Here is a 54512-nt window from a genome sequence, read left to right on the forward strand (position 1 = left end):
CCCACACGAATTACCTGATCAAATTTTTAAAGAGCATCGAAACGAGGCGCACATCTTACCAGCCTCGATCCCGTTGTCAAGCACCGTTTTTGGCAGTGCTGAGTGATTCGAGAAACCAGGATCACTCTCTTAGCCTGACTGTTTTCGCTGATCACTTCAGACTCTTAAAAATCAAAAAAGTGTTTATTTATCAGTGAGTTATCAGTGCTAAGCTTTCAACCGGAGCCAACGTCGCCGTTGGTGGAGGCGCATTATAGAGATCCCTGACTGAGCGTCAACCCCTTTCTTCAACTTTTGTCCAAAAAGCTTCGAGCCCCTGGCGAATGATATGAAAGAACTCTTCTGATTCATTGACTAATTGGTGATGCGCCTCAGGCAGCCATTGCACTTGCGCCTGCGGAAACAGTGCCCGATAAACAGCGATGTTCGCTTGTGCAGCTACCGTAGTATCTCGCCCTCCTTGAAAAATTTGCACTGGATAAGAGGAAGGGGCTGCCGTCAGCATACTGGGTATCCACTCCAACATGGCACCAATCCAATCCACACTTAAATGACTAGGCTGCAGATAATCGTCGTAAGCCAGAAAGTCGAGAAAGTCACGATCATGGCTGGTGCAGCCAAAGTCTCGTTTGATCTTGCGTAAATAGGGGGAGAGGAAGCGATACAGCCAACGCACCTTTGCGGGCTGATAAGGATAGAGCAGCGGCGCCAACACACTGACTCCGGCAAAGTGCTGTGACATTCGCGGCTCATGCAGTAAAGCATCGAGCAGCATGGCACCGCCAGTACTTTGCCCAACGGCAATACATGGCCCGACCTGGGTAATATCCTGCTGCCACAGCAGTGCAGCTAAAACCTGCTGATATTGCTGAAAACGTTGAATAGATGCCCGCTCGCCACTGGAGAGTCCATGCCCAGGCCAGTCAAAGGCATAAACTTGCCAACCCCGCGCCAACCCCATTTGCAGCAAACGTCCGTAAAGACCGAGGTGATCGGTATAACCCGTCACTATCCAGAGCGCGCCCTTAATTTCACCCACTGGATAGGCGCGATAAAGGTGAATACGTTGGCCTGCTATTGGCAGCCAACCACACTCCACCTGCACGCCGGCCTGCCAGCGCCAGGCATCGAGAGCATAATGGTGCAAATAGCCCTGCAGTAACGGCGATAACTCCGACGCTGAGCATGGATAGGGCGGCAGTTGTTGATGCAAACGCAGCCATAGTGGGATGGGTTGCTGCATAGAGGCCTTAATAAATGCAAAAGGCCCCATCTGGGGCCTTGCAAGCAGCTTAGAGGACCTTAGCGTCCAGCTCACCTTTGGCATAGCGCATGGCCATGTCGTCCAGTGAGATCACTTTGATCTTACTCGCCTGCCCGGCGGTACCAAAGGCTTCATAACGGGCAATACAGATATCACGCATTGCCTTAACGGTTTCCGCCAGGTATTTCCGGGGGTCAAACTCAGCTTTATGTGTCGCCAGGAAGCGGCGCACTGCTCCTGTAGAGGCAAGACGCAGATCTGTGTCGATGTTGACCTTGCGCACACCGTGTTTGATGCCTTCCACAATTTCTTCCACCGGCACGCCGTAAGTTTCAGGAATGGCACCACCGAACTCATTGATGATGGCCAGCCAGTCCTGGGGCACAGAGGAAGATCCATGCATCACCAAGTGAGTGTTGGGGATACGCTTGTGGATTTCTTTAATGCGGTTGATCGCCAGGATGTCGCCGGTAGGGGGACGAGTGAACTTATAAGCACCGTGACTGGTACCGATGGCAATGGCTAGGGCATCCACATTGGTGTCACGCACGAATTGAGCCGCTTCTTCCGGATCAGTAAGTAGCTGGCTGTGGTCCAATACCCCTTCCGCACCGACGCCATCTTCTTCACCGGCCATACCGGTTTCCAAAGATCCCAGGCAACCAATTTCACCTTCTACCGATACGCCACAGGCATGGGCCATTTCCACAGTGCGACGCGTTACATCCACGTTATAGGCATAGTCCGCAGGGGTTTTACCATCTTCACGCAGGGAGCCATCCATCATGACCGAGCTAAAGCCCAACTGAATGGAGCGCTGACAAATTGCCGGAGTCGTACCGTGATCCTGGTGCATCACCACCGGAATATGGGGGAACTCTTCCACCGCAGCCAGAATCAAATGGCGCAGGAAGGGGGCACCCGCGTATTTACGTGCACCAGCCGATGCCTGCACGATCACGGGGGAATCGGTTTTATCCGCCGCTTCCATGATGGCGCGCATCTGTTCTAAGTTGTTGACGTTAAAGGCTGGCACGCCGTAGCCGTATTCGGCGGCGTGGTCCAGCAGTTGACGCATGCTAATCAGAGCCATGTCGCTTTCCTCTTGGGATGGCCGCAGCGCCATCCGGGGTTAAAAGAGTTGAGGTTGCCGAGTCAACCGGCGTTTTGAGCCCGCTCCTGCAGGATCGCAACCGCTGGCAATACTTTTCCTTCCACAAACTCCAGGAAAGCACCGCCACCGGTGGAAATATAGGAAATCTTGTCGCTCACTGCGTACTTATCAATCGCAGCCAGGGTGTCGCCACCCCCAGCAATGGAGAATGCCGAGGACTCGGCAATCGCCAATGACAGGATTTTGGTACCCTCACCAAACTGATCAAATTCAAACACCCCTACCGGGCCATTCCACATGATGGTCTGCGCAGATTTCAACAATTCAGCCAGATGCGCAGCAGTCTGCGGGCCAATATCAAGAATCATGTCATCTTCCGCTACGTCATCTGCCGCTTTAATCGTTGCCTCAGCCGTTGCCGCAAACTCTTTTGCCACTACCACGTCCACCGGCAGAGGAATGCTGACCTTTTCCATCAGCGCTTTGGCGGTATCCACCAAGTCTGCCTCATACAGGGATTTACCTACAGGCTTGCCAGCGGCAGCGAGGAAGGTATTAGCAATACCGCCACCCACGATCAGCTGGTCACACACCTGGCTGAGGGAGTTAAGTACATCCAGCTTGGTTGAGACTTTAGAACCACCCACAATGGCTGCCATCGGCTTGGCGGGCTGCAACAACGCCTTACCCAATGCATCCAGCTCTGCTGCCAGTAGGGGGCCAGCGCAAGCGATAGGCGCATACTTCGCCACGCCATGGGTAGAGGCCTGGGCACGATGGGCGGTACCAAAGGCATCCATCACAAACACATCGCACAATGCGGCCATCTGCTTGGCCAGCTCGTCATTGTTCTTACCTTCACCCTGGTTAAAGCGAACGTTTTCAAACAGTACCAGCTCACCATCCTGCAACGCGAAGCCACCTTGCAGCCAGTCCCGAATCACCGGCACTGCACGTCCCAGTAGCTTACCCAGGTGAGCAGCCACCGGTGCCAGTGAACTCGCCTCATCAAACACCCCTTCCTCAGGACGCCCCAGGTGTGACATGACCATAACCTTGGCACCTTGCTCCAGCGCCAGTTTCAGGGTTGGCAGAGCCGCCTGGATGCGCGCATCACTGCTTACCTTACCGTCTTTCACTGGCACATTGAGGTCTTCACGGATCAGAACCCGCTTACCGGCCAGATTCAGATCAGTCATCTTGATTACGTTCATGGCTGTATTCCACCCAGATTGTTCAGGAGTCGCTAAGAGTTAACCAGGTCTTGGCCACATCGAGCATGCGATTGGCAAAACCCCATTCGTTATCGAACCAACACAGCAATTTAACCATGCGCTCGCCACTGACCCGGGTTTGGGTCGCATCGACAATGCCGGAGCGCACATCATGGTTGAAATCCACCGAAGCATGGGGCTCTTCACTGTAGCCGAGCAGCCCCATCAAGGGTTCACTACTGGCCGCCTGGCGCAGTAATGCATTAACCTCGGCAACCGAGGTTTTACGTTTAACGTTAATCGTCATGTCCATCACGGACACATTGATCGTCGGCACCCGCATCGCCAGACACTGAAAACGCCCCGATAAATGAGGTAACAAACGATCAATCCCCTTGGCCAAGCCAGTATCCACCGGAATGATGGAACTGAGAGCGCTGCGGGTCAGACGTAGATCGGTATTGTGGTACGCATCAATCACCGGTTGATCATTCATAGCGGAGTGAATGGTTGTCGTCACCCCACACTCAATCCCTAATACCTCATCCAGCAGGCTTAATACGGGTACCACTGAATTCGTGGTGCAGGAGGCGGCTGAGACGATACGATGATGGGCAGCCAAGTGTTGATGGTTAATGCCATAGACAATAGTGGCGTCGACATCGGCTGCAGCGGGTTGGGAAAATAACAGGCGTTTAGCGCCACTACGCAGGTGTAGCTCCGCCTGTGCCCGGTCACTAAAAGAGCCGGAGCACTCTAACAGCAAATCGATACCCAACTCCTGCCAGGGTAACTGGGTAGGGTCAGGCTGATTAAGCACACGGATGCGATCATTCTTAATGCAGAGGTAGTCCCCCTCATGACCGACCGGCAGCGGGAAACGCCCATGGGTGGTGTCATAACGGGTCAGGTAGGTGACGGTGTCGATATCCGACAACTCGTTCAACGCCACCACTTCAAAGTATTGACGGTAATTACCTTCATAGAGGGCACGCAGCACACACTGCCCTATTCGCCCATACCCATTGATCGCAAGCCGAAAGGCCATAGCCATCCTACCAGGTGCTAGCTGTTTGCATGCAAAAGGCGGCCGTAGCCGCCTTTTATCCTTCAGGGTTACAGCAGAGAGTTAACCGCCTCTACTACCTTCTCCACGGTCAAGCCGAAGTGCTTATAAAGCTCTCCAGCAGGGGCCGATTCACCAAAGGTAGTCATGCCGATAATCTTGCCGTTTAAACCTACATACTTGTACCAGTAGTCGGCATGAGCAGCCTCGACTGCTACCCGTGCCGATACTGCCGCAGGCAACACCGCCTCACGATAGGCAGCGTCCTGGCGCTCAAAGACATCTGTTGAAGGCATGGACACCACTCGCACCTTTTTGCCTTCATTGCTCAGCTGCTCAGCTGCCTGCATCGCCAGATCCACTTCTGAGCCCGTGGCAATCAGGATAGCCTGGGGCTGACCATCACAGTCACGCAGGATGTAACCGCCCTTGGCCACATTGGCCAACTGCACATCATTACGGTTCATATAAGGCAGGTTTTGGCGTGAGAACACCAACGCACTAGGACCATCCACACGTTGCAACGCTACCTTCCAGGCAACCGCTGACTCAACCGTATCGCAAGGACGCCATACATCCAGATTGGGTGTGTGGCGCATGTTGGCCAGCTGTTCAATCGGCTGATGGGTAGGACCATCTTCACCCAAACCAATGGAGTCGTGGGTGTAGACAAACAGCACACGCTGCTTCATCAACGCTGCCATACGCACCGCATTACGGGCATATTCCATGAACACCAGGAAGGTCGCGCCATAGGGGATAAAACCACCATGCAGGGCCAGACCATTCATAATGGCGCTCATGCCGAACTCACGTACGCCGTAATAGAGGTAGTTACCGCTGGCATCATCAGCACTGATGCCTTTACAGCCCTTCCACAGGGTCAGGTTAGAACCCGCCAGGTCAGCAGAGCCACCCAGCAGTTCCGGCAACAGCGGACCATAGGCGTTCAAGGCATTCTGAGAAGCTTTACGGGAGGCAATGGTTTCCGCCTTGTCGTGGCAAGCACGAATATAAGCATCAGCCTTATCCTGGAAGTCCGCCGGTAATTCGCCACTGATACGACGTACCAGCTCCGCCGCCAGTTCAGGGTACTTGGCCTGATAACGGGCTAACTGATCATTCCACTGGTTTTCCAGCTGGGTGCCACGCTCTTTTGCATCCCATTTGGCATAGATATCCGCCGGTACATCGAAGGGAGCATGGTGCCAACCCAAGGCCTCACGAGTCAGGGCGATTTCATCATCTCCCAGGGGCGCACCGTGGCATTCTTCTTTGCCCTGCTTGTTGGGCGAGCCAAAACCGATGATGGTTTTGCAGACGATCAGACTGGGCTTATCAGTCTCTTTACGCGCTTCTTTGATGGCTTCTTTGATCGCCTTGGGATCATGACCATCAACATCCTTCACCACGTGCCAGCCATAGGCCTTAAAACGCTTGGCGGTGTCGTCAGTAAACCACCCTTCTACTTCACCATCGATGGAAATGCCATTGTCATCATAGAAGGCAATCAGCTTACCCAGGCCCAGGGTACCGGCCAGTGAACACACCTCATGGGAAATCCCTTCCATCAAGCAGCCATCACCGAGGAAGGTATAGGTGTAATGATCCACCAACTCAAAACCTTCACGATTAAACTGCGCCGCCAAGGTCTTCTCAGCAATCGCCATCCCGACTGCGTTAGCAATACCCTGCCCCAAAGGACCCGTGGTGGTTTCTACCCCAGGGCAATAGCCATATTCCGGGTGACCTGCTGTTTTAGCATGCAGCTGGCGGAAGTTTTGCAAATCTTCGATAGAGACATCATAGCCAGTCAGGTGCAACAGGCTGTAAATCAACATGGAACCGTGGCCATTAGACAGTACAAAACGGTCACGATTAAACCACTGCGGATTGGCAGGGTTATGTTGCAGGAAGTCGTTCCAGAGCACCTCGGCAATATCCGCCATGCCCATAGGGGCACCAGGATGGCCGGACTTGGCTTTTTGCACCGCATCCATACTCAGCGCGCGGATGGCATTGGCTAGCTCTTTACGAGAAGGCATTATCAGTCTCCCGGGGGCGTGTTCAGTGAACCCAAAAAATGAAAGGCGATATTGTCGCGTCCTCGCCTCCTAACTGCAATGGCGAACGACCATTTTGCCCGCATTTGAGCAACTCTCGCGTTTTTTCATGGTCACATCCCGACCGCAAAGGTATAATGCCGCTCTTCTGCCGACTTGGCAGCATTCACACGGCCCCATAAAGGCCCGTAATTAAGTCACTGCTCCCCCCGATTACCTAGGGTGGGGTATTCAATTATGAGGCTAATCTCGCTATGAGCAGCTACCGCATTTTTACCTCTGAATCTGTGTCTGAAGGTCATCCGGATAAAATCGCAGACCAGATTTCCGATGCCGTCCTCGACGCCATCCTCAGTCAAGACAAGTTCGCCCGCGTGGCCTGTGAAACCCTGGTAAAAACCGGTGTTGCCATCGTCGCAGGGGAAATCTCCACCTCAGCCTGGGTTGATCTGGAAGACCTGGTGCGCAAAGTGATTTGCGATATTGGTTACACCTCTTCCGATGTCGGTTTCGATGGTGCCACCTGCGGCATTATCAATATCATCGGCAAGCAGTCCGTCGACATTGCCCAAGGGGTTGACCGCTCCAAGCCGGAAGATCAAGGCGCTGGTGATCAGGGCCTAATGTTCGGCTACGCCAGCAGCGAAACCGATGTGCTGATGCCCGCTCCCATTACCTTCTCTCACCGTTTGGTCGAGCGTCAGGCGGAAGCACGCAAGTCCGGCTTATTGCCCTGGCTGCGCCCGGATGCCAAAAGCCAGGTCACCTGCCGCTACGAAAACGGTAAGGTGGTCGGTATTGACGCCATCGTGCTCTCCACCCAGCACAACCCCGATGTGAAATTGGTCGACCTGCGTGAAGCCGTGATGGAACTGATTATCAAGCACGTGATCCCCGCCGAGCTGATCAGCAAGGACACCCAATTCCACATCAACCCCACCGGCAACTTTGTCATCGGTGGCCCAGTTGGTGACTGTGGTTTAACTGGCCGTAAAATCATCGTCGATACCTATGGCGGCATGGCCCGTCATGGCGGCGGCGCCTTCTCCGGCAAAGACCCCTCCAAGGTGGATCGCTCTGCCGCCTATGCTGGTCGCTATGTCGCGAAAAACATCGTTGCCGCCGGCCTGGCGGAGCAGTGTGAGATTCAGGTGTCCTACGCCATCGGCGTAGCTCAGCCCACCTCCATCTCACTGAACACCTTCGGTACCGGTAAAATTAGCGATGACAAGATCATCGAACTGGTGCGTCGCCACTTTGATCTGCGCCCCTATGCCATCACTACTATGCTGGACCTGCTCCACCCGATGTATCAGCCGACTGCCGCCTATGGCCACTTCGGTCGCAACCCCTATGAAATGACCGTGAATGGCGAAACCTTCACAGCCTTCAGCTGGGAAAAGACCGATAAAGCAGAGGCTCTACGTGCGGATGCGGGCATCTAAGCAAAACGCTTAGCCCTACAACAAAAAAGCTCCCTCGGGAGCTTTTTTGCATTCTAACGGCTCAATTCAGTGCTGATGTACAACAAGGACAACGGGTGGCTTTAAGCGGAATCGCACTAAAACAAAAACCACACTCTTTCGTAGTAGGGGCGGGGGCGGGCTGCGCCTCTTCCTGTCGACGCAGTTTATTCATGCTCTTAATCAGCATAAAAAGCGCGAAGGCGACAATGGTAAAGCTAATCACCGAGTTGATGAACAAGCCAAGATTCAACGTCACCGCACCCGCTTCCTTAGCGGCTGCCAGGGTGGCATAGGTAGCGCCTTCGGTTGCTGGCTTTAACAAAATAAAGAGGTCAGAAAAATCCACCCCGCCTAACAACAAACCAATAGGGGGCATGATGACATCATCCACCATGCTCTTCACAATGGTGCCAAAGGCCCCACCAATGATGATCCCCACCGCCATGTCCACCACATTGCCACGCATGGCAAAATCTCTAAATTCCTTCAACATACCTCTGGCTCCTTCTTAAGTGTGCTAAGCGCCCCCCAAGTCTAGGCAAGACTGGCACATTTCACCCTGTCCAATTCGCTCCAAGCCTGCCAAAGAGCCTCGCTTCAACGTCGTTGGCCCTGCTGGCTTCCCTGTGCTTTGTGGTAGCATAGCCCGGCAATTTGTCAGTCACAGAGTGAGCCCATGCGTATTCCCCGCCTGTATGAGCCCGATGTCCACCAGCCTGGTCAACAATTTCACCTCAACGACAACGCATTCCAGCATGCGGTCAAAGCGTTGCGCATGCAGAACGGCCAGTCCCTGGAGTTAATTAATGGACGGGATAACGGCTACTACGCCGCCACCCTGTTGGAAGTGAGTAAAAAGCAGGCGCTCATCGAGGTCCACAGTTTTCACCCACTCGATAACGAATCCCCCTTGCGGGTGCATCTTGGCCAAAGCCTATCGCGCGGTGAGCGGATGGACTATGCCATTCAAAAAGCCACTGAACTCGGCGTCGCCACCATCACCCCACTATTTAGTGAGCGTTGTGAAGTCAAACTCAATGCCGAACGCCAGGATAAACGCCAACAACATTGGCAACAGGTTGTCATTAGCGCCTGTGAACAGTGTTTGCGCCCCCTCATCCCGCCGGTACAGAGTCCACAAAATTTGGCGGACTGGTGCGCCAGTGTAGAAGCAGAGCTAAAGCTGGTGTTGCACCACCGCACCCCTGCCCGCTTAAGTAGCCTGGCTAAGCCTGCCTCTGTTGCGCTCTTGATTGGCCCGGAGGGCGGCCTCAGTGAGGCCGAAATCGAGCTGGCCGAACAACACGGCTTTATTGCTATGGCACTGGGCCCGCGGGTGCTGCGTACTGAAACCGCTCCAGTGGCGGCGTTAAGTATTCTGCAGCACTTGTGGGGAGACGCCTGAGCCCTCATCTTAGCCCGAGGCCCAATCTGCTGGGCCTGACTTTGTTACCCAGCCCCCGAAGGAGCCCGAATATGTCAGCTGTACGCCTCGGTATCGTGATGGACCCTATTGCCGCCATCAACTACAAAAAAGACAGCTCGCTGGCCATGCTATTGGCCGCACAAAAACGTGGCTGGGAACTCTGGTATATGGAGCAGCGCGATCTCTACTCACGCGATGGCCAGGCCTGCGCCATGATGCGCCCGCTGCAAGTTCAGGCTGATGCCAACCAATGGTTCCAGCTAGGTGACAGCCAAAGCCGTCCCTTGGCTGATCTCAACATCATTCTGATGCGCAAAGATCCACCCTTTGATAACGAATATATCTACAGCACCTATCTGCTTGAGCAGGCAGAACAGGCCGGCACCCTGGTAGTCAATAAGCCGCAGAGCCTGCGCGATTGTAATGAGAAGTACTTTGCCACTCTATTCCCCCAATGCACCCCACCGGTACTGGTCAGTCGCCGTCCCGATTTACTGAAGGACTTCCTCGCCGAACATCAGGATGTCATCTACAAGCCCCTCGATGGCATGGGCGGCAGTGCCATTTTCCGCGTACGCCAGGGCGACCCTAACCTGAATGTGATTCTGGAAACCCTGACCCAATTCGGCCAGCAGCAGATCATGGCACAACGCTTTATCCCCGCCATTAGTGAAGGAGATAAGCGCATTCTGGTAATCGATGGAGTCGCCGTCGACTACTGCCTGGCACGCATTCCAGCCCAGGGAGAAACCCGCGGTAATCTGGCTGCCGGTGGCCGAGGAGAAGGCCGACCGCTGAGTGATCGCGACCGCTGGATCGTGGAACAGGTGGCTCCCAGCCTCAAAGCCAAAGGCTTAATTTTTGTTGGCCTGGATGTCATCGGTGACTACCTCACTGAGATCAACGTCACCAGCCCTACCTGTATCCGCGAGCTGGATAGTCAGTTTGGTTTAGACATCGGTGGGCAACTGATGGACTGTCTGGCCGCCAAGATAGGCCATTAAGGGAAGCATGATGGCAAGCAGTTGGGCCAGCCTTAGCCAGCAACGCTTTAGCTATGCCTTAGCCATTGCTCTGCTGACCCACGGCGCCATTATTTTAGGTGTGGCGATTGCACCGCCGGAGCCCACCCAGGTTCGACAAAATACCCTGGAAGTCACCCTGGCGGTGTATCAAAGCCAGCAAGCGCCAGAGCAGGCCGACTTTATTGCCCAACATGATCAGCAAGGCAGTGGCGATCAAGAAGACAAGACCCGCCTCAGCACCCTGGAAAAGGCCGACTTGGCAGATCGCCGCATTCAAGAACTGGCGGCACGGGAAGTGGCGCCCAGCCATCCGCAACCCCTGGTCGACGAGCCCATCCTGGCAGAACCCAGCACCACCCCGAGCCCCGAGCCCCCCCAACCCGAGCCCAAACAAGCGGCTCCCGCTGTGAAGCAGGTAGTCGCCAAAGAGGCCAAAAGCCAAGTTAAGGAAGCAGCCAAACCCACCCCGAGCAAGCCCGCCAAGCAAGCTCCACCTCCCGCACCAGCAAGCGGCCCTTCATTAATGGCACGCAGTCTAGAAATTGCTAGCCTGGAGGCTTCCCTCGACATCATGCGGCAGGAATACGCCAAACGCCCCCGTAAACGCACCCTGGATGCCAACTCCACCAAGCGTAGCGAGGATGCGTTTTATCTGAATGCCTGGAAAGACAAGATCCAACAGGTGGGCAATCTGCATTATCCTCAAGCCGCCCGCCAGCAGGGGCTGTATGGCAAACTGCGTCTACTCGTGGTCTTGCGTCCCGATGGCAGCGTGAAGGAAATTCAGCTACTGCAATCATCCGGTCATCCACTATTGGATGATGCAGCCCGCCAGATCGTGCGTCTGGCATCGCCCTTTGCCCCCTTCCCCCCGCAAATGAAAAACGAGGTGGATGAGCTAGAAATTATCCGCACCTGGGTGTTTGAAAAGAATCGTACTCTATATTGAGTCAGCCGCTTGCCTGCCACACTCAGCTAGCATGGCAGACACCACAGCCTTACAGCATTTGCACGACTTCCAAGCCAAGGTGGTAGCTCAGATTGGCCTGAGCCTGACAACGCACCACCTTGGTTTTCGCCTGAAGAGGAGGTACCGCCTGATTAGTCGAATCCAAACGCACCTCAAGTTCAGTCCCTAACTCAAAGGGAATCGGCACCTCTACTCCCATGCCCGTCGCGCTTAAATCCAAGCACTTGCCCCGTAACGGTTCCGCGCCAGGGCTGCTCCACAGCCGAACATCAGCGTTAATCATCATGCGGTAGAAATTACGTCGATCATCGGGACCCAACATAGATACCTTCCTCGTGACTGAAGCCTCATGACCACGCCCTATGGCGAACAAAATCACTTAGCTATGCGGCGACTCCTTAACTATAGAGCGCCGGAGACTATGCCTCCACTTCATAATGGCGCCCAGCCCTATGTTAAAGCCCTACCAAGGGTAATGCGGTGGTGGTTTTAATGGAGTCCAACACTACCGTAGAACGTATGTGCGTTACCCCAGGAATGGTCATTAACTCTTCCATCAGAAAGTTAGAAAACGCTTTCAGATCACTAACCACCACCCGTAACAAATAATCATCATCTCCTGTGACGGAATAACACTCCAGGATTTGCGATTTACGCTGTACCGCCTGATGAAAAGCCCGAGCCGGGTTCTCTCCATGCTTTTCCAGGGTGACGGAGACAAACGCCAGCACCCCCAGCCCCAAACGATCAGCATTGAGCTGAGCGACCCAGGCACGGATCACCCCCAACTCCTGCAATCGTTGCAAGCGCCTGGAACATTGCGAAGGAGACAAATTCACCCGCTCTGACAATTGCGCCTGGGACAATCGCCCGTCCTGCTGTAGCGCCTCCAACAGACGGATATCATAAGCATCCAAACTAACTGCACTATTCATGCACAAAACCCCAATAGCATGCATAAAATTTACGAAAACTTAGCAGCTAGCGTTCGAATTTGCACAATTTTTGCGCGTATGCCGCCCTATAATCATTGTTATCTACTTGACCAGGATCAAGGCAGCAGCCTGCGCCCTTGCCACCAGGATAACAATAACAGGAGGCCCTTATGACGCTCTCTCGCCACAGCAGCATGATTACCGAACTCAACCCCATGGGTACCGATGGTTTTGAGTTTGTCGAGTACACCGCCACTGATGTTGCCGCGCTACGCCAACTATTTGAAGGTTTGGGCTTTGTGGCCGTTGCCCGTCACCGTTCCAAGGACGTTACCCTCTATCGCCAGGGTGATATCAACTTCATCATCAATGCCGAGCCCGACTCCTTCGCCCAGCAGTTTGCCCGTGCCCACGGCCCCAGCGCTTGCGCTATGGCCTTCCGCGTTGCCGATGCTGCCTACGCCTACCAACGTGCCCTGGAACTCGGTGCCACCCCCGCACCTACCCGCGTAGGGCCAATGGAGCTAAATATCCCAGCGATTGAAGGGATCGGCGGTTCCATCATCTATCTGGTTGATCGCTATGGCAGCCATGGCAGCATCTACGATATTGACTTCGTCCCATTAGAGGGCGTCGATCAGCATCCCAAGGGCGTCGGCTTAACCTACATCGACCACCTCACCCATAACGTATACCGTGGCAACATGGATAAGTGGGCAGACTTCTATGAGCGCCTGTTTAACTTCAAAGAGATTCGTTACTTCGATATTGAAGGTAAGCTGACTGGGCTGAAATCAAAGGCCATGACCAGCCCCTGCGGCAAGATTCGTATTCCTATTAACGAGTCTGCCGATGACAAGAGCCAGATCGAAGAATACCTACAGGAATACAAAGGGGAAGGTATTCAACATATCGCCCTGGGCAGCGATGACATCTACGTCACCGTGGAGAAGCTCAAAGCCGATGGGGTGAAATTCATGACCCCACCACCCGACACCTACTATGAAATGCTGGATGAGCGCCTGCCTGGCCATGGTGAAGACGTAGCACGTCTGCAACGCAATGCCATCCTAATGGACGGCGCCCCCACCGAAGACGGTGGCCGCTTGCTGCAAATCTTCACCGAAACCGTGATTGGCCCCATCTTCTTTGAGCTGATCCAACGCAAAGGCGATGAGGGCTTTGGCGAAGGTAACTTCCGTGCCCTGTTCGAATCAATGGAGCGTGATCAGGTTCGTCGCGGCGTCTTGCAGGATAAGTAATCACCTCGCCTCCCTGCCCTGCAGGGAGGCATCCTCCTCTGCTACCTTTGTTTAATTCTGGTAACCGACCCTGTACAGACAGCCGCTTCTGCTTCTATCTTGAAGAGCATTCATGAGCCCAGTGCTCAAGCAGAGGACAAGGTTGTAATGCAGCTTCATCTCATGAGTTGGCCAGAAGTCGCCAACTACCTTAGTCAACGCCAGGATATCCTGATCCCTATTGGCTCCACCGAACAACACGGTCCTATGGGCTTAATCGGTACCGATGCCATCTGCCCGGAGGCCATTGCCAACGCCGCAGCGGCCGAACTGGGCTGCATTGTTGGCCCCACCATCAACGTCGGTATGGCTCAGCATCACCTCGCTTTTCCTGGCACCATTGCCCTACGCCCCAGCACTCTGATCGCCTATTTACAGGACTACGTTAACTCCCTGGCGCTGGCCGGCTTTACTCACTTTTACTTCTTCAATGGTCATGGCGGCAACATCCCCAGTGTCGAAGCCGCCTTCAGTGAAATCTATGCCGAACGCAGCTATCAACGCCAAGGGCCGAGCGGTCAGGTACGCTGCAAGCTAGGTAACTGGTTTCGCCTGCCAGAGGTCGCGGCCCTGGCTAGCCAACTTTACGGCGATAAAGAAGGGAATCACGCTACCCCTTCTGAGATCGCCTTAACCCAATTTGTCTACCCCCACGCCATCAAGCAGGCAGAACTCGCCCCCATTCATGCCACTGCCCGCTACGCCACCGACAGTCGTGATTTCCGTGCGCTGTTCCCGGATGGACGCATGGGCGCTGACTCGGCGCTGGCCAGTCCGCAAGCGGGGGAACAATTTTTACGCCTTGGCGTCCAAGGACTGATCCGCGAATACAACGCCTTTGTGCATCACCCCTGAGGGGCCAATCACACTGAGGTAGGGCATGCATCCGCACACGCAACAGCTTTTCTGGCAACCCGATACAGTGCCTGGCTTTGAGCATACCCGGCTCGCCCGTAGCGAGCAGGGTACAGCCATCGACAGCCTGGTCATCGTGTCGCTGCAGGCAGAGGTCCTTCATCTGCGCTATCAGGCTTTCTATGATGCCAAGTTGCAATTACGCTCCCTGCGCCTGCAAGGCCTGAATCATATGCTGGAGCTTAGCCTGAGTGGCGATGGCCACGGTTTTTGGCGCGATCGACAAGGGCAACGCCTCGGACTATTAGATGGTTGCCTGGATGTACTCTTTGATTTTTCTCCCAACGGTCATCAGCTTCTACTCTGGCGTCAACAGCAACACCCCTCCACTTCGCCCTTTAACACCCTCAACGTCAACGCCCTGGGCCATCTTAAAGCCTGTAAAACCCAGCTCCAGCAAGTTTCTGAGCACAGTTGGCAATTACAGCGGGACGATCAGCAACAACAACTCAGTGTCGACCAAGCACAGCAGTTACTAACCCTGCAACCAGGCTGGCAACGGGTGTTGCCCCCTGAAACCTCTCCTCTTTTCTCTCCAAGCTAAAACAGCCGCAGGTAAGGACTACCCACTGGATGCTGCCAGTTTGAGGTCGCATCCAGGCAGTAGCCTCCCTGAATGCGTCCCCAGCTTGCGCCATCTGCAGCAGCAACCATACTTAGTGCATGCAAACCGAGACCCTGACTGATCTGCGCGACCATTTCCTGATCGCCATGCCCAACATGAAGGATCCCCACTTTGCCCGAACCGTTACCTACGTTTGTGACTTCGGCGAACAGGGGGCGATGGGGCTGATTATCAATCGGCCACTGGACATGCATCTGGACGAAATTCTGCTCCACCTGGAAGTGGAACAGGCAGGCCCGCTCGTGCGTAATCCACCGGTATTTATTGGTGGCCCAGTCAAAAATGAACGGGGTTTCGTGCTGCATCGCTATGATGATCGCCTGTGGCAATCCTCCTACCTGCTCAACGACGAACTCTGCCTCACCACCTCTGTTGATATTCTCGAAGCCATTGCCGTCGGCCAGGGCCCGGAAGATTTTCTTATCACCCTCGGGTATGCTGGCTGGTCCGAGGGCCAGCTTGAGCAGGAGCTGACCGACAACGTCTGGCTGACCTGTCCTGCCGACTATCGCATCCTGTTCAATACGCCCATAGAGCAACGCCTGCAGGCTGCGGCCGCTACCCTAGGGGTAGACCTCAGCCTACTATCATCACTTGCTGGACATGGCTGACACCTTACCTGAACCCTTTAGCGTGCTGGGTTTCGACTTCGGCACCAAACGTTATGGCTTGGCCTATGGCCAAAGTCTGACTGGCACCTCCTCCGCTCTACCACCAATTAATGCCCGCGACGGTATCCCCGACTGGGAAGAATTAGGTAGAATAATCGCCCACTGGCAGCCCGACGCGCTGGTAGTGGGAATCCCCCTGAATATGGATGGCAGCGTCAGCGAAATGTCGCGCCGGGCGCGTAAATTCGCCAACCGTCTGCATGCCCGCTATCAGTTGCCCTGCTATCTGATGGATGAACGCCTCTCTTCCCATGAGGCCAAACACATCCACCAGCAACGCGGAGGCAGCAGTCACTATCGAAAAGACCCCGTTGACAGTCTGGCCGCCCAGTTGATTGTGGAAAGCTGGCTCAGTGATGGCCGGCGTATTCCCTCCCATACCCCATTGGAGGAACTCTAATGTCATCGGCACCCATGCCTGTGGACGGCTTGCTCGACAAACTCAGGGTTGAGCTGAAATGCCTGCTGGAAGAAAAATCCATTAGTCAGCCTGTAATGATCGGCATCCGCACTGGCGGAGTCTGGATCGCGGAGCGGCTACACCAGGCACTGGCATTAGAGGGCCAAGTCGGGGTGTTGGATATCAGCTTTTACCGTGACGACTTTACCCGCATAGGCCTGCATCCCCGGGTGCAACCCTCGTCCCTGCCCTTCGCCCTGGAAGATCAACACATCATCCTGGTCGACGATGTCATTATGAGTGGCCGCACCATTCGCGCCGCCCTCAATGAACTGTTCGATTATGGCCGTCCGGCCTCCGTGACCCTGGTCACCCTGTTTGACATTGGCCAACGCGAATTACCGTTACAGCCAGATCTGGTTGGGCAACGCCTGCAGTTGGAGCCCGAACAACAGATCAAACTGACCGGCCCCACCCCGCTGGGCCTGGAGATTATCAGTAAAGCCCCCTCACTCTAGTCGGAACCCTTTGCCATGAGCCATTCTGCGCCCCATCAACTGCAACTGAATGAGCAGGGCCAGCTCCGCCATTTTTTGACCACGGAAGGTCTGTCGAAAGAGCTCCTTACCGAGATTCTCGACACCGCCGAGTCCTTTATTGACGTGAACAGCCGCTCGGTGAAGAAAGTTCCTCTGCTACGGGGGATTACGGTGGTCAACCTGTTCTTTGAAAACTCCACCCGTACCCGTAGCACCTTTGAACTGGCAGCCCAGCGCCTCTCAGCCGATATTCTCAACCTCAACATCAGCACCTCCGCCACCGCCAAGGGTGAAACCCTGCAAGATACCCTGTGGAACCTGCGCGCCATGGGAGCGGATATGTTTGTGGTACGCCATGCAGATAGCGGCGCGGCACACTTTATTGCCCAGTATGTCACCCCAGATGTCGCCATTATCAATGCTGGTGACGGCCGCCATGCCCACCCCACCCAGGCCATGCTTGACATGCTGACCATTCGCCGGGAAAAAGGCAGTTTTGAGCACCTGAAAGTCGCCATTGTCGGTGATATTCTGCACTCACGAGTGGCCCGCTCCGAAATCCACGCGCTGAAAACCCTGGGGGCCGAAGAAATCCGCCTGATTGGCCCGAAAACCCTGGTACCGGATCATCTTGAAGCACTCGGCACCCATATCTACCGCGACATGAAGCAAGGCCTGAAGGATGTCGATGTCATCGTCACCCTGCGTCTGCAGAAAGAACGGATGGATAAAGCGCTGCTGCCCTCTGAGAGCGAATTCTTCCGTCTCTATGGTCTCAGCACCGACAAGCTTAGCTATGCCAAGCCCGATGCCATCGTCATGCACCCAGGCCCGATCAACCGTGGGGTTGAAATTGAGTCTGCCGTTGCCGATGGCACCCAATCGCGCATTCTCACCCAGGTCAACAATGGTATTGCGGTGCGGATGGCGGTGATGTCGATGGCTATCAGTGGCCAGATGCAAACACTTGAAGGGAGCCAGGGCTAAACATGAGTATGAACATCGTTATTCGTGGTGGCCGGGTAATGGACCCTGCCAGTCAGCTGGACAGCGTCACCGATCTCTATATCAGTGACGGCAAAATTGCCGCGCTGGGCGAGGCTCCGGCTGGCTTTGTCGAAGAACTCAGCCTGGATGCCAGCGGCTTGATTGTCAGCCCCGGCTTTGTCGATCTCTGTGCCCGGGTACGTGAGCCTGGCAACAGTGCCAAGGGCACCATTCGCAGTGAAACCCAGGCCGCTGCCGCCGGGGGCATCACCAGCCTCTGTGTCCCGCCGGACTCCAATCCGATCAATGACTCCACCGCCGTCACCAAACTGATCATGGACAAAGCCCGCCAGGCTGGCTTTGCCAAAATTCTGCCGATTGGCGCCCTCACCAAAGGGCTGGAAGGGGAGCAACTGGCCAATATGCAGGCGCTGGCTGAGGCTGGCTGTATTGCCCTGTCCAATACCCGCCTGCCGATTCGTAACAGCCTGACCCTGATGCGCTGTCTGGAATACGCTGCCACCTTCGACTTGCTGGTGATTTTCCAATCTCAGGATGCCGACCTGGCCAGTGCCGGGGTAATGCACGATGGCGCCACCGCCACCCGCTTAGGCCTATCCGGCATTCCAGAAACTGCAGAAACCATCGCAGTGGCCCGCGATCTGCTGCTGGTCGAGCAGACCGGCGTACGCGCCCACTTTGGCCAACTCTCCACCGCCCGCGCCGTGCAGCTGATTATGGATGCCCGCGCCAAAGGCCTGCGAGTCACCGCAGACGTTGCCGTGCATCACCTACTCTATACCGACACCAAACTGAAGGGGTTCGACAGTCTTTACCACATCAACCCGCCGTTACGTTCCTCAATTGACCGTGCCGGCCTGCGTGAGGCTCTGCTAGGGGGCACCCTGAGCGCCATCTGCTCTGACCATCAACCCCATGATGAAGCCGCCAAGCGTGCGCCCCTAAGCGCCACCGAACCCGGCATCAGCAGTCTGGAAACACTACTACCCCAGGCACTAACCCTGGTGGAGCAGGGGGTACTGGATATGATGCAAATGATCGATAAACTCGCCAGCGGCCCCGCTAAGGTGCTCGGCATCCAAGCGGGTCGCCTCGCCCTGGGTGATGCGGCGGATATCTGCGTCTTTGATCCGAAACAAGAGTGGCTACTCAGCGCCAACCAGATGCACTCCACGGGTAAAAACACACCACTGTTGAAGAAAACTCAAACCGGTAAAGTCCGCTATACCCTGGTGGATGGTGAGCTGGTCTACCAGGCTCATTAAACGCTGCTGCAGGTAGCCCATCTGGGCTACCTGACTTTCCTGACACTCCTGCCAATACCGTCTTAGCTGTAATACCGATAGCCTATTACTGCCATACGGATTACACACTTACCTCCCTAAGATAACTCCAGACCCAACGTAATTTCGGAGGTTTGTATGTCATCACCCGTTGAAGTTCTGGTTCGTTGCACCCGCTCTTATCAACATCAGCCAGGCCAGGTGCACTACCTGCAGGGACTCTATCAACACTTCAACCGGCAAATGCCGCAGGTCAGTGAGATGGACTTTTATCTCCTGGTGCTGGATAACCTGCAACTGCTGAATATTCCTTGCCCCAGCTGGGATAAACAGCAATTGGAAAAGGACGTTAAGCAGCTCAGCCGCTCCTTCCTGAAGATCGCTTAACCTTGATTTTACCTGGGCCTCGCAGCCAGATGGCTGCGTTACTGGCCCCTGATTGCACGCCCTTGCAAATGTCCTGGCCTCTCCCCACAAAGTACTTTCGAGCCTAATCCGTCAACGAGCAGCAGAAGTCACTCAGCCAAGGACGCCACCATGCCACATCGCAACGACCCTCTTCTGCATATCCATGCAAAAGCCCGTTACCTGACGCCGACGGAGTTTAAGCGCTGGGCACTGCAACATGCCTGTGGTCAATTGCAGGCCGATAAAGCCGCCTGGATTGAAGGCGATACTCGTAGTGGCATTCGGGTACATTGCGCCAGTCTGTACCAGCTCAGCCCGCAGTATCCTGATGACTTTCTCTTAAGCCTGGCCCAACGTATTCAGGCACCTTACCTCGAATGGCTACTCAACCATCCAGGCCAGTGTATCCAGCTCAATGCCATCATGCCCTTGGCGGAACTGGGGCAAAGTCCGATCTATCACAGTTTCTATCGCAAACACGGTATTGAAGACGCCGTTGCGATGATCATGCCCAGCGGCGAAACTCCTCTCACCACCTTGCTGATTCTCTATGCCAGCCAAGCACAGTTTGGCCCTGCACATGCGGAGCGTTTACAACTCCTCGGTCATCACTATTGCAGCGCCCTGCAAACCTGTCTGCTGATGAGTTTACTGCGTCTCGGACAACTGCAGCGCATGGATAAACGGGTAGCATTGGTAGATAGCCAAGGCTGCATCCATCAGATGTCAGACGCCTTCCGCCAGACCACCGCCTTACTCAACAAGGAAGATGAGAGCCAGCTTCACCCACAGCTGCAACAACGCCTGCACCTGAAGAACTGGCGCCTAGCTCCCTGGCATTGTCGCTTTCAAGATCTCGGAGATGATCTCTATTTAGTGGAATGTCAGCTAGATGAATTGCCATTAACCCCTGGCGAACGCCAAGTAGCGGTTGAGCTGGCGCGGGGAGCCAGTTACAAGGAGGTCGCCAAAACGCTGCAAATTTCCCCCTCAACTGTCAGCAAGCACGCCAACCACATCTATACCAAACTGCAGATTAAGCACAAAGCCGAGCTGGTCAGGCTGTTTCCCCAGCTTAGCCAGTCTAATAACTAATCAAGCTTGGCAGTTGCGCCAACTCCTGACTCTGATAGTCCGGTTGGCAACGTGCTGGGCAGGGAAGCTGCTGCGGATTCAACCAAAAACTGCGCATACCCGCCGCCGCCGCACCCACCACATCATGTTGATAACTATCACCAACGTAGAGAATCCGCTCAGCTGCACAGCCCGCCGCCTGTTCAATCGCCGCAAAGGCTGCTGCATCGGGTTTCGCCGCCCCAACCTGATCGGCACTGAGGACCCAATCAAAATAATGGGCGATACCGATGGCTTCGAGATTGGCATTGCCGTTAGAAAACACCCCGAGGCAATAACCCAGCTTTTGCAGGCACTGCAACATAGGCTCGGCATCTGCAAACAGGGTCACCTGATTACGTGCCTGGCGGAAGCAGGCAAAAGCCTGCTCTAGCCAAGCCTGCGCTTGCTCCCCCTGATGCCCCAAACGCTCCAGCATCAGGCTAATCACTTGGCGCCGCAGTGCCGTCACGCTATGTACCAGGGTAGGATGCAGGGCACAGACCTCCGCCCGCAGGGCCGGCCACTGCTCAGCGTCAAAGTGTTTGGCAAAGCCAGGCACCAGACGTCCCAGCTCCGCAAACATCGCAGCATTAGCCGCCTCTATCACTGGATCGACCGCCCAGAGGGTGTCGTCCAGGTCAAAACAGACCACATCAAGATTCGGATTTTTTACGGGCGCGGGGATGGGCTTGGTCATATACCTGGGCTAAATGCTGAAAATCGAGATGAGTGTAAATTTGCGTGGTACGGATATCGGCATGGCCGAGTAATTCCTGGACACCGCGCAAATCACCGCTGGACTCCAGCACATGGCTGGCAAATGAGTGGCGCAACTGGTGTGGGTGCAGATGCTCACCACTGACGCGCTTGGCCCAGTGTGCCACCCGCTGCTGAATACTTCTTACCTGTAACCGACGTCCCTGTTGGCTAATAAACAAGGGCCCCTGGGGTTCAGGCTGCCACATTAAGCGCTGCTGCAACCAGGCTTGCAGAGCAACTTTGGCTTTACTGCCAACCGGCACCAGTCGCTGCTTATCCCGCTTACCCTGACGCACCAAGACCATCCCCTGGCTCAGGTCCAGATCACTGACATCCAGCTGCGCCAGCTCATTGACCCGCAACCCACTGGAATACAACAGCTCCAGCATGGCCTTATCACGTATTTGCACTGGCTCTTGTGCCGGGCTATCCAACAGTTGCTGAAGCTGATCCACTCCCCACACCTTCGGCAAAGGCTGATCCAGCTTAGGCCCCTGAATACCCTGTGCGGGGTTATGACTGAGCCAGCCCTGCTGCTGTAGAAAGCGAAAAAAACCACGCCAGCTGGCCAGATAACGTCTTTGGCTACGGGGGTTAAGATCCTTAAATTGGCGCAGACAAGCACGAATGTCGGCCGCTTTCAGTTGATCCCAGCTCAGCTCTTTTTCATTGCACCAGTTAACCAAATGCTGCAAGTCACGCTGGTAAGCCGTTCGAGTATGGGCGGCATAGCCACGCTCAAACTGTAGCCATTGCAGATAGGCTGACAGCCAGTGTTCAGGTGTCGAGTTGCAGGCGCTCATGGAAAATCAAGCGGGGTACGGTCAGGGATAACACCTCCCCAACATAGTCGAGGAACAGCGTGCCCAGACTGGAATGAAATAATTGACGATCATGACTACCCATCGACAGCACCCCCAGGGTCACACCCTGCTCATCAATCAAAGGCACCAGGGCAACGGAGCCGATCTCACTGGCGTGCTGCAAAAACAGATAGCTTTTTTCTTCATCGGACAGTTCGCCACAGACCGCCCAGCGGGAGTCGATCAGGCTGCCAATAATGGTCATTGCCTCTTCCCGTTCGACAAAGCTCACGCCCTGGGCCACCCAACTGGAAGCATCGTCCAATAACAGTAACTGACAACGGTCGGCACGGAGTTCAAAGCAGAGATTACGCTCCAACACCTTGGCTAACTCAGCCAACTTATTGGCACGCAGAATACCTAATACCAGCTTGCGGGTTTTCTCGAAGATCAGGTCATTTTCCCGTGCGGTGTCGATCATTTCCTCCAAACGACTATGGAGGATAGCATTGCGCTCACGCAGTAGTTTCAGCTGACGCTCCACCAACGACACCGCCGGGCCACAATCATGGGGCAGGCGTAAAGACTCCAGCAGATCCGGATGCTCACGGAAAAATTCCTGATGCTGACGCAGGTAAGCGACTACCTGCTCGGCAGTGGGAAAGTCTGCATCCGATAGCGGCTGTGCCTTTCTACTCATATGTGCATTTGCCCCTCGTACACCGTGGTGGCTGGACCCGTCATCCACACCGGATTACCCGGCCCTGTCCATTGAATGCTCAGAGTACCCCCTGGGAGGTGAACTGTCACCTGAGAATCCAGCAAGCCACGTAGTTGCCCTGCCACCACCGCCGCACAGGCGCCGGTACCACAGGCCAGGGTCTCACCGACACCACGTTCAAACACCCGCAAACGAATCTCCCGACGCGAGATCACCTGCATAAAGCCGATATTGGCTTTAGCCGGGAAGCGTTCGTGCTTTTCCAGCAAAGGCCCGAGGGTATGTACAGGGGCCTGCTCCACATCCTTCACCACCAGCACTCCATGGGGATTACCCATCGACACAGCGGAGATTTCATAAAACTCCGTGCCCACTGCAATGCTGTAAGTCGGCGCCTGAATATCCGCCTTAAAGGGCACCTGGGCTGGCACCAACCGAGGTGCCCCCATATCCACCCGCACCTGATTATCCTCGGTAATGTAGAGGTAAATCGGCCCCTTGGCGGTCTCCACTGCGATTTCACGCTTACCGGTTAAACGTTTTTCCCGCACGAAACGGGCAAAGCAACGGGCACCATTGCCACACTGCTCCACCTCTGAACCATCGGCATTAAAGATACGATAGCGAAAATCCATCGCGGGATCAGTAGGCGGCTCCACCACCAGCAACTGGTCAAAGCCCACGCCAAAATGACGATCACCTAATTGCTGTACCAGCTCGGGGGTCAACTTCAAGCGCTGGGTGACTAAGTCCAGCACCATAAAGTCATTGCCCAGACCATGCATTTTATTAAAACGGATCAACATGCATCCTCCGGCAGACAGCTCTCACCCGCCCAGAGTTGGGCCAGGGTTTCCCGCGCCCGTACCAGATGGGCCTGATCGGCGGCCACCATCACCTCCGCCGCACGGGGACGGGTGTTGTAGTTGGACGCCATCACAAAACCATAGGCCCCGGCGGAACGAATGGCCAACAGGTCGCCTTCTTCCAGCACCAGCTCACGCTCTTTACCGAGGAAGTCACCGGTTTCACAGATGGGGCCGACAATATCCCAGCAGCGGGCTTCGCCACTGCGCGGCTGCACCGCCTCAATCGCCTGCCAGGCCGAATACAGCGAGGGGCGAATCAGGTCATTCATGGCCGCATCCACCACAGCAAAGTCTTTATGCTCAGTCGGCTTGAGATAGTTAACCCGGGTCAGCAGTACCCCGGCATTAGCAACAATTGAGCGGCCTGGCTCCATCATCAGTTCCAGTCCGTAGGGACGAATGCGCTCGATCACCTTACCCAGGTAATCCTGTGGCTTGGGCGGCTGCTCATCACGGTAACGCACCCCCAGACCACCACCAATATCGATATGCTTAAGCGCAATCCCCTGCTCAGCCAGAGTATCCACCAGCATCAGCAGACGCTCCAGCGCGTCCAGAAAAGGCTGCTGCTCGGTTAATTGGGAACCGATATGGCAATCCACCCCTTCGATACGCAGATGCGGCAGCTGCGCCGCCTGCTGGTACACCTCCGGTGCCAGGGCAATATCGATGCCGAACTTGTTCTCTTTCAAACCGGTGGAGATATAGGGATGGGTTTTGGCATCCACATCCGGATTAACCCGCAGGGAGATCGGCGCCTGCACCCCCATCTCACCCGCCACCTGATTGAGACGATGCAGTTCCGCAATCGACTCAACATTAAAGCACTTCACTCCCACTTCCAGCGCACGGCGCATCTCTTCGGCGGTTTTACCCACCCCGGAAAACACCACCTTGCTCGCGGTACCACCGGCGGCCAGCACACGTTCCAGCTCCCCCATGGAGACGATATCGAACCCCGCGCCAAGACGCGCCAAAAGATTCAATACTCCCAGGTTGGAATTGGCCTTGACCGCATAACAGATCAAGCCGGGGTAACTGCCCAATGCCTGTTGATAGTCAGCAAAGGCCTGACGAATCGCTCCCTGGGAGTAAACATAGCAAGGAGTACCAAAACGCTCGGCAATTGCACTCAGGGGCAGCTGCTCAACATGGAGCTGGCCATCCTGGAAAGGGAAAAAGTTCATGCTGTCTCTCAGGTTATGATTTTTTTACTGGGTAGTGGTCGCACTCGACGCACTGCTGTCAGGCAAATACAACGGGCCCTTATTGCCGCATCCTGCCAGCAGGGTCAAACTCAGCAATACCAGGGTGGCCAGCTTGCGCATGCCCCGCTCCTTTTGTCGTAAACGAATTTCGGCGATTATAGCGGAGCCCCCGCCCAGACCCAACGCTCTCGGCGCGGAAGATTGATAACCAAGGAGTCCCCATGACCGAATCCGAGTTCCATGATCAGGTAGATGCCACTCTGGAAGCCATCGAAGCCGTACTGGATGATGCCAGCACCGATCTGGATGTTTCCCTCAATGGCGGCGTGCTGACGATTATCTGTGAGAATGGCAGTCGTTTGATTCTGACCCGCCAGACTCCGGTCAAGCAGCTCTGGCTAGCCACCAAGGCAGACGGTATTCACTTCGATTGGGATGGGGAGCAGTGGCGGGATGGCCAAGGCCGAACCCTACAACAGGTGTTCAGCCAGGCATTTACCGAACAAGCAGGGGAAAGCCTGGACTTTTCCCACTGCTAATTCAGCCACTTAGCGAAGCCGCGCGTCAGTCAAGACTGGCAGTGGCTACAGTAAAAGCTGGCCCGCTGCCCCAGCACTAGCTTCTTAATCGGTGTGGCACAGTGGCGGCAGGGTTCGCCACTGCGGCCATACACCTGCAACTGCTGTTGGAAATAGCCCGGTTTACCATCGCCGCCAACAAAGTCGCGTAGGGTAGTGCCGCCTTGGGTGATGGAGCGGTCCAGCACAAACTTGATCGCCTCCACCAACTTGGCATAGCGGGCCTTACTGATCGAGCCCGCTGCGCGGTCAGGTAAAATCCCCGCCATAAACAAGGATTCGCTGGCGTAAATATTGCCTACCCCTACCACCACATGGTTATCCATGATGAAGGTTTTCACCGCCTGACTTTTGCCCTTGGCACACTGATACAGATAGTCCGCATCAAAGTCCGCCGATAGCGGCTCTGGCCCCAACTTGGCCAGCAGCGGATGGGCCAGTGGATCCTCCCCTGCCCACAGCCAGGCGCCAAAACGGCGTGGATCGCAATAGCGCAGCACCTGTCCTGAGCCCAACTCCAACTCGATATGATCGTGCTTCAAACGAGGACTATCCGCCTCAGCTAAGCGCAGGCTGCCGGACATACCCAGGTGTACCAGCAGAGTGCCAGCGCTGGTACCAAGCAGCAGGTATTTAGCCCGCCGCTCCACCCCCAACACCTGCGCCCCTGGCAAGCGTTCGCTCAAGTCACCCGGCACTGGCCAACGCAATTGCTGATGGTGTACCCGTACTGCCTGGATGCGCTGCCCCACCAAGTGTGGGCTCACCCCACGGCGGGTGGTTTCAACCTCAGGCAGTTCTGGCATGACGCTCAGCCAACTCCGCCTTGGCCCGTGCCGCTGCCGCCCGTACCTGGGCAGGCGCCGTGCCACCCAAATGATCACGGGCTGCCACAGACCCTTCCAGGGTCAATACCGCAAACACATCCTGCTCGATGGTGTCTGAAAATTGCTGCAGTTCAGCCAGCGTCATCTGTGACAGGTCTTTCCCCGTCTGCACCCCATAGGCAACAGACTTACCTACCACCTCATGGGCATCACGGAAGGGCATCCCTTTGCGCACCAGGTAATCCGCCAGATCCGTGGCCGTGGCAAAGCCACGCAGCGCAGCTTCACGCATCACTTCACGTTTGGGTTCAATCGCCGGCACCATATCGGCAAAGGCACGCACACAGCCTTTCACCGTGTCGATGCTGTCAAACAGCGGTTCTTTATCTTCCTGGTTGTCCTTGTTGTAGGCCAACGGCTGTGACTTCATCAGGGTCAACAAGGCAATCAAATTGCCATTCACCCGACCGGTCTTCCCCCGTACCAGTTCAGGGACATCCGGGTTTTTCTTCTGCGGCATGATGGAGGAGCCGGTGCAGAAACGATCCGGCAGGTTAACGAAGTTAAACTGGGCTGAAGTCCAGAGCACCAGCTCTTCCGAGGCACGGGACAGGTGCGTCAGCAGCAGGCTGGCGGCTGCACAGAACTCAATGGCAAAGTCACGATCAGACACCGCATCCAGCGAGTTATAAGCAGGACGTTCAAAGCCCAGCAGTTCGGCGGTGTAGTTGCGATCAATCGGATAGGTCGTGCCGGCCAGGGCCGCCGCACCTAATGGCAGAATATTGATACGCTTGCGACAATCCTGCAGACGCTCGTAGTCACGCTGGATCATTTCGTACCAGGCCAACAGATGATGGCCAAAAGTAACTGGCTGCGCCGTTTGCAGATGGGTAAAGCCCGGCATGATGGTGTCGGCTTCACGCTCAGCCAGCTCCACCAGCCCCTGTTGCAGACGACTCAGCTCATCCAGAATGGCGTCCACCTCATCCCGCAGATACAGACGCACATCGGTTGCCACCTGATCATTACGGGAACGACCGGTGTGCAGCTTCTTACCGGCGATACCGATCTTCTTGGTCAGCGCCGCCTCGATGTTCATATGCACATCTTCCAGCGCAACAGACCACTCGAACTGCCCCCGCTCAATCTCAATGCGGATTTCTTCCAGGCCACGGATGATATCGTCACGCTCCTGCTCACTCAGCACTCCGACCTTGGTCAGCATCTTGGCATGGGCGATGGAACCCTGGATATCGTGGCGATACAGGCGCTTGTCAAAATCGACGGAGGCAGTAAAACGGGCCACGAAGGCATCGGTTGGCTCGCTGAAACGGCCACCCCATTGCTGATTGGTCTTATCGGTCATGAGCTTCTCACAGGATTGGCAGAGGGTGCCGGGGTTCACCCGGGGATGGCGGCATTATAAGGGCTGGCAGGGGCAAAGCTCAAAACCCGTCCAACCCTTTTAGCCTAGCGCTTTTTGCCTCCGCGCCCCTGCACTGCTTTAAAACGCGGATTACTTTTGCAGATCACAAAGATACGACCACGACGTTTGACCACCTGACAGTCGGGATGGCGGGTTTTGGCCGTCCGCAATGAGTTCAATACCTGCATCTTATTCTCCCGCCAAACGCTTGCCATAGCGGCGGGCAAAACGCGCACTGCGACCTTCATCATTCAGGGCACGGCGCTGCTCACCGGTATAAACCGGATGGGAGGCAGAGGACACATCAATACGCACCAAGGGGTAACGCTGGCCATCCTGCCAATCGATATGCTCTTTAATCTCTTTACTGTGGGCGAGGGTGGAGCGGATGCGGAAATAGCGATCCGCGTGACTATCGTAAAACACAACAAAATCATACTGGGGATGAATGCCAGGGCGCATGCTAGCTCTCCTTGAGTGCAGCCATTAACGTTACTTCATAACAAATGTTATTGAGTAACATTCTCATTCCCAAGCAAATTTACACTTGCCCCTGTCTATGGCAGCCTGTGCTGACCTTGCCAGCCCTCTTACCCAGGATCGCCCCATGTGGACCCTTCGCCCCGCCACCCCAACCGATCGCCCTTTCCTGTTACAGCTGCGTTTAACCGTCATGGTTCCCCACTGTGAAGCCAGTGGCTTATACCTGAGCCAAGAGGAGCAACAAAGAAGGGTCGATTATCGCTATGACTGTGCACAAGTCATCGAGTATCAAGGCCAGCCCGCCGGCTTACTGAAGCTGGTACAACATCCCGATCATTGGGAGCTGCTGCAACTGCAACTCGCCCCCCTGTGCCAAGGTCAGGGCATCGGCCGGCAAATCCTGCAGCAACTACAACAGCAGGCCCAACTGGCTGGCCTGCCTATTCGCTTAAGCGTGTTGAAAAAGAACCCTGCCCGCCATCTTTATGAGCGCCTGGGCTGGCAAGGCTATGGCGAAGATGAGCATGAGTACTGGTTAAATTGGAGCAGCCCCGCTGCCCCGGACCATGCCCGCCATCAACAGGACTAACGGGGGCGCACCAGGGCAATACTCCGACCGGCCAGGCTCGGCCAGCTCAGTGTTTGTTGACGCTGCTGCAGGGCCTGGATACATGCCTCGGTAGCGGCTAACCAAGGGGCAGGCCGCTGACTGGCCATATCCATGTGCAGTAACAGGGTTTCCATCGCCGCCAACTCCACCCCACTTAAACCGTGCTCCATGGTGAAATACAGCCGCAGCTTTTTCCGGTCCCACTCAAGTAATTGCACCCCTACTTGCAAGGGTTCTCCCTGTGCCACCTCATGCAGGTAATGCACCATACTTTGCAGGGTATAGAGGGATACCTGGTGTTGGGCGCGAAAATCCTCATCCAGACCCAGCTCCCGCATCAATTGATCAATCGCCCGACTAAACACCAGGACATAGCAGGCATCATTCATATGGCCGTTGTAGTCAATCCAGTCCGGCTGAACGGGGCCAGCAAAGACGATAGGTAACAGCGGATTCATCATAGTCCCCCGATGGAAGCGAATGCCTTCATGCTAAGGGGTCGCGGCCCAGACATTTGACTGTACCCGCTGCTTAGGTGTTAATTTCCGACCAATACCCCTCGCTTTCGGAGCCTGCCATGTTTGGCGATCGTCCCGCACAGTCCCCCCAGCTGATCAGTTTTCTGCTGGTGCCAGGTTTTTCCCTGTTTGGCCTGACTTCCATGCTGGACCCCCTGCGCCATGCCAATCGCAGCAGCAATCGTGAGCTTTATCGCTGGCAACTGATTTCCGAACAGGGAGGTAGCGTCCTCAGTAGCGACGAGCTGGAAATCCATACCAGTCACAGCATTCGCGGCCTGCCCCTGTGCGAAACCCTGATTATCTGCGCGGGTGCCGATCCACAGGCCGCCATCACCCCCGGCTTACTCGGTTTTATTCGCCAGCAGGCCAGCCATGGCGCCGACATTGGCTGTCAGGATACCGCGGCCTATCTGGCCGCCGCAGCCGGGGTGTTGAATGGCTATCGCGCCACCCTGCACTGGGAAAACCTCGACAGCACCCGCGAGGCCTTCCCCCATGTGCACTTTGTGCAGGAGCTGCTGGTGGTGGATCGCGGTCGTTTCTCCTGCCCGGGCGCCCTGTCTGGGCTGGATATGATGCTGCATCTGATCCGCACCCAGCACGGTCATGGTCTGGCCACCACCGTCGCGGATGAGCTGATTTACACCCACAAGCGCAGCCACAGCGACCCGCAACGCACCGCAATTCAACAACGTCTGGATAGCCGCAATCCGCGCCTGTTGGAAGCGGTCAAACTGATGGAGCTCAATATTGAAGAGCCCCTGAAGATTGCAGAGATAGCCAGCACCCTGAGCATTTCTGAGCGCGAGCTGGAACGCCTGTTCCAACACTATCTGCAGCAGCCCCCCAATGCCTATTACCGCCAACTGCGCTTGGATCAGGCGCGCTGGATGCTGCAACAAACCAGCGACAGCGTCACCGCCATCTCCGTTGCCTGTGGCTTTGCCTCCCTCTCCCACTTCAGCCGCAGCTACCAGCAGCGCTTTGGCCGCAAACCCAGCCAGGAGCGCTAACCCCAAATGACGCAGATGGCGATGACATAGCCATTTGCGACACTCGCCTGCTCGTATTCGGAAAAAATCAAATAGCCATCGCCAACAGGCAAAAGCTTAAGTGTCAGGGGGGTAGTTTAGTGCTCAAGGCCAGGGCGGAGTGATCGTCCCAGACACCCAGTCCCTGTGCCATTCTGCAATCAAGGCGAGTAACTAGCATGAATCAGGACGTCATTATCACCTGTGCGGTGACCGGCGCGGCCGATACAGCCCACCGCAGCCCCCACGTGCCCGTCACCCCGGAAGAAATCAGCAATGCCGCGATCGAAGCCTGGAATGCCGGCGCCGCCATCGCCCATATTCATGTCCGCGATCCGGCCACCAAGCAGTGTTCCCGCCGCCTCGACCTCTATGCCGAAGTCTGTGAGCGCTTAAGAGCGGCCCAGTGTGATGTGATTATCAACCTCACCGCCGGCATGGGCGGCGATCTCTATATCGGCCCGGAAGACAACCCCACCGCCTTCTGTCCGGAAACAGACCTGGTCGGCGGCCTGGAGCGTCTGCTGCATATCGAGGAACTCAAACCGGAAATCTGCACCCTCGACTGCGGCTCCCTGAATTTCGGCGATAGCAACCTGGTCTATGTCTCCACCCCGGACATGCTCCGCCGCGCCGCCGCCCGCATTCAGCAGTTGGATGTCACCGTTGAGTTGGAGATCTTCGACACCGGCAACCTCTGGTTTGCCCTGCAAATGCGCAAAGAGGGGCTGATTAATGACAATGCCCTGTTCCAGCTGTGTCACGGCATTCCCTGGGGAGCGCCCCCCGAACTGAGCCTGCTCAAGGCGATGGTCGATATGCTCCCCGCCGACAGCCAGTGGACCTCCTTTGCCCTGGGCCGACACCAGCTACCCTGGGCCGCACAATCCGTACTGCTCGGCGGCCATGTGCGGGTTGGCCTGGAGGATAACCTCTACCTGGATAAAGGCGTCTTTGCCACCAATGGCCAATTGGTCGAGCGTGCCGTCAATATCGTCGAAAACCTCGGTGGCCGGGTACTTAGCCCGAGCGAAGCCCGCCAAAAACTACGCCTGCGCGGCAGCCAATAAAGGAGCTTATCCATGTTACGTCCCCTTCCTAGCGCAGTAAAAACCGTTGGGGTGCTCGGTACCGGCGTCATCGGTGGCGCCTGGGCACTGCACTTCTTACGTATGGGCATGGATGTCGTTGCCTATGACCCCGGTCCCCAGGCAGAAGAAAAACTACTGGCGATGGTCGACCATATCTGGCCCACCATGGTGCAACTGGGCCTGCGTGAAGGCGCCAGCCCTGAACGGCTGCGCTTTGCCAGCAGCCTTGCCCAACTGGCCAACAGTGTGGAAGTGATCCAGGAAAGCACGCCGGAGAACCTCAGTGCCAAGCAGGCCCTCTTTGCCGAACTGGACCGGCTGGCCCCGCCCCAGGTGGTGATTATCTCCAGCACCTCCGGCTTTGCCATGACCACCATGGCCGCTCAGCTGCAACAGCACCCCGAGCGTTTTGTGGTGGGTCACCCCTTTAATCCGCCCTACCTGGTGCCCTTCTGTGAAGTCTGTGGTGGCCAGCGCACCAGCCAGGAGGTGGTGGACTGGACCACCGCCTTCTATGAAGCCATCGAGAAAAAGGTGGCCAAGATGGAACGTGAGCTGCCCGGCTTTATCGGTAATCGTCTGCAGGAAGCACTCTGGCGCGAGGCCCTGCACATGGTGGCCAATAACGAATGTTCGGTGGAGGACATCGACAAAGCCATCGCCTACGGCCCAGGTTTACGCTGGGCCATCATGGGCCACTGTCTGACCTATCACCTCGGTGGCGGGCAGGGCGGCATGGCCCATCTGCTCGATCATTTTGAAGAATCCTTAAAAGAACCCTGGACCCGCCTGGAAGCGCCGGCCCTCACCCCTGCGCTAAAAGAGGCGATGGTCAACGGCTGCCTCAACCAGGCCCAGGGGGCGTCGATTAACGACCTGATCCGCGAGCGCGATGACTGTCTGATCCGCATCATGCAAACCCTCAAGGAATACCGTGAGGAGAAAGGCATCCAGCGCTAAACGCCGCCAGTCAGCGTGCCTCCGCCTGGCACGCTGGCCCTGTCTCTCACCCCATCAGGCTCGACCAAGCGGAGGTTGGTTAGCCCGCCAGGTAGGCATGCCTACCACGGCAATGCTCAGGTCACTAGGTGACAACCTGGTACCCGCAACGGCCCTGCGCGCAGAGATACGTCCGTGACGATTTCACCCGCCAGCGCCCACCCAATAAAAATAAGATAAAGGTAGATACCGATGACGTTGATCCATTCTCACCCAACCAAGCGGTTATGCCGTTCTGCTCACCCCCACAGGGGTGTCAGCCGCCGTGCTAACCGACTCGACGCCAGGGCCACATGGAGACTGCAGCTATGTCATTAAGACACTCTCATTCCGCCAGTGAGCAACGCCTCTTCAAACAGGAGACCCTGACCCAACACGGGCTGTTTAAGGGTATGCACAAGGGCATGACCTTAGCCGCTGCCCTGCTGGTGCTGGCTTTTGTCGTCTTCACCGGCAGCAACCCTGCGCTTGCCGGCAGTCTCTTTGGTGCCGCCCGCAGCTGGATCGAATCCACCTTCGGCTGGTACTACATGATTACCGTGGTGTTTCTGATCCTGATCTGCTCCTACCTGGTCTTGAGTCGCCATGGCAGCATTCGCCTCGGCGACGATGACAGCCAGCCAGAGTTCAGCAACTTTGCCTGGTTCTCGATGCTGTTCTCCGCCGGTATTGGCATCGGCATTCTGTTCTTCGGCGTGGCCGAACCTATCTTCTACCTCGATAACAGCGGAGCCTTTGGCTACCCCAACAATCCCTATGCCGACTTGGCGGGGGCCACGGCGCTTGGTTATGACCGCGCCGTCGATGCCCTAAGGGTCACCTTTTTTCACTGGGGCTTTCATGGCTGGGCCGCCTATGTGATCGTCGGTCTGGCCCTGGCCTACTTCGCTTATCGTAAAAAACTGCCGTTGGCCCTGCGCTCCACCCTCTATCCCTTTATTGGTGAACGCATCTATGGCCCCATCGGCCATGTGGTTGACCTGCTTGGCGTGGTGGGCTGCGTATTTGGTATTGCCACCTCCCTGGGGCTGGGGGTCAGTCAGATGTCCGTGGGTCTGGAGCGCCTGGCAGGCATCGATCCAGGGCTGAATACCCAGCTGGTGCTGATCAGCATCATTACCGTCATTTCCATCTTATCGGCGGTATCCGGCGTACAACGCGGCATCAAGATCATCTCGGAGTGGAACATCATCATCTCCATCCTGGTGATCGGCTACTTCCTGTTTGGTGGCCCCACCGCCTGGCTGTTGGGTATCTTTGCTGACTCCCTGGGTGACTACCTGGTCAACTTTGTGCAGATGGGGCTGTGGTTCCCGGATGAGGAGGGTGCGGCAGCCTGGCAAAACGGCTGGACCGTCTTCTATTGGGGCTGGTGGTTAGCCTGGGCGCCCTTTGTCGGCCTCTTTATTGCCCGCATCTCCCAGGGCCGCACCCTGCGTGAATTTGTCCTCGGTGTCTTGCTGGTGCCCACTCTGGTTATCTTCGTTTGGCTGGGCATCTTCGGCGGTACTGCCCTGTATCAGGAGCTGCATGCCGTCAATGGCCCTGGCAGCGCCGGGATTATTGAACTGGTTAACGCCTGGAACCTGCCCGCGGCGCTCTTTGCCAGCTCCGATGGCATCGCCGGTACCGGCAGCCTCGGCTGGATTTTGTCGGCGCTGATGGTGTTCTTGCTGATGAGCTGGTTTGTCACCTCTTCCGACTCCAGCACCCTGGTGCTGACCACCATCCTCTCCCTGGGTAACGATGAACCTCCGCAGCTGTTCCGGGTGTTCTGGGGCGTCGTTATCGGCCTGGTGGCTGCCGCCTTACTGCTGGCGGGCGGCTTAGGGGCCTTGCAAACCGCGCTGATGGCCGCCGCCCTGCCACTGAGTCTGGTGATTCTGGCGATGACCTGTGCGGTGTTGAAATCCCTCTGGACGGAGGCGCGCCTGCCTCAGTCCACTAAAACTGCCCTACAACCGGAATAGCCCTGATGGCTGAGCGGGGCCACGGCCTCGCTCAGACTCCGGCTCAAACAGGTGACTCTATGCGCGCAAGCGGTCGTTCCCCGCTGCTGGCGGATGAGGATGGCGTCATCACCCTCTCCTTCTTACTGCTACCTGACTACGCCATGGTCTCGCTACTGTCGGCGATTGAGCCCTTACGCATCGCCAACCGCCTCAGTGGCCGCACGCTCTACCGTTGGCAATGTCTGAGTGAAGGCGGGCAGAGCATCCTCGCCAGCAATGGAATGGCGCTGCAACAGCATCTGGATTACCGCCAGGTCGCCACGCCCCGTAACCTGTTCGTCAATGCCAGCTTTTACCCCGAACGCCATGGCCAGGCCGACACCCTGCGCTGGCTACGCCAGCTGCGTCAGCAGCATAGTCTGCTCGGGGCACTGGACACCGGCTGTTATCTGCTCGCCAAGGCAGGGCTCTTGCACGGACGGCGGGTCACCCTGCACTGGGAGGCCGCCCCCATCTTTCAGGCACTGTTTCCACAGGTGCAGGTCACCTCGGAGCTGTATGAGATTGAGCGCAACCTGATCAGCTGCGCTGGCGGTACGGCGGCAACGGATTTGATGCTGCAGCTAATCGAACAGGATTACGGCAGCAGTCTGTGCGCCCAGATTTGCGATCAGCAGATTCGGAGCGGCATGCGCCTGCCCAGCGAACGGCAACGGGCTAACCTGCCACGCCAGCTGTTTATCCAGCATCCCCGCCTGATTCGCGCCCTGGAGCTGATGGAACTCCATCTGCAACACCCACTCTCCCCCGAGATCCTGGCGCAGCGGGCCCACCTGTCGCTACGTCAGTTGGAGCGCCTGTGTCAGCGCTTTTTGCAGTCTTCACCCTCCCAGTATTACCTGGGACTGCGCCTGCAGCGGGCGCAGCAACTGCTACAGCAAAGTGCGCTGCCGGTGGCGGCCATCGCGACGGCGGCTGGTTTTACCAGCGCCTCCCACTTCTGTCGCAGTTATCGCCGCCACTTTGGCCAATCACCGGGCAGCAGCCGTGTCCGGCTTAACCCTGGCGCTCCAGCACCCGAATCCGCGAGAGCAGCTCATCCCGGTCGACATAACAGCCCTGCAAATGACGACGCCCCTGGCGCAGGTCAAAGGCACGACGGGCATGTAACACCCGGCGATTATCAAATACCAGCAGATCCCCTGGGCTGAGGCGATAGAAAAACTGAAAAACAGGCTCACGGGTCAGCGCAATAAAGGTGCGATAGGCGCGGTAGTGGCGCAGGACCTGGTCGGCGGGTAAGTCCAGCGGGCCCCGCAAAAAGTTCGCCAGGCGCACCTCCACCACCTGACCGGCTCGGTTGAGCTGCAATGCCGGTGCGCTGAAGCGGTAATCGGAGTGACGATCCTTGTTATGAAACTCCATCGGCAGACTGCTCAGGGCGGCGAACTCATCGGGATAATGCTCGCGCATGTGCTCAGCAATCCTGAAGCCATCCACCAGGATCGACTCCCCTCCCTCTGCATCATTAGCCAGGCAATGGAGAAACTGCAGGCCCGGTTGCAGCTCCCGGGTGGGGAGGTCGGTATGCAGGGGTAAACGCAGATTAGTGTAGGCGGCGGTATTGGCATCGGGCTTGGCCTGCACATCAAACACCGTGCCGAAGTTGGTTTCACGGATAAAAGAGATGCGGTTGGCCACCTTCAGCAGCGTCCCCGGGGTGGTATCCACCTGCCGCAGCAGCGAGATACCCCAGTCACGCAGCAGACGTAACCAATCCAGCAAGGCGCGGTCATCCTCCATCACCTCGGCATAGTCAAACTCCGGCAGCGCCTCACGGATACTGTCCCTGTCCCAGCTTTGCGCCTGCCACTGTCGGGTTGCCCGCATCGCCTCGGCATAACAGTGCGCCCGCAGCCAGCCTGGATGGTAGCGACTACGGTGGCCATCCTCCCACAAAATGGTCAAATAGCCGTCCTGCAGCTGTGCCTGCTGGGGCTGCAAATCCAGGGGAACATCACAGATTTCAAATAGCTGCTCGCGGGTCAGCGTAGAAACGCACTCGCTACAGGGGCAGTTATCCCGTAGCCACAGATAGTGAAACTCGCTCTGGTGACCATCACTCCACGCAAGCTGCAATGACTGCTGCGCCAGGCTGAGTGACTGCGCCTGATGGTGGCTGGGGTACTGGGCATAACTGGCAATCTCAAAGGTGGTTGGCTGCATCATCTCTCCCTCCGCTGACGTCATGCCAGCTGTTCGACACAGCTTAGAATGCTGCCCCCAGAGAAGAGTGATAAGGAATCGACACCTTATTGAACCCGGACGACAACTCGGTCGCCCGGGGTATCCGCAGCCGTTAAGCCGCTTGCAGCGCCGCCTGGTAACGGCGTTCGACCTCACCCCAGTTCACCACCTGATAGAAAGCAGCGATATAGTCCGGGCGCTTGTTCTGATACTTGAGGTAGTAAGCGTGCTCCCACACATCCAGGCCAAGGATGGGGGTATGGCCATCCATCAAGGGGCTATCCTGATTAGCACTGCTTTCCACCACCAGCTTGCCGGTGCGATCCACGCACAGCCAGGCCCAGCCACTGCCAAAGCGCGTCAGCGCCGCCTGGGTAAAGGCCTGTTGGAAGGCGGCAAAGCCGCCCAACTGTTGTTCGATCGCCTCCGCCAAGCCACCCTGGGGCTGACCACCCCCTTGAGGGCTCATCACCTGCCAGAACAGCGAGTGGTTGGCATGCCCCCCACCGTGATTACGTACCGCCGCCTGGATGCTGTCCGGTAGTTGGTTGATCATCCGCAGGAGTTTTTCCACAGGCAGCTCCGCCAATGCCGGTGCCTGCTCCAGGGCCGCATTCAGGCCATTGACGTAAGTCTGGTGATGACGGCTATGGTGAATCTCCATGGTTTGGGCATCGATATGCGGTTCCAGTGCGGTGTAGGCATAGGGCAAAGCAGGAAGGGTGTGAGTCATAGGCTCCTCGTTTAATGCAGCTCGGTAGTGGCCAAGAACCTGCCTGGATGGGTCTGCTGCAAACAGGCTTCCACTTGGGGATGGGAACCCTGCAGACTAAGAAAGTGCACCAACTCGGTATAAGTGTGGCGACTGTGACGCCAGGCAGCCTGACGCAAAGACGAGGAGTAATCCCGGCACTGACAAGTGTGTAGCAATTGCCAGTGAATCCGACACAGGCAGCGGGCCGCCTGTTCGCTGGCCGCGGTGGCAAGATAGAGATCCGCCAGATTGTGGTGGCTGACCACCAGGGCCGCCACCGCCTCATCGGCGTCCGGCCACTGGGCAAGGCGCTGATCAGCGTAGTCGAGTGCCTGGCGGTAGTAGCGTTCCGCTGCCTGCCACTGGCGGTTAAGGTAGTGTTGATTGCCCTGATCGATCGCTTTACGCCAATCCTGCATGCTGCTGACTCCTCGATTTGCATCGCCGAGCCATATAAACGCAAATAACTCTCATTTGTATAGCAACTTTACACAGTGCTGCCGGCGCCTTCCCCCACCAGCTTGTGCTCCAGCGCGTAACGAGCCAAACCGGCGGCGGTTTGGATGCCGAGTTTCTGTTTGATGTTTTGCCGGTGCGTCTCCACGGTGCGCACGCTGATACTGAGCTGACGGGCGATTTCCTTATTGTTGCGTCCCTCGGCCAACAGGCAGAGCACAGTTTCCTCCCTGGGTGTCAGCACACTGGGAGAGACATCCGCCCCACCTGGCGCCAGGGGTTTACTGAACAACGAGTGGGAGGCACTCTGGCTGAAATAGGCGTTGCCCTGATAGACGGTTTCGATCGCTTTGATCATCTCCTCCGCTGACACATCCTTGAGGATGTAGCCACTGGCGCCATCCTGCATCAGCTGCAGAATATACTCACGGTTATCATGCATGCTGAGAATCAGAATCCGCATCGCCGGGAAACGACGCTGGAATTCCCGCGTCGCCTCCAGGCCATTCATCACCGGCATGCTGACATCCATCAGAATCACCTGGGGCTGCTGCAGAGCGGCCTGCTCCAGCGCCTCCTGGCCATTACCCGCCTGCCCTACTACCTCTATCCCGGCGGCTGCCGCCAGGCGGGCACGGATACCATCCAGCACCAAGGGGTGGTCATCTACTAGCAACACTTTGATTGGCTCAGCCATCTTCGCCCACTCCTTTGCGGTACAAACTCATCGGAAAGCGCGCCTGTACATGGGTGCCATTGCCTGGCTCGGCCTCCAAGCGGAACTCGCCACTGAGCAGTTCCACCCGCTCGCGCATATTGGTCAGGCCGATGCCCTGCTGATTACGACGATCGGCCGGGTCAAAGCCATTACCGTTGTCGTGAATCTCCAGCCAGAAGCTGTCACCGCGCCAGTACATTTGAATCCACACGCGGCTGGCATCCGCGTGTTTCTCGATATTGGTCAGGGCTTCCTGAATCAAGCGGTAGAGGGTGATCTCAATCTCCTCCGGTAACTGTTGTGCCGCCAGGGGGCTATGGTGCTCCACCTGGATATCCGTGCGCTCACTAAACTCGGCCAGCAGACTTTGCAGCGCCTGGTGCAAGCCCAGATCATCCAACACCGTCGGACGCAGATCATGGGAAATACGCCGGACTTCAGTAATCGCTTGCTCCAAACCTTGCTGGCCACGGTTAAGCTCTTCCTGCAAGGGCACTGGACCCAGACCCCGCTGCACCAGCTCCAGACGGAACTTGACCGCCACCAGCAACTGATTAATACCATCGTGCAGTTCGCGGGAAAAACGCCGCCGCTCCGCCACATGAAACTGCACCGACTGCTGCGCCAAACGCCGTAGGCGTTCATCCGCCAGGCGTAGCTCGTGCACATTAAAGGCCACCCCCATCAGGATCACCACAATCACAGTCAGGGCAGTAATCACCAGCACGGTGAAGAAGGTGTTGCGGATATTCAGCTGCACCTGCTTGCGAATATGCGCCACCTCTTCGGCAATATCATCGATATAGAGACCGGTTCCCAGCATCCAGCCCCAACGGGGCAGCTCTATCACGTAACTGAGCTTATCCACCTGCTCTCCCCGGGACGGTTTTTTCCACAGATAGCGGTGGAAGCCACCGCCCTGACGCGCCTCGGCCCACAGATTACGGATGATGAAGTCGCCATTGGCATCCTGCAGATCCAGCAGATTACGCCCCACCAACTCCGGAATAATGGGGTGCACCAGGTTGGTTCCATCGCGGTCATAGACGAAGAAGTAGCCGTCTTCGCCATAGGTCAGATGATGCAGAATCTGCTTGACCCGCTCCTGCGCCTGCGCCTCAGACAGCTCGCTCTGTTGATAGAGGTGCTCGATCGAGGTCAAGGCCAGGCTGACGTAGTGGCGTAGCTCGGTTTTTTTGCTTTCTAGCAGGGTGTCTTCGAAGGTGCGAATTTCCAATTCGCTCAGGGAGTGCACCTGATTGACGGCAATCAGGGTGACACTGGCCGTTAACACCAATAGCGGCAACAGCGCTAACAACAGGATTTTGGCTTTCAGTGACATGATTAAAACAGGCTGGACAGAGTCAATTGTGCAGTTTTTGCACAACCCCTGCGCCCTTGTCCAGCCCTAAATCACTAACTAGGTAGTATTACGGAGAGGCTAGCTCTGCTAATCCGTTAAGCCATAAAACTCCGGCCACAGCATAATGCTGATCAGCACCAGTAACTGCAGCAGGATGAAGGGCACCACTCCACGATAGATATCCATAGTGCTGACCTGACTGGGCGCCACCCCTTTCAGGTAAAAGAGACTGAAACCAAAGGGCGGGGTGAGGAAGGATGCCTGCAGGTTCATCGCAATCAGAATGGCGAACCAGACCATCGGAATCCCCAGAGCCTCCGCCACCGGCGCCAGAATCGGCACGATGATGAAGGAGATCTCGACAAAGTCGATAAAGAAGCCCAGCACCAGGATCACCACCATGGTCATGATCAGGAAGCCCCACTTCTCACCGGGCAGGCTCAGTAGCCACTCTTCCACCAGATGCTCACCACCGGTGTAGCTGAACGCCATCGAGAAGGCGGTCGCCCCCAGCAAAATGGCAAAGACCATCGCCGTCACCTTGACGGTTTCCTGCGCGCTCTGAAACAGCATCTTCCAGGAGAACTGACGATAGATCAGCGCCAGCACCACCGCGCCTATGCCGCCCAAGGCCGAGGACTCCGTCGGCGTCGCGACTCCGGCAAAGATGGAACCCAACACCACCAGAATCAGCACCAGCGGCGGAATAATCGCCTTCAGGGCCGTCATAATCTGCTCCCGGCGGGTGCCTTCATCCTCTTCCACTGGCATCGCCGGGGCCGCCTCAGGCTTCCACCAGGCCAGCACCAGCACATAGGCGATATAGGCAGCAATCAACATCAAACCCGGACCCAGGGCGGCGTGGAACAGGTCCCCCACCGGAATCCCCATCACATCCCCCAGGATAATCAGGATGATCGAGGGCGGAATAATCTGCCCCAGGGTGCCGGACGCGCAGATGGTGCCGCAGGCCAAACGCTTGTCATAGCGGTACTTCAGCATCACCGGCAGGGAAATCAAACCCATTGCCACCACACTGGCGCCGACCACTCCGGTCGAGGCCGCCAGCAGCGCTCCCACCAGGATGGTGGAAATCGCCAGTCCACCCCGCACGCCACCAAACAGCTTACCCATCGACTCCAGCAGCTGCTCCGCCAAGCGGGTTTTTTGCAGCACGATGCCCATGAAGATAAACAGCGGCACCGCCATCATCACGGTATTTTCCATGATGCTCTGAATACGGAAGGGCATAAAAGCAAACATTTCCGGGCCTTCTGCCCAGAGCCCAAACAGTAAGGCCACCCCGCCGAAGGTAAAGGCCACCGGGAAGCCCAAGAGCAGCATCAGCAATGCCACCACAAACATAATAATGCCGATCATGACAGTGACTCCTTCGCCTGCTTCTGCTTCGGCCGCAGCCCCAGAATCACATTGAGGGAGCTAAGAATCAGCCCCACACCCGCCACCGCCATCAGGGTAAAAGACAGGGGAATGGTGGCCTTGATCACCCAACGGGCCGGCAAACCACCGGGATCACCGCTGGTTTCACCCAGGGCATAGGCCTCTTTGGCAAAGTCCACCCCGTACCAGGCCACCAACAGGCAGAAAGGCAACAACAGCACCAGGGTGCCGGCAATATCAATCCAAGCCTGAGCCTTATCGCTCAAGCGCTCATAAATCAGATCCACCCGCACATGGCCACCGGCCTGCAGGGCATAGGGTACACCCAGCAAAAACACCGTGGCATGCAGGTGCCACTCCAGCTCCTGCAGGGCGATGGAGACGTTATTGAACAGGTAGCGGGTAATGACGTCGTAAAAGACATTCAGCAACATCAGCAGAAACAGCAGCGCAGACAACCAACCCAGCCATTTGACCAAGCCGTTGACGCCCTGCTCCAGGCGCAACAGGGGATGCATGGGGAAATACCTCTAACGGAAGGGGCCGCCCCCGGCCATCGCGAACATCAACCAGGGGCGGCAGGCAATCAGTTTTGCTGACTGTTCAGATAGGCACGATCAGAGATATCGGTCCACTGACGTACCTGTTGCAGGTAGGCCGACTGGGAGTCGATGATCTCTTTCGCCAGGGGATCGGCGGCAGCATGCTCCGCCAGCAGTTCATCATTCGCCTGACGCATAGCACTCATCACCTCCGCCGGGAAGGTCTTCACCTGCACATCAGGGAACTCCTGCTTCATCTTCACCCAGTTTTCCCCACTGGCATGGGTAGACTGTACGTACATGTCATAGGCCGCGGTGCGCATGGCCACTTTGAGGATCTCCTGCAGGTCAGCAGGCAGCTTCTCCAGGCTGCGCTTGTTCACCAGGAACTGCAGCTCAGTGGCTGGCTCATGCCAACCGGTGTAGTAGTAGGGGGCGATCTTGTGGAAGCCCATACGCAGATCCAGTGACGGCCCGACCCACTCCAGCGCATCAATGGTGCGACGCTCGAGTGAGGTATAGAGCTCACCGGCAGGAATATTGACCGGGTTAGCGCCTAGTTTAGCCAGCACCTCACCCGCAAAGCCTGGGATACGCATTTTCAGGCCCTGCAAGTCAGCAACGGAGTTAATTTCCTTCTGGAACCAGCCACCCATCTGGTTACCGGTATTACCACCAGGGAAAGACAGCAGACCAAAAGGCTCATACACCTTTTGCATCAACTCCATGCCACCGCCGTGGTAAAACCAACCATACTGCTCCTGCGCCAGCATACCGAACGGCATGGTGGTGAAGTACAGCGTATTGGGCACCTTGCCTTTCCAGTAATAGGACGCGGAGTGACCCAGGTCATACTGGCCGGCACGCACCATATCAAATACGCCGAAAGGCGCTTTGTGCTTGTTGGCGGAATCAATGGTGATTTTCAGACGGCCATTGGACATGGTCTCCGCCATTTGCGCCATATTACGCGGGGCATCGCCAAAAATCGGGAAGTTAGACTGCCAGCTCTCGGCCATGGTCAAGCGGTATACTTTCTCCGCCGCCTGCGCCGGGCCAGACAACAGCGCCGCGCAACCCAGCGTCGCCAGAGCAGTCTTGAGGAAAGACAGCTTCATCATTCAGATCACCTCGTTTGTTGTTATTAGCAGCTTGGAGATGATCGCAAGGCCGTGACAACGCGCCTATTCGCAAGAGTACAGAGGGGACTAGGTAAAACACGCAAAATAGCTCAGTAGTTTTACCTAGGTAAGCAGAAGAATAACCCGTTATTTAGTAAACCAGTCCTGCTCAGTTACATCCTCAAATACCACTTTATAATCCTGAATTTTCGCCATGCCCTGCGCCTCCACAACCACGGCATTAATGTCAGCCTTGCTAGCAATGGTGTCACCTGACAGGGTCGAACGTTCCCACACTTTCGCTTTTAAACGGAAAGCGGTGCCTTCCTGGATGATATCGAGACTCTCAATGTCAAAGTTATGATTTTCCGTTTCCAACCACATTTCTTCCGTAAAGGCCTTATATTCCTCTAGACTCAAGGCACCTGTGCCCATCTGCCAATGCTCGGGGGCTTGCAGATGAATACGTACATCGCCCTTAAAGGCATTGAAGTAAGCCGCATCCTCATTCTGCACATGTTCGATCATGCTGTTGAACAGGGTATTCACGGTGGCAGCATCCATAGCTGCCTGAGCCTGGCCAACAAACAGCCATGCAGCGGCGATCACGCAGAGTTTTTTCATCTGTGATTCCTTTAAATTCAACTATTAATTAGGTGATTGAGTAAAAGCCTAAGTCATTTCGACTCAGTTATTTCGACTCAGTGACAGCAGACTGACGTCGCTTTAGCTGCTCTTGTTCCCAGGCCCAGCTAGGTGGTTTGATCAGGTATTTCAGGCTTTGTGACAGACTGTCAGCCTGCCACATGCGCTGAAACAGCTTGGTAAATCCATGAAAAAACACGGTAAAGGGATTAATGGAGTTGATCCGTGGAAAGACCCCGTAGCGCACCGGCTCTTCTTCCTTGGCAAAGGTGCCAAACATTCGATCCCAAATAATCAGGATGCCGGCATAGTTTTTATCCAGATACTGCCGATTGGTGGCATGGTGTACCCGATGATGGGAGGGGGTATTCATGACTGCCTCAACAGGACGTGGCAACTTGCCCACCGCTTCGGTATGCAGCAAAGTCTGGTAAACCTGCACTACTGTCTCGCATAAAAACACCATCGCCGGATGAAAACCCAACATTACTAAGGGTAAATGGAAGGGTAGTGGGAACAAACCATCCAACGGACCGAAGCGATAAGCGACCGATATATTGAAATAGGGCGAGCTATGGTGAACCGTATGAGTAGCCCAACCGATCCCAACGCGATGCAAAAAGCGGTGTTCCCAGTAATAGGCCAAATCCGCCAGAATCAGGCAACCTAGCACGGTCCACCAGCTCATCGGCAGCTGAGTCAGGCTAAAATCGGTATACACCCAGTAAAACAGCCCAGTATAGGCAGCAGCAATCAAGGCCGCGCTCAGCACGATAAAAGCCGCTAAGGTAATAAAGTTGGTCAGGGAATCACCGGCCATGTTCCAGCTCAACTGGCGTTTGAACCCTAGACGAATCAGTTCCAGTACAAAAATCGCCATCGCCAGCAGGAAAAAGCCATCATCAATCCAGACTTCCCAACCCAGCAACTCTTGCTCGCTCAAATAGCCTAATAAGGTTTCCATTAGGGTTGCTCCTGATATAACGCCCACATTTCACTACCGCTCAGGTTGCCCTGGTAATCCACCTGGTGACGCTCTATCACCGCCTTGAGGCCACGCTGATAACTCAATCCACCCCAGGCACTGGCCAGTACACTGGCTTTAGTGGTCGCAGGTACTACCACCTCATACTGCCCTGCCGGTAATTGGGTGGTCGTGGATAATGTGCCGAGCAGGTTGCTCCGATCATAGCCAATCGTCACCATGGCTTTACTAAAGTCGGTATTAAAGCCCTGATAGAGGACAAATATCTGACTTTCCCCAGGCTTAAGGGCCGCATGCAGTAATTTTTGCTCATTGAAGGTGTACCAGAGTTGCTCAATATCACCCAGCGCAATGCGCTGTGACACACCGACCAGCGGAATATTACTCCAGCCTGCAGATACAAGATCCTGACTAGGCTGGCTTGGCTTGGTGGTGACGGGAGCGGGTGAGTTGGCTGGCTTGCTCTGAGCCGGCGGCGTAGGCATCACCCACTGTCCAGCCGACTCCTGCTTCGGCTCGGTTGGATTCAACCACTGCTCAGCACTGCCACCCTCACTTAGCCACTCGCCACCCGCTCCACCTGGTTGCAACCACACGGCTAGCCAGACCAACGCCACAATGGCCGCTGTCCCCAACATATAACGAATCAACGGCATGTTTGACTCCTTAACGCCAATCACTTAACAGGCAGCTCAACGCCACCCCTAACCACAAGGCCATACCTAACCAATAACCCAGTGGTTCCTGCTCACGCAGGAAGGCACGGTGCAACCACACTTCACCGCTGTACAAATCCCAGCCCAACCACAGCAGCAGACTCACTCCAATCAATGTCCACATCATGTTGTCTCCTGACCCAACCACCAGGCGGCCTTGTCGCCATAATTAACGGGCGTCGCCGGATGGGCAAAAAGCTGAGAACCCAGGTAATGGTGAAAATCCGCTACGACTCGCTCCATTTCCACCAGACGCCCACCCTGTGCTAGCTGGCTTTTCATACCCTGTTGCAGGCGCTCACAAATCCACTTGTCCTCAGCAAAAAACTGCTGGGTAAAACTCTGCTCACTTTTACTTTCTCGACCACTGTCCGCGTAGGTCACAAAACCGGATCGAATCAGGCTCTGATCCACTGCTTGCGGCAGTACCTGAATCCACCCCAGACCCTCGCAAGTGAGAATGGCGACAAAGTTAGGGGGTAAGCTCAACAACAGATAGTGCTGGCAATGTTCAGGCATGGCTGTTTGAAAAAGACTCAGCAGGCTTTGGGTGACACCGCTTTTCATCTCGCCACTTGTCAGACTCCAGCTTGACTGTCCCGCCACGTAATAAGCCTGTTTGGTTGGCGTGACCTGCTCAAGGGTGTCCTTATGCACCTTGAACAGGTGGTAGCTCTCCATGGCATTCTCCATGATCAGTTTCCAGTTAGCCTGCCAGGACTCCACCTGGCTGGGACCAACCTGACTCATTTGCGTCAGCTCAAAGGCTTCGACAAAAGGCTCCAGCCCGCTAAAGCGCTGCGCTAGGGTTTCACTGGGCTTACCCAGGTGAACAAATACCAGCCCCTGCCAACTACCCAGCAAGAACTGTGTCAAGCAGTGCTCTTGGTGATCGATATGGGATTTACCCTCCAGCGGAATCCCCTTTAAACCACCATCCAGACCATAGGTCCAGGCATGGTAGGGACATACCAGGTGCTTACTGACTCGGCCAAAACCCGGATCAAGCAGCAGGGTGCCACGATGGCAGCAAAGGTTAGACAGGGCACGTAATTGGCCGTCTGCTCCACGGATCAACACCAACGCTTCACCTGCCAATTCGCAGGCAAAATAATCCCCTGCTTCTGGCAGCTCCCGCTCGGCCAACATGAAGATCCAGTCCTGGCGGAAAATGCGCTGCATTTCCAACTGGTACAAATCCTTGCTATGGCAGGATGCAAAGGGCAACGCCCGCGCATTTTCGGCCGCTAGGGCGGTCACTTCACGGTAAGCATTTAGCTGCTGCAGGGCTGATGTGGTCATGAAAACACCTCAAAACGAGACACGAATGGATCATATATTACAAATATACGAGACACAAGTGATTCATAAATACAGAGTGACTTTGCTATGATGCCTCCAACACGCAACAAGGAGCCTTATCTTGGATGCACGCATCCTAAAATCTCGCAAAGCATTGCTGGATGCCGCTTTGACATTGTTATTGCGGAACCCAGCTGCAAGCCTCAAGGAAATTGCTGAATTTGCCCAGGTAGGACGAGCGACCCTATACCGTCATTTCGATTCACGGGAGAGCCTAGTGCAGGCACTGGCGTTACAGTGTCTTGAAGATGTGGAACGTGTGATTGATCCCATTCGGCGTCAGGCATTAGCCCCTGAACAGATCCTGCGCCAACTGTTTGAAGCACTGATTCCGCTTGGCGACCGCTATCATTTTTTACTGTCACTGTGGGAAGTAGCCGAGCAAGATCCGGCGTTTAAGCGCCTGTATCAGCAACAACTCCAGCGTCTATCGCAATTACTGGATAACGCCAAAGCCACTGGAACGATTCGGCAAGATCTCGATACAGAGTGGCTGGTCACCGCCATTGATAGCCTGCTTTATGCAGCCTGGTGGCAACAGGGGATGCACCCGGGCAAAGCCGATCATTACACCCGCGCATTACTGGTGACCTTATTTGAAGGCATAGGTAACAGACCTGCTTGATGCAGGTATCGGCATCAGCCTCGGACGGCCTCCGTCAAAATGAACTATCAGGATGGCTCCGGCAAAACCGGTGGCGTGCTATCCATATAGGTCAAAAAATAAGCCCACAGTTGATGGGTGCGTTGCTTGGTCAACTCGGTTTGACAGCTAAGGGTCATCAGGCCACGGATCGTCCCTTCACGCCACTGGGTGTACACCGCATCACAGTGAGCGGTCATATAGGCTTGCCAGTCACGCTGAGAACGCTCTATTGCCTGCACCAACTCAGCATCCTCCCCATGGTGGCGAAGACTCGCCTGTAGATACTGGCTTAGCTGTGTCTGGGCATGCTCTAACTCCAGGCCAGCGCACTGATTGATCTGCATAGTCGTGATCGCATTCTGACAATCCACAGAGGTATCTTGCCCTTGGCTGCTCAGCGGCAGTAAAGCGGCAAACCCCATCAAGGTCGCTAAGCCACGGGCCATAGCAGGGCGGATAGATAGGCGCAAAACAAGGACTCCTTCCTGGTTGGACAGTGCAGAACTGCAACAAAGCATCAGCTGACAGCCCCTTACCGCCATTTTCTCTAGGGGCTATAAACACATCACCCCGCACTAGGCGGGGTGATGGGACAAGCAAAGCAAGGGATATCAGGCTTCCATACTGATGCGCAGCTTTTTCATCGCGCTCTTTTCCAGCTGGCGAATACGCTCGGCGGAAACGCCATACTCAGCAGCCAGCTCGTGCAGGGTAGCCTTCTCATCCACCAGCCAACGCCGGTTAAGAATATCGCGACTGCGTTCATCAAGCTGCTGCATGGCCTGCTCAAGCTTGCTGTTGGCATGCTCCTCCCAGTCAGCCTCTTCTAACTGACGGGCGGGGTCAGCACGCTTATCTTCGAGGAAGAAAGCCGGTGCCTGGTAAGCCTTATCGTCATCGTCATCGGTGCCCGCATCAAAGGCCATATCCTGGGCGGTCAGACGCCCCTCCATCTCCCGCACCACCTGTGGATCAACCCCCAGGTCCGCAGCAACGGAGTGAACTTCATCATTGGTAAACCAAGCCAGTTTTTTCTTGGCACTGCGCAGGTTAAAGAACATTTTGCGCTGGGCCTTGGTGGTGGCAATTTTGACGATGCGCCAGTTACGCAGAATAAATTCGTGCATTTCTGCCTTGATCCAGTGCACCGCAAAGGACACCAGACGCACCCCGACATTGGGATCAAAGCGACGCACCGCTTTCATCAAGCCAACGTTGCCTTCCTGAATCAGGTCAGCCTGGGCTAGACCATAGCCGGAATAGCTTTTAGCAATGTGAACAACAAAGCGCAGGTGGGCCAAAACCAGTCGACGAGCGGCCTCAAGATCATTTTGGTAGAACAGGCGCTCGGCCAGCTCACGCTCTTCCTCATGGGTCAGCATGGGAATCGCATGTACTGACTGGATGTAGCCCTCCAGATTACGGCCCGGAGACATCACCTCAGCGGGAAGAAGACTACGACTCATCTCACACCTCATCTCGATACGGAATCAGCCAACAATGGCCAGCTAACTCATGGATTCTGCCCAGCTTGCTGGGTCAGGCGGGCAGCTTATACAGCGCCCTGATTAGAAAGAAGACAAGAGAAAAAAGTTCCGGCCTTGAGGCCTGCTTTTTCACTCTTCTTTCTGTCACCTCCCTCGCAGGAGGGAGCAAATCTTAGCAAAAAGCCTTGAAGCCAGCAAAAAGCTACTCCAGTGCCTGGGGAATTGCAGCAACAAAATGTTTCTAGCGATGGGCCCCATCCCTCCGCCATGAGCACCTTTTAGCGTGGTTGGATGGCGGAAAGATGCCGTCCCACCGCTAAGCCCGCCCCCAGCACGCCCAGCACTGCCGCGCCGCCGAGTAACCATAGCGACGCCTGCCAACCCAGGCCGCGTAATTCAAACTCAGTTTGATACAACTGACCCAGCGCAGACACCGGATCACCCAGCCAGTGCAGACAGAGCGCAATCAAAAGCCAGGCCAGTAACCCGCCCAACAAGCCATACCAAAGGCCGGTATAAAGAAAGGGGCGACGCACATAGGCATCGGTGCCCCCCACCAGCTTAATCACCACGATTTCATCCCGGCGACTTTCAATCGACAAACGAATGGTATTGCCCACTACTAACAACACGGCAATGCCAAACAGGCCAGACAGCGCCACCACCACCCGGCGGGCGATATCCAATAGCGTATGTAAACGCTGCACCCACTCCATATCCAGTTGCGCCACTTCCACCTCCGGCAGCGCCTCCAGCTCCTGCAGCAAACGACTGGCCTCCTGGGGATGGATTTGCCCAGCCGGTTTAAGCACGATCACCGCCGGCAGCGGATTGCTCTCCAGCCCGGCCAGCACATCCGCTAACCCTGATAGCTGCTGAAACTCACGTAGCGCCTGCTCTTTGGAGACATAGCGCACCTCCTGCCAGGCCGGGTCACGGCTCAGTTCATAGGCCAGGGATTCTCCCTGCCCCTGGCTGGCATCATCCGCCAGGTACACCGACATCCGCGTGCTCTGCCCCAGCTCGCCACTGAGTTGCGACACATTCGACAGCACCACATACAGCAACCCAGGTAAGGCCAAAGCAATGGCGATCACCAACAGGGTCATCAGACTGCCGAGGGGTTGGCGCAGCAACTTCGCCAGGCTGGTGGCCGCTTCCTGCCGGTGATGACGCCACCAGGCACGCAGCACATCGCCGCGGCTAACCTGATGACTGACCGCTCCTGCGGTTTGCCGCTCAGCTCGTCGCATCCTGGATCACTCTCCCTTGCTGTAGCGTCAATACCCGATGGTGCATACGGGCAATCAGGCGCAGGTCATGGCTGGCGATCAGCATAGTGACTCCCACCTGATTGAACTGCTCAAATAAACGCATGATTTCTGCCGATAGCTCCGGGTCCAGGTTACCGGTCGGTTCATCCGCCAGAATCAAAGCCGGCTTGTTGACGATGGCACGGGCGATCCCCACCCGTTGCTGCTCCCCGCCAGAGAGAGCAATGGGATTAAGCTTTTCTTTATTCAGCAACCCCACCTTATCCAGTGCTGCCCGTACCCGTCGCGCTTCATCATCACTGTCGTAACCACTGATGCGCAGCGGCAGAGCGACGTTATCAAACACGCTACGGTCAAACAGCAGTTGGTGATTCTGAAACACCACGCCAATCCGCCGGCGCAGATAGGGGATTTGGCTGGCGGGCAGGCGGCTGAGATTTTGCTCACCAATATAGATATGGCCAGTGCTGGGGCGCTCCATCAACATGATCAGCTTGAGTAGAGTACTCTTACCTGCCCCGGAATGACCGGTCAGAAAGGCCAGCTCACCCCGTTTCAGGGTAAAGCTGACACCGCCCAGGGCCTCATGGCCACCGGGGTAACGCTTACTGACCTGATCGAATCTGATCATGCATCCTGCCTGTCAAAGAGGGCGTCGACAAATTCATTGGCCTGGAAGGGGCGCAGATCGTCAATCCCCTCACCCACGCCGATAAAACGAATCGGCAGGCCAAATTGTTTAGCGATGGCGAAGATGATCCCACCCTTGGCGGTGCCATCCAGCTTGGTCAGGGTAATGCCCGATACCCCCACCGCTTCCATAAAGGTTTTCGCCTGAGAAATAGCGTTCTGGCCGGTGCCGGCATCCAACACCAGCATCACCTCATGGGGGGCCTCGGGGTCGAGCTTTTTCATCACTCGCACCACTTTCTCCAATTCCGTCATCAGGTGCTGCTTGTTCTGCAAACGTCCAGCGGTATCGGCGATCAAGACATCGACTCCCCGCGCTTTCGCCGCCTGCAGCGCATCAAACAGCACGGCAGCGCTATCGGCACCGCTTTGCTGAGCAATCACCGGCACCTGGTTGCGCTCCCCCCATACCTGCAATTGCTCCACCGCAGCGGCGCGGAAGGTATCCCCCGCCGCCAGCATCACTTTTTTACCTTCGCCCTGATATTTCTTCGCCAGCTTGCCAATGGTGGTGGTTTTACCCACCCCATTCACCCCGACCATCAAGATCACATAAGGAGACTTGGCTTGCAGTTGTAGCGGCTGTTCAGCCTGCTGCAACAACGCCCGCAGCTCGTCTTTCAAGGCATGATAGAGCGCCTGGGGGTCTTTCAGCTCTTTACGGCTAACACGATCCGTCAGGCGCTGGATGATGTCCTGGGTCGCTTCCATCCCCACATCCGCCAGCAATAACTGGGTTTCCAGTTCTTCTAGCAGGTCATCGTCGATCTGTTTGGCCCCAAGAAAGAGCGAAGCCAGGCCTTCGGTCAGATTCGCTTTGGTGCGGCTCAGGCCTGCTTTAATGCGCTCGAAGAAGCCCAGTTTACCCTTGGGCTTTTCCTGCTCGCGTGGGGCCTCCACCGGGGCAGCGGCGACCACTGAGGGCTCAACCAACGGCTGGGGAGTGTTGACTGGCGCTTGTTCGGCTTCTGCTGCTGCAGTTTCTGCTACTTCGGTTTCTGCTACTTCGGCTGCAGACTGCGCCAGGCTGACCGGTGGATGCTCCTCCTCAGCCGCCGGGCTGGGCTGCTCCGTTAGCGGCTCCACTGCCGCAGGGGCGGGTTGCTCAGCCTGCTCCGGCTCGGCCACGACGGTGGTCTCAACCGCCTGCGGCATTACCTCGACAGTGCTGTCCTGTGCAGACGCTAACGCGCTCTCCTCCTGACTCGGCTCAGCAACAGGTTGCTCTGGCGCAACGGGGGCGGCAGGAGGAGTTGGCTCCGGCTTTTTCTTGCCGAATAAAGAAGATTTCAGTTTATCCCACATGAATAGTTACAATCCCACAGCAGCAGGCAGCGCGCCTGCGAAACAGAAGGGGCTATCTTAAAGGATGGCCACCGCTTTCCCAAGGGTAACAGGATAGAGAAGCAGCCGTGAGCGAGTCAGGCCATCAGCCCCCCTCCGTGAATGTACCCCAGCCCCTGTTTAACCGGCGCTATCTGAAAATCATTATCTGGGTGATTGCCATTGCTGTACTGCTACTTAACTGGTACCAGCAACGCCAGGCCGATAGCTGGCAGCCGCAACATTGGCAGCAAGAGCAAATGGCGGTCTATTGGCTGGAGCAAGATTTACAGCAAAGCGAAGTCTGGACCCTCAGTTATCACCAGGGGGCCGCAGGGGTCGCCGCAGGTTTGGCAACGCTGGCGGAGCGCACGCTGTACCATCACCTCAGCGGCAATAGTCAGGACTGGTTTTTACAACATCAGATCGCCCTGACCAGCCAGCTGGAACAGGACGGCTGGCACCTGAGCCTGCGCCTGCCCAGCACACCGGAGCATCGCCAACTTGCCCTGCAAGGGCTGCAACAGCTGCTACGCCACGATGACCTGCAACCTGCCAGTCTGGCGGCAGCTCAGCAGCGCCTGCTGGCCGAAGCCCATATCAATGCCAACAAAGCCGATCTGTTGGTCAGCCAAGCCAGTCTCGTCAGCCTCTATGGCCATCACCCCTATGGGCTGCCACAGCGGGGCCAGCGTAGCAGCCTGGAGCAGCTGGATGCCGCCCAGGTCAGTCACTTTATCGGTCAGTATTGGCAACAACCGCAACAGCTGCTGCTGTATGGCAGTCTGAGCGAGCGCGAGGCCAAACAGGTGGCGGAGCAGATTCAACAACAGTTCCCCGTCAGCCAACCAAGCGCAGTGGCCCCTCCTGCTGCCGCCGGTTTGCCCCTGAATATGCAACGTCCGCAGCTACAGCAACTGCAGGCCTGGGCCTTACAGATTCCAGTCATGCTTTACCCCCTGGAGACCGACCTGCTCCGCTTCGGCTTAGCGGAGCTGGCCACACAACAGGGTCTCAGCCCCAGCACATTGCCCCTGCCTCCCGCCAGCCTGAGCTGGTACTGGCAGGGGGCACTTGATCACGAGCCACCGAGCTGGCCGCCTGCCAGTCTGAGCCTGCGCCAGTTAGAGGTTGCCCTGCCACAGGTACGCCAGCGCTGGAAAGAACTGGCCGCCCAACCACAGCAGCTTGCCCTGCTGCTGGCGCAAGGCTTACAGCGGGGCTTGCCAAGCGATCTGCTATGGCACTACCAACTCGGCGGTGAGGCTGATTTCAGCCAATTAGAAGACGCCTTAACCACCTTTAGTGACTGGCCCCGCGGCCAGGCCCGACTCAGCCCCTAACAGGCTATCCGGCTGAATGATCTGATGAGGACTCCTATGCGCCAGCGCCCCCGCTCTACTCCCGCCGCCACCGGCCAATTACGTATTATTGGCGGTGAATGGCGCTCCCGCCGCCTGAGCTTTCCCGATTTACCGGGCTTGCGCCCCAGCACAGACCGTGTCCGCGAAACCCTGTTTAACTGGTTAATGAGCTGGGTGCCAGGCAGTACCTGTCTGGATGCCTTCAGCGGCTCCGGCGCCCTGGGCCTGGAAGCTCTGTCACGTGGCGCCCGCTTTGCCACCCTCAATGACCTGGCCACACCGGCCTATCGCCAACTGCAGGCCAACTTACAGCTGCTGCAATGCCAGCATGCCGAAGTCTTGCAACAGGACATGCAGCGCTGGCTGGCACAACCGGCGTTGCGCCAGTACGACCTGGTCTTTCTCGACCCGCCCTTTAACCAGGGCATGCTGCAGCCCTGCGCCGAGCAACTGGAGCAGCAGGGTTGGCTGGCCGATGAGGCCTATATCTATGTTGAACATGAGCGAGACCTGACTCCCACCCTGCCCTCCAGCTGGCGATTACACCGGCAAAAACAGGCGGGACAGGTGAGCTATGCCCTCTATCATCGTCAACTCAGCCCCTAATCGCTGCCGCGCCGAGACTAGCCTTTACATTGTGCGGTGCACCGCTTTGGGCTAGTATCAGGCGGCTTGCGAATACAACAAGAGCGCTTTTGCGGAAAGCCGATATGAATACCGTGATTTAT

General features: G+C 56.3%; 61 protein-coding genes and 1 pseudogene (1 of these 62 running past the window's edge). 25 read left to right on the forward strand and 37 right to left on the reverse strand.

Features of this window, described 5'->3' with window-relative positions:
* Positions 1–274: 274 nt before the first annotated feature.
* The 5 genes from Q334_RS18565 to tkt form a co-directional block, all read right to left on the reverse strand.
* Complete coding sequence (locus Q334_RS18565) at positions 275–1243, reverse strand: alpha/beta fold hydrolase (protein WP_162157430.1); 969 nt, start codon at positions 1241–1243, stop codon at positions 275–277.
* Between the two features lie 49 nt (positions 1244–1292).
* Positions 1293–2357, reverse strand: a complete 1065-nt coding sequence (fba, locus tag Q334_RS0108930) for a class II fructose-bisphosphate aldolase (RefSeq protein ID WP_027312912.1) — start codon at positions 2355–2357, stop codon at positions 1293–1295.
* Between the two features lie 62 nt (positions 2358–2419).
* The gene (locus Q334_RS0108935) at positions 2420–3592 is read right to left on the reverse strand and encodes a phosphoglycerate kinase (protein WP_027312913.1); all 1173 of its coding nucleotides are present in this window, start codon (positions 3590–3592) and stop codon (positions 2420–2422) included.
* Positions 3593–3614: 22 nt separating this feature from the next.
* Entirely contained in the window at positions 3615–4640 is a 1026-nt protein-coding gene (locus Q334_RS0108940) for a type I glyceraldehyde-3-phosphate dehydrogenase (protein WP_027312914.1), read from the reverse strand.
* A gap of 68 nt (positions 4641–4708) precedes the next feature.
* On the reverse strand, positions 4709–6703 hold the full coding sequence (tkt, locus tag Q334_RS0108945; protein WP_027312915.1) for a transketolase: 1995 nt from the start codon (positions 6701–6703) through the stop codon (positions 4709–4711).
* 272 nt (positions 6704–6975) lie between these two features.
* Here tkt and metK point away from each other — a divergent pair, with 272 nt between their 5' ends.
* Entirely contained in the window at positions 6976–8166 is a 1191-nt protein-coding gene (metK, locus tag Q334_RS0108950; RefSeq protein WP_027312916.1) for a methionine adenosyltransferase, read from the forward strand.
* A gap of 61 nt (positions 8167–8227) precedes the next feature.
* Here metK and mscL read toward each other — a convergent pair whose 3' ends face one another.
* Positions 8228–8680 carry a large conductance mechanosensitive channel protein MscL gene (mscL, locus tag Q334_RS0108955; protein WP_027312917.1) on the reverse strand — a complete coding sequence of 151 codons (453 nt, stop codon included), beginning with the start codon at positions 8678–8680 and terminating at the stop codon, positions 8228–8230.
* A 183-nt stretch (positions 8681–8863) separates the two neighbouring features.
* Between mscL and Q334_RS0108960 the strand changes: the two genes are divergently transcribed.
* The 3 genes from Q334_RS0108960 (at position 8864) to Q334_RS0108970 (ending at position 11587) form a co-directional block, all read left to right on the forward strand.
* Entirely contained in the window at positions 8864–9592 is a 729-nt protein-coding gene (locus Q334_RS0108960) for a 16S rRNA (uracil(1498)-N(3))-methyltransferase (protein WP_027312918.1), read from the forward strand.
* Positions 9593–9663: 71 nt separating this feature from the next.
* Positions 9664–10617 (forward strand): glutathione synthase, encoded by a 954-nt coding sequence (gshB, locus tag Q334_RS0108965; RefSeq protein WP_027312919.1) that lies wholly within the window; start codon positions 9664–9666, stop codon positions 10615–10617.
* A 10-nt stretch (positions 10618–10627) separates the two neighbouring features.
* Positions 10628–11587, forward strand: coding sequence for an energy transducer TonB (locus Q334_RS0108970; protein WP_027312920.1), 960 nt, complete (start codon positions 10628–10630; stop codon positions 11585–11587).
* 49 nt (positions 11588–11636) lie between these two features.
* On the opposite strand, the gene Q334_RS0108975 is transcribed toward Q334_RS0108970, so the two are convergent.
* A complete protein-coding gene (locus tag Q334_RS0108975) occupies positions 11637–11930 on the reverse strand; it encodes a PilZ domain-containing protein (protein WP_027312921.1) in 294 nt (97 codons plus the stop codon).
* 133 nt (positions 11931–12063) lie between these two features.
* Positions 12064–12543 (reverse strand): Lrp/AsnC family transcriptional regulator, encoded by a 480-nt coding sequence (locus Q334_RS0108980; protein ID WP_027312922.1) that lies wholly within the window; start codon positions 12541–12543, stop codon positions 12064–12066.
* A gap of 170 nt (positions 12544–12713) precedes the next feature.
* Here Q334_RS0108980 and hppD point away from each other — a divergent pair, with 170 nt between their 5' ends.
* The 10 genes from hppD to Q334_RS0109035 all read left to right on the forward strand — a co-directional run bounded on the left by hppD (position 12714) and on the right by Q334_RS0109035 (position 20788).
* Positions 12714–13805, forward strand: coding sequence for a 4-hydroxyphenylpyruvate dioxygenase (gene hppD / locus Q334_RS0108985; RefSeq protein WP_211249524.1), 1092 nt, complete (start codon positions 12714–12716; stop codon positions 13803–13805).
* A gap of 147 nt (positions 13806–13952) precedes the next feature.
* Entirely contained in the window at positions 13953–14699 is a 747-nt protein-coding gene (locus tag Q334_RS0108990) for a creatininase family protein (protein ID WP_027312924.1), read from the forward strand.
* 25 nt (positions 14700–14724) lie between these two features.
* Positions 14725–15303, forward strand: a complete 579-nt coding sequence (locus Q334_RS0108995) for a putative glycolipid-binding domain-containing protein (RefSeq protein WP_027312925.1) — start codon at positions 14725–14727, stop codon at positions 15301–15303.
* 119 nt (positions 15304–15422) lie between these two features.
* The gene (locus Q334_RS0109005; RefSeq protein WP_035461246.1) at positions 15423–15995 is read left to right on the forward strand and encodes a YqgE/AlgH family protein; all 573 of its coding nucleotides are present in this window, start codon (positions 15423–15425) and stop codon (positions 15993–15995) included.
* Positions 15988–16455: a Holliday junction resolvase RuvX gene (gene ruvX, locus Q334_RS0109010; protein WP_027312927.1), complete on the forward strand. Its 468-nt coding sequence runs from the start codon at positions 15988–15990 to the stop codon at positions 16453–16455. The genes Q334_RS0109005 and ruvX overlap by 8 nt, the downstream gene beginning before the upstream one ends.
* Positions 16455–16973 (forward strand): bifunctional pyr operon transcriptional regulator/uracil phosphoribosyltransferase PyrR, encoded by a 519-nt coding sequence (gene pyrR / locus Q334_RS0109015; protein WP_027312928.1) that lies wholly within the window; start codon positions 16455–16457, stop codon positions 16971–16973. The genes ruvX and pyrR overlap by 1 nt, the downstream gene beginning before the upstream one ends.
* 15 nt (positions 16974–16988) lie before the next feature.
* Positions 16989–17981 carry an aspartate carbamoyltransferase catalytic subunit gene (locus tag Q334_RS0109020; protein ID WP_027312929.1) on the forward strand — a complete coding sequence of 331 codons (993 nt, stop codon included), beginning with the start codon at positions 16989–16991 and terminating at the stop codon, positions 17979–17981.
* A 2-nt stretch (positions 17982–17983) separates the two neighbouring features.
* Positions 17984–19267, forward strand: coding sequence for a dihydroorotase (locus tag Q334_RS0109025; RefSeq protein ID WP_342667458.1), 1284 nt, complete (start codon positions 17984–17986; stop codon positions 19265–19267).
* Positions 19268–19423: 156 nt separating this feature from the next.
* Positions 19424–19672, forward strand: coding sequence for a hypothetical protein (locus Q334_RS0109030; RefSeq protein WP_027312931.1), 249 nt, complete (start codon positions 19424–19426; stop codon positions 19670–19672).
* A 150-nt stretch (positions 19673–19822) separates the two neighbouring features.
* A complete protein-coding gene (locus Q334_RS0109035) occupies positions 19823–20788 on the forward strand; it encodes a helix-turn-helix transcriptional regulator (RefSeq protein WP_027312932.1) in 966 nt (321 codons plus the stop codon).
* On the opposite strand, the gene Q334_RS0109040 is transcribed toward Q334_RS0109035, so the two are convergent.
* From Q334_RS0109040 to lptM, 6 genes are read right to left on the reverse strand one after another with little or no spacing between them, the layout of a single operon-like run.
* Entirely contained in the window at positions 20778–21506 is a 729-nt protein-coding gene (locus Q334_RS0109040; RefSeq protein ID WP_027312933.1) for an HAD family hydrolase, read from the reverse strand. The genes Q334_RS0109035 and Q334_RS0109040 overlap by 11 nt on opposite strands.
* Positions 21463–22371, reverse strand: coding sequence for a tyrosine recombinase XerC (gene xerC, locus Q334_RS0109045; RefSeq protein ID WP_027312934.1), 909 nt, complete (start codon positions 22369–22371; stop codon positions 21463–21465). The genes Q334_RS0109040 and xerC overlap by 44 nt, the downstream gene beginning before the upstream one ends.
* On the reverse strand, positions 22346–23071 hold the full coding sequence (locus tag Q334_RS0109050) for a DUF484 family protein (RefSeq protein WP_027312935.1): 726 nt from the start codon (positions 23069–23071) through the stop codon (positions 22346–22348). The genes xerC and Q334_RS0109050 overlap by 26 nt, the downstream gene beginning before the upstream one ends.
* Positions 23068–23898 carry a diaminopimelate epimerase gene (gene dapF / locus Q334_RS0109055; RefSeq protein WP_027312936.1) on the reverse strand — a complete coding sequence of 277 codons (831 nt, stop codon included), beginning with the start codon at positions 23896–23898 and terminating at the stop codon, positions 23068–23070. The genes Q334_RS0109050 and dapF overlap by 4 nt, the downstream gene beginning before the upstream one ends.
* A complete protein-coding gene (gene lysA, locus Q334_RS0109060; protein WP_027312937.1) occupies positions 23892–25148 on the reverse strand; it encodes a diaminopimelate decarboxylase in 1257 nt (418 codons plus the stop codon). Before lysA ends, dapF begins: the two co-directional genes overlap by 7 nt.
* Before the next feature lie 24 nt (positions 25149–25172).
* Positions 25173–25289 (reverse strand): LPS translocon maturation chaperone LptM, encoded by a 117-nt coding sequence (gene lptM, locus Q334_RS20285; RefSeq protein ID WP_081414406.1) that lies wholly within the window; start codon positions 25287–25289, stop codon positions 25173–25175.
* A gap of 101 nt (positions 25290–25390) precedes the next feature.
* Here lptM and cyaY point away from each other — a divergent pair, with 101 nt between their 5' ends.
* Positions 25391–25708 (forward strand): iron donor protein CyaY, encoded by a 318-nt coding sequence (gene cyaY / locus Q334_RS0109070; protein ID WP_027312938.1) that lies wholly within the window; start codon positions 25391–25393, stop codon positions 25706–25708.
* A 29-nt stretch (positions 25709–25737) separates the two neighbouring features.
* Here cyaY and mutM read toward each other — a convergent pair whose 3' ends face one another.
* The 4 genes from mutM to Q334_RS0109090 form a co-directional block, all read right to left on the reverse strand.
* Entirely contained in the window at positions 25738–26553 is an 816-nt protein-coding gene (mutM, locus tag Q334_RS0109075; RefSeq protein WP_027312939.1) for a bifunctional DNA-formamidopyrimidine glycosylase/DNA-(apurinic or apyrimidinic site) lyase, read from the reverse strand.
* Positions 26537–27943, reverse strand: coding sequence for an argininosuccinate lyase (gene argH / locus Q334_RS0109080; protein WP_027312940.1), 1407 nt, complete (start codon positions 27941–27943; stop codon positions 26537–26539). Before argH ends, mutM begins: the two co-directional genes overlap by 17 nt.
* Positions 27944–28047: 104 nt before the next feature.
* Positions 28048–28191, reverse strand: coding sequence for a type B 50S ribosomal protein L36 (gene ykgO, locus Q334_RS0109085; RefSeq protein ID WP_027312941.1), 144 nt, complete (start codon positions 28189–28191; stop codon positions 28048–28050).
* A 1-nt stretch (position 28192) separates the two neighbouring features.
* Positions 28193–28465, reverse strand: coding sequence for a type B 50S ribosomal protein L31 (locus Q334_RS0109090; protein ID WP_027312942.1), 273 nt, complete (start codon positions 28463–28465; stop codon positions 28193–28195).
* A 145-nt stretch (positions 28466–28610) separates the two neighbouring features.
* Between Q334_RS0109090 and Q334_RS18570 the strand changes: the two genes are divergently transcribed.
* Positions 28611–29075 carry a GNAT family N-acetyltransferase gene (locus tag Q334_RS18570; protein WP_035461247.1) on the forward strand — a complete coding sequence of 155 codons (465 nt, stop codon included), beginning with the start codon at positions 28611–28613 and terminating at the stop codon, positions 29073–29075.
* Here the strand turns inward: Q334_RS18570 and Q334_RS0109100 are convergent.
* The gene (locus Q334_RS0109100) at positions 29072–29554 is read right to left on the reverse strand and encodes a thioesterase family protein (protein ID WP_035461248.1); all 483 of its coding nucleotides are present in this window, start codon (positions 29552–29554) and stop codon (positions 29072–29074) included. The two genes, Q334_RS18570 and Q334_RS0109100, sit on opposite strands and share 4 nt — an antisense overlap.
* A 119-nt stretch (positions 29555–29673) precedes the next feature.
* Between Q334_RS0109100 and Q334_RS0109105 the strand changes: the two genes are divergently transcribed.
* From Q334_RS0109105 to Q334_RS20545, 5 genes and pseudogenes are all read left to right on the forward strand, one after another.
* Entirely contained in the window at positions 29674–30630 is a 957-nt protein-coding gene (locus Q334_RS0109105; RefSeq protein ID WP_027312944.1) for a GlxA family transcriptional regulator, read from the forward strand.
* Between the two features lie 197 nt (positions 30631–30827).
* On the forward strand, positions 30828–31718 hold the full coding sequence (locus tag Q334_RS0109110; protein WP_027312945.1) for a BKACE family enzyme: 891 nt from the start codon (positions 30828–30830) through the stop codon (positions 31716–31718).
* Positions 31719–31730: 12 nt separating this feature from the next.
* On the forward strand, positions 31731–32699 hold the full coding sequence (locus Q334_RS0109115) for a 3-hydroxyacyl-CoA dehydrogenase NAD-binding domain-containing protein (protein ID WP_027312946.1): 969 nt from the start codon (positions 31731–31733) through the stop codon (positions 32697–32699).
* Positions 32700–33046: 347 nt separating this feature from the next.
* Positions 33047–34708, forward strand: a complete 1662-nt coding sequence (locus Q334_RS0109120) for a BCCT family transporter (protein WP_027312947.1) — start codon at positions 33047–33049, stop codon at positions 34706–34708.
* A 758-nt stretch (positions 34709–35466) separates the two neighbouring features.
* Positions 35467–35724: pseudogene (locus Q334_RS20545) on the forward strand (helix-turn-helix domain-containing protein); the annotation flags it as partial.
* Positions 35725–35746: 22 nt separating this feature from the next.
* On the opposite strand, the gene Q334_RS0109130 reads toward Q334_RS20545, so the two are convergent.
* The 13 genes from Q334_RS0109130 to Q334_RS0109190 all read right to left on the reverse strand — a co-directional run bounded on the left by Q334_RS0109130 (position 35747) and on the right by Q334_RS0109190 (position 46940).
* Entirely contained in the window at positions 35747–36919 is a 1173-nt protein-coding gene (locus tag Q334_RS0109130) for a gamma-butyrobetaine dioxygenase (protein ID WP_245593675.1), read from the reverse strand.
* A 130-nt stretch (positions 36920–37049) separates the two neighbouring features.
* Positions 37050–37670 (reverse strand): superoxide dismutase, encoded by a 621-nt coding sequence (locus Q334_RS0109135; protein ID WP_027312950.1) that lies wholly within the window; start codon positions 37668–37670, stop codon positions 37050–37052.
* Positions 37671–37681: 11 nt separating this feature from the next.
* Positions 37682–38110 carry a hypothetical protein gene (locus tag Q334_RS18575; RefSeq protein WP_051527667.1) on the reverse strand — a complete coding sequence of 143 codons (429 nt, stop codon included), beginning with the start codon at positions 38108–38110 and terminating at the stop codon, positions 37682–37684.
* 68 nt (positions 38111–38178) lie between these two features.
* On the reverse strand, positions 38179–38844 hold the full coding sequence (locus Q334_RS0109145; RefSeq protein ID WP_027312951.1) for a response regulator transcription factor: 666 nt from the start codon (positions 38842–38844) through the stop codon (positions 38179–38181).
* Positions 38837–40207 carry a cache domain-containing protein gene (locus Q334_RS0109150; RefSeq protein WP_027312952.1) on the reverse strand — a complete coding sequence of 457 codons (1371 nt, stop codon included), beginning with the start codon at positions 40205–40207 and terminating at the stop codon, positions 38837–38839. Before Q334_RS0109150 ends, Q334_RS0109145 begins: the two co-directional genes overlap by 8 nt.
* Before the next feature lie 108 nt (positions 40208–40315).
* Entirely contained in the window at positions 40316–41608 is a 1293-nt protein-coding gene (locus tag Q334_RS0109155) for a TRAP transporter large permease (protein ID WP_027312953.1), read from the reverse strand.
* Positions 41605–42147, reverse strand: a complete 543-nt coding sequence (locus Q334_RS18580) for a TRAP transporter small permease subunit (RefSeq protein WP_051527668.1) — start codon at positions 42145–42147, stop codon at positions 41605–41607. Before Q334_RS18580 ends, Q334_RS0109155 begins: the two co-directional genes overlap by 4 nt.
* Before the next feature lie 68 nt (positions 42148–42215).
* Entirely contained in the window at positions 42216–43292 is a 1077-nt protein-coding gene (locus Q334_RS0109165; protein ID WP_035461249.1) for a TRAP transporter substrate-binding protein, read from the reverse strand.
* 147 nt (positions 43293–43439) lie between these two features.
* Positions 43440–43916, reverse strand: a complete 477-nt coding sequence (locus Q334_RS0109170; protein ID WP_027312955.1) for a hypothetical protein — start codon at positions 43914–43916, stop codon at positions 43440–43442.
* Between the two features lie 67 nt (positions 43917–43983).
* The gene (locus tag Q334_RS0109175) at positions 43984–44901 is read right to left on the reverse strand and encodes a sterol desaturase family protein (RefSeq protein ID WP_027312956.1); all 918 of its coding nucleotides are present in this window, start codon (positions 44899–44901) and stop codon (positions 43984–43986) included.
* On the reverse strand, positions 44901–45578 hold the full coding sequence (locus Q334_RS0109180; protein ID WP_027312957.1) for a hypothetical protein: 678 nt from the start codon (positions 45576–45578) through the stop codon (positions 44901–44903). Before Q334_RS0109180 ends, Q334_RS0109175 begins: the two co-directional genes overlap by 1 nt.
* 10 nt (positions 45579–45588) lie before the next feature.
* Positions 45589–45765, reverse strand: coding sequence for a hypothetical protein (locus Q334_RS20490; RefSeq protein ID WP_169735598.1), 177 nt, complete (start codon positions 45763–45765; stop codon positions 45589–45591).
* A complete protein-coding gene (locus tag Q334_RS0109190; protein WP_027312958.1) occupies positions 45762–46940 on the reverse strand; it encodes an aromatic ring-hydroxylating oxygenase subunit alpha in 1179 nt (392 codons plus the stop codon). The genes Q334_RS20490 and Q334_RS0109190 overlap by 4 nt, the downstream gene beginning before the upstream one ends.
* Before the next feature lie 121 nt (positions 46941–47061).
* On the opposite strand from Q334_RS0109190, the gene Q334_RS0109195 reads away from it, so the two are divergent.
* The gene (locus Q334_RS0109195) at positions 47062–47625 is read left to right on the forward strand and encodes a TetR/AcrR family transcriptional regulator (RefSeq protein ID WP_027312959.1); all 564 of its coding nucleotides are present in this window, start codon (positions 47062–47064) and stop codon (positions 47623–47625) included.
* Positions 47626–47672: 47 nt separating this feature from the next.
* Here the strand turns inward: Q334_RS0109195 and Q334_RS0109200 are convergent, their stop codons facing one another.
* The 5 genes from Q334_RS0109200 to ftsY all read right to left on the reverse strand — a co-directional run bounded on the left by Q334_RS0109200 (position 47673) and on the right by ftsY (position 52402).
* Positions 47673–48116 carry a lysozyme inhibitor LprI family protein gene (locus tag Q334_RS0109200; RefSeq protein ID WP_245593676.1) on the reverse strand — a complete coding sequence of 148 codons (444 nt, stop codon included), beginning with the start codon at positions 48114–48116 and terminating at the stop codon, positions 47673–47675.
* A 141-nt stretch (positions 48117–48257) separates the two neighbouring features.
* A complete protein-coding gene (gene rpoH / locus Q334_RS0109205; protein ID WP_027312961.1) occupies positions 48258–49112 on the reverse strand; it encodes an RNA polymerase sigma factor RpoH in 855 nt (284 codons plus the stop codon).
* 299 nt (positions 49113–49411) lie between these two features.
* Positions 49412–50386 (reverse strand): permease-like cell division protein FtsX, encoded by a 975-nt coding sequence (gene ftsX / locus Q334_RS0109210; protein WP_027312962.1) that lies wholly within the window; start codon positions 50384–50386, stop codon positions 49412–49414.
* A complete protein-coding gene (gene ftsE, locus Q334_RS0109215) occupies positions 50373–51038 on the reverse strand; it encodes a cell division ATP-binding protein FtsE (RefSeq protein ID WP_027312963.1) in 666 nt (221 codons plus the stop codon). Before ftsE ends, ftsX begins: the two co-directional genes overlap by 14 nt.
* Positions 51035–52402, reverse strand: coding sequence for a signal recognition particle-docking protein FtsY (gene ftsY / locus Q334_RS18585; RefSeq protein WP_035461250.1), 1368 nt, complete (start codon positions 52400–52402; stop codon positions 51035–51037). Before ftsY ends, ftsE begins: the two co-directional genes overlap by 4 nt.
* 107 nt (positions 52403–52509) lie before the next feature.
* On the opposite strand from ftsY, the gene Q334_RS0109225 reads away from it, so the two are divergent.
* From Q334_RS0109225 to coaD, 3 genes are all read left to right on the forward strand, one after another.
* The gene (locus Q334_RS0109225) at positions 52510–53763 is read left to right on the forward strand and encodes a peptidase M16 family protein (RefSeq protein WP_027312964.1); all 1254 of its coding nucleotides are present in this window, start codon (positions 52510–52512) and stop codon (positions 53761–53763) included.
* A gap of 36 nt (positions 53764–53799) precedes the next feature.
* On the forward strand, positions 53800–54390 hold the full coding sequence (rsmD, locus tag Q334_RS0109230; protein WP_027312965.1) for a 16S rRNA (guanine(966)-N(2))-methyltransferase RsmD: 591 nt from the start codon (positions 53800–53802) through the stop codon (positions 54388–54390).
* Between the two features lie 104 nt (positions 54391–54494).
* Positions 54495–54512 carry the 5' portion of a pantetheine-phosphate adenylyltransferase gene (gene coaD / locus Q334_RS18590; protein WP_035461253.1) on the forward strand. The gene runs 477 nt beyond the window's last position, so the window shows 18 of its 495 coding nt (coding positions 1–18); it begins with the start codon at positions 54495–54497; its stop codon lies off the right edge, out of view.

Source organism: Balneatrix alpica DSM 16621, from assembly GCF_000619885.1.
GTDB lineage: Bacteria > Pseudomonadota > Gammaproteobacteria > Pseudomonadales > Balneatricaceae > Balneatrix > Balneatrix alpica.

What these genes read in the sequence shown, in the direction of transcription:
- Q334_RS18565 (WP_162157430.1), bottom strand. Translation starts at nt 1,243, where the DNA reads ATGCAGCAACCCATCCCACTATGGCTGCGTTTGCATCAACAACTGCCG.
- fba (WP_027312912.1), bottom strand. Translation starts at nt 2,357, where the DNA reads ATGGCTCTGATTAGCATGCGTCAACTGCTGGACCACGCCGCCGAATAC.
- Q334_RS0108935 (WP_027312913.1), bottom strand. Translation starts at nt 3,592, where the DNA reads ATGAACGTAATCAAGATGACTGATCTGAATCTGGCCGGTAAGCGGGTT.
- Q334_RS0108940 (WP_027312914.1), bottom strand. Translation starts at nt 4,640, where the DNA reads ATGGCCTTTCGGCTTGCGATCAATGGGTATGGGCGAATAGGGCAGTGT.
- tkt (WP_027312915.1), bottom strand. Translation starts at nt 6,703, where the DNA reads ATGCCTTCTCGTAAAGAGCTAGCCAATGCCATCCGCGCGCTGAGTATG.
- metK (WP_027312916.1), top strand. Translation starts at nt 6,976, where the DNA reads ATGAGCAGCTACCGCATTTTTACCTCTGAATCTGTGTCTGAAGGTCAT.
- mscL (WP_027312917.1), bottom strand. Translation starts at nt 8,680, where the DNA reads ATGTTGAAGGAATTTAGAGATTTTGCCATGCGTGGCAATGTGGTGGAC.
- Q334_RS0108960 (WP_027312918.1), top strand. Translation starts at nt 8,864, where the DNA reads ATGCGTATTCCCCGCCTGTATGAGCCCGATGTCCACCAGCCTGGTCAA.
- gshB (WP_027312919.1), top strand. Translation starts at nt 9,664, where the DNA reads ATGTCAGCTGTACGCCTCGGTATCGTGATGGACCCTATTGCCGCCATC.
- Q334_RS0108970 (WP_027312920.1), top strand. Translation starts at nt 10,628, where the DNA reads ATGGCAAGCAGTTGGGCCAGCCTTAGCCAGCAACGCTTTAGCTATGCC.
- Q334_RS0108975 (WP_027312921.1), bottom strand. Translation starts at nt 11,930, where the DNA reads ATGTTGGGTCCCGATGATCGACGTAATTTCTACCGCATGATGATTAAC.
- Q334_RS0108980 (WP_027312922.1), bottom strand. Translation starts at nt 12,543, where the DNA reads ATGAATAGTGCAGTTAGTTTGGATGCTTATGATATCCGTCTGTTGGAG.
- hppD (WP_211249524.1), top strand. Translation starts at nt 12,714, where the DNA reads ATGACGCTCTCTCGCCACAGCAGCATGATTACCGAACTCAACCCCATG.
- Q334_RS0108990 (WP_027312924.1), top strand. Translation starts at nt 13,953, where the DNA reads ATGCAGCTTCATCTCATGAGTTGGCCAGAAGTCGCCAACTACCTTAGT.
- Q334_RS0108995 (WP_027312925.1), top strand. Translation starts at nt 14,725, where the DNA reads ATGCATCCGCACACGCAACAGCTTTTCTGGCAACCCGATACAGTGCCT.
- Q334_RS0109005 (WP_035461246.1), top strand. Translation starts at nt 15,423, where the DNA reads ATGCAAACCGAGACCCTGACTGATCTGCGCGACCATTTCCTGATCGCC.
- ruvX (WP_027312927.1), top strand. Translation starts at nt 15,988, where the DNA reads ATGGCTGACACCTTACCTGAACCCTTTAGCGTGCTGGGTTTCGACTTC.
- pyrR (WP_027312928.1), top strand. Translation starts at nt 16,455, where the DNA reads ATGTCATCGGCACCCATGCCTGTGGACGGCTTGCTCGACAAACTCAGG.
- Q334_RS0109020 (WP_027312929.1), top strand. Translation starts at nt 16,989, where the DNA reads ATGAGCCATTCTGCGCCCCATCAACTGCAACTGAATGAGCAGGGCCAG.
- Q334_RS0109025 (WP_342667458.1), top strand. Translation starts at nt 17,984, where the DNA reads ATGAGTATGAACATCGTTATTCGTGGTGGCCGGGTAATGGACCCTGCC.
- Q334_RS0109030 (WP_027312931.1), top strand. Translation starts at nt 19,424, where the DNA reads ATGTCATCACCCGTTGAAGTTCTGGTTCGTTGCACCCGCTCTTATCAA.
- Q334_RS0109035 (WP_027312932.1), top strand. Translation starts at nt 19,823, where the DNA reads ATGCCACATCGCAACGACCCTCTTCTGCATATCCATGCAAAAGCCCGT.
- Q334_RS0109040 (WP_027312933.1), bottom strand. Translation starts at nt 21,506, where the DNA reads ATGACCAAGCCCATCCCCGCGCCCGTAAAAAATCCGAATCTTGATGTG.
- xerC (WP_027312934.1), bottom strand. Translation starts at nt 22,371, where the DNA reads ATGAGCGCCTGCAACTCGACACCTGAACACTGGCTGTCAGCCTATCTG.
- Q334_RS0109050 (WP_027312935.1), bottom strand. Translation starts at nt 23,071, where the DNA reads ATGAGTAGAAAGGCACAGCCGCTATCGGATGCAGACTTTCCCACTGCC.
- dapF (WP_027312936.1), bottom strand. Translation starts at nt 23,898, where the DNA reads ATGTTGATCCGTTTTAATAAAATGCATGGTCTGGGCAATGACTTTATG.
- lysA (WP_027312937.1), bottom strand. Translation starts at nt 25,148, where the DNA reads ATGAACTTTTTCCCTTTCCAGGATGGCCAGCTCCATGTTGAGCAGCTG.
- lptM (WP_081414406.1), bottom strand. Translation starts at nt 25,289, where the DNA reads ATGCGCAAGCTGGCCACCCTGGTATTGCTGAGTTTGACCCTGCTGGCA.
- cyaY (WP_027312938.1), top strand. Translation starts at nt 25,391, where the DNA reads ATGACCGAATCCGAGTTCCATGATCAGGTAGATGCCACTCTGGAAGCC.
- mutM (WP_027312939.1), bottom strand. Translation starts at nt 26,553, where the DNA reads ATGCCAGAACTGCCTGAGGTTGAAACCACCCGCCGTGGGGTGAGCCCA.
- argH (WP_027312940.1), bottom strand. Translation starts at nt 27,943, where the DNA reads ATGACCGATAAGACCAATCAGCAATGGGGTGGCCGTTTCAGCGAGCCA.
- ykgO (WP_027312941.1), bottom strand. Translation starts at nt 28,191, where the DNA reads ATGCAGGTATTGAACTCATTGCGGACGGCCAAAACCCGCCATCCCGAC.
- Q334_RS0109090 (WP_027312942.1), bottom strand. Translation starts at nt 28,465, where the DNA reads ATGCGCCCTGGCATTCATCCCCAGTATGATTTTGTTGTGTTTTACGAT.
- Q334_RS18570 (WP_035461247.1), top strand. Translation starts at nt 28,611, where the DNA reads ATGTGGACCCTTCGCCCCGCCACCCCAACCGATCGCCCTTTCCTGTTA.
- Q334_RS0109100 (WP_035461248.1), bottom strand. Translation starts at nt 29,554, where the DNA reads ATGAATCCGCTGTTACCTATCGTCTTTGCTGGCCCCGTTCAGCCGGAC.
- Q334_RS0109105 (WP_027312944.1), top strand. Translation starts at nt 29,674, where the DNA reads ATGTTTGGCGATCGTCCCGCACAGTCCCCCCAGCTGATCAGTTTTCTG.
- Q334_RS0109110 (WP_027312945.1), top strand. Translation starts at nt 30,828, where the DNA reads ATGAATCAGGACGTCATTATCACCTGTGCGGTGACCGGCGCGGCCGAT.
- Q334_RS0109115 (WP_027312946.1), top strand. Translation starts at nt 31,731, where the DNA reads ATGTTACGTCCCCTTCCTAGCGCAGTAAAAACCGTTGGGGTGCTCGGT.
- Q334_RS0109120 (WP_027312947.1), top strand. Translation starts at nt 33,047, where the DNA reads ATGTCATTAAGACACTCTCATTCCGCCAGTGAGCAACGCCTCTTCAAA.
- Q334_RS0109130 (WP_245593675.1), bottom strand. Translation starts at nt 36,919, where the DNA reads ATGATGCAGCCAACCACCTTTGAGATTGCCAGTTATGCCCAGTACCCC.
- Q334_RS0109135 (WP_027312950.1), bottom strand. Translation starts at nt 37,670, where the DNA reads ATGACTCACACCCTTCCTGCTTTGCCCTATGCCTACACCGCACTGGAA.
- Q334_RS18575 (WP_051527667.1), bottom strand. Translation starts at nt 38,110, where the DNA reads ATGCAGGATTGGCGTAAAGCGATCGATCAGGGCAATCAACACTACCTT.
- Q334_RS0109145 (WP_027312951.1), bottom strand. Translation starts at nt 38,844, where the DNA reads ATGGCTGAGCCAATCAAAGTGTTGCTAGTAGATGACCACCCCTTGGTG.
- Q334_RS0109150 (WP_027312952.1), bottom strand. Translation starts at nt 40,207, where the DNA reads ATGTCACTGAAAGCCAAAATCCTGTTGTTAGCGCTGTTGCCGCTATTG.
- Q334_RS0109155 (WP_027312953.1), bottom strand. Translation starts at nt 41,608, where the DNA reads ATGATCGGCATTATTATGTTTGTGGTGGCATTGCTGATGCTGCTCTTG.
- Q334_RS18580 (WP_051527668.1), bottom strand. Translation starts at nt 42,147, where the DNA reads ATGCATCCCCTGTTGCGCCTGGAGCAGGGCGTCAACGGCTTGGTCAAA.
- Q334_RS0109165 (WP_035461249.1), bottom strand. Translation starts at nt 43,292, where the DNA reads ATGATGAAGCTGTCTTTCCTCAAGACTGCTCTGGCGACGCTGGGTTGC.
- Q334_RS0109170 (WP_027312955.1), bottom strand. Translation starts at nt 43,916, where the DNA reads ATGAAAAAACTCTGCGTGATCGCCGCTGCATGGCTGTTTGTTGGCCAG.
- Q334_RS0109175 (WP_027312956.1), bottom strand. Translation starts at nt 44,901, where the DNA reads ATGGAAACCTTATTAGGCTATTTGAGCGAGCAAGAGTTGCTGGGTTGG.
- Q334_RS0109180 (WP_027312957.1), bottom strand. Translation starts at nt 45,578, where the DNA reads ATGCCGTTGATTCGTTATATGTTGGGGACAGCGGCCATTGTGGCGTTG.
- Q334_RS20490 (WP_169735598.1), bottom strand. Translation starts at nt 45,765, where the DNA reads ATGATGTGGACATTGATTGGAGTGAGTCTGCTGCTGTGGTTGGGCTGG.
- Q334_RS0109190 (WP_027312958.1), bottom strand. Translation starts at nt 46,940, where the DNA reads ATGACCACATCAGCCCTGCAGCAGCTAAATGCTTACCGTGAAGTGACC.
- rpoH (WP_027312961.1), bottom strand. Translation starts at nt 49,112, where the DNA reads ATGAGTCGTAGTCTTCTTCCCGCTGAGGTGATGTCTCCGGGCCGTAAT.
- ftsX (WP_027312962.1), bottom strand. Translation starts at nt 50,386, where the DNA reads ATGCGACGAGCTGAGCGGCAAACCGCAGGAGCGGTCAGTCATCAGGTT.
- ftsE (WP_027312963.1), bottom strand. Translation starts at nt 51,038, where the DNA reads ATGATCAGATTCGATCAGGTCAGTAAGCGTTACCCCGGTGGCCATGAG.
- ftsY (WP_035461250.1), bottom strand. Translation starts at nt 52,402, where the DNA reads ATGTGGGATAAACTGAAATCTTCTTTATTCGGCAAGAAAAAGCCGGAG.
- rsmD (WP_027312965.1), top strand. Translation starts at nt 53,800, where the DNA reads ATGCGCCAGCGCCCCCGCTCTACTCCCGCCGCCACCGGCCAATTACGT.